Source organism: Luteipulveratus halotolerans, assembly GCF_001247745.1.
In the GTDB taxonomy this organism is placed as follows: Bacteria; Actinomycetota; Actinomycetes; order Actinomycetales; family Dermatophilaceae; genus Luteipulveratus; species Luteipulveratus halotolerans.
In genome coordinates this window covers 112,883-167,150 of record NZ_LAIR01000003.1, presented here as the reverse complement: position 1 = coordinate 167,150, position 54,268 = coordinate 112,883, and the positions used below count along the sequence as shown (strand labels likewise).

Sequence of the window (54,268 nt, the reverse complement as noted above, 5' to 3'; positions counted from 1 at the left end):
CGTTCTCCTCGCGCTCGGGCCGGATCTCACTCCGGACGGGTTGCCCACGGTGGACCAGGTCTGGTCCACCGTGACGGGCCCGGATGACGGGTCACTGTTTCTGGCGGTTCTTGGCGTAGCAGGGTGGGCGGCATGGGCGTTCATGTCCGTGTCCCTCATACTGGAGATCGCCGCGAAAATCAGGGGCGTGCGGGTGCCGCAGGTGCGCGGGCTCGGGCACTCACAGGCCGCAGCGAAAGGTCTGGTCGCCGGGGCTGCACTGCTATTCGTTGCCGGACCGGTCGCAGCACACGCGGCGCCGGTCACGCCGACCACCGTCGCTGCATCGACAGCCGCCGGCGCCTCCGCTGAGGCCATGCCGGCGGCGTCGTCGGAGGCGACAGCGGAAACTACGGGGCACCGAGTCCAGCCGGCGACTCGCTCTGGTCGCTGGCAGCCGAGCACCTCGGTTCCGGCGATCGGTACCACGAGATCGTCGATCTGAACCAGGACATACTGGAGGGGAGCCCCGATCGACTCGAGGTCGGGATGGCCATCCGGATCCCCTCGGCTCAACGGGTCGTCGAGAAGCCAGCACCGCACACCGTCACTGTCAAGGCCGGCGAGACACTGTCCTCGATCGCCAAACGTGAGCTCGGATCTGCCCAGGAGTACCCCCGCATCGCTCAGGCGACACGGGGAATCACGCAGGCAGACGGAGAGCGGCTCGTCGATGTCAACAACATCCACCCAGGGTGGAGGCTGCGCGTACCTGCCTCGATGGTCCCCAACACCGCAGGGGGCGCGGACCAGGCTCCGAACCCGCCGGCTGCTCGGAGTGTTGCCCCGGAGCGGCCCGCGCCAGGTGCGGCGGCGGACAGCAGCCAGGACCTGGCGGCGAGGGGAGCACGCGTCGGAGTGAGCGGAGGTGCAGCATCAGGCGCCGCCCGGCTGCACGGTGACGCTCCGACGCGGACCGATCGTGTCGACGTCCAGCAGGAGCCACTCACCGATGCCCACAAGCAAGGGCCCGCAGCGGGCTGGATGCTAGCCGGCCTCACAGGCGGGGGTGCGGTCCTCGCCGGGTCGGCGCTGCTGGCGCTGCGGCGACGCCGACGGGCGCAGTTCCGCGCTCGGCGTCCCGGTCGCACGATCGCGACCCCAGAGGCCTCCGTGGTGCCGGTGGAGAAGACGGTCGTGGCAGTCGGAGCGACGTCCGCGCCGACTGTGGAGCAGATGGACAGCCTGCTACGGGGGCTCGCCGCTCGGGCCGCTGACGCAAATACGGCTCTGCCGCCGCTCGCCGCTGTCGAGCTTGGCAAGACCGAGATTGTGCTGCACCTGAGCGCCGCAAGCACCCTGCCCGAACCCTGGAACGGCACCGAGGATCAGATGCACTGGTCGTGCTCGACGGCTCAGGATCTCGAGGATCCCGCCGTCGCGAGCGATGACCAGCCAGCGCCGTACCCGCTCTTGGTCACCGTGGGTGAAGGCGACGACGGCCACGTGTGGCTGCTGAACTGCGAGGAGATTGCAGCGATCACCCTGACAGGGAGCAGCGCTCCCGTTCAGGACTTCGCGCGCTACGTCGCCGCGGAGCTGGCGCTCAATCCTTGGTCGGCCGGCGTCACGGTCGATTGCGTGGGCATCGCCGAAGAGGTGGGATCACTGAACCCTGAGCGCATCCGCTACCACGAGTCATCGGCGGGAGCCGCCCCGAGGCAGTTGCCGACGCGGTCGAGATGATCCAGCGCGCCGACTCGGCAGGTGTCGAGGTTGCGAAGGCTCGCGCGGGCAAGGCCGACGACGACGTGTGGGCAGCACGCCTCCTCCTGCTGAACGGCAGCGACGATCCCAAGGCAATCGACCAGCTGCTCGAGCTCGTCGACCAGCACCCAGGAAAGACAGGCACGGCGATCGTGGTGTCCAACGGACAGGCGGCTGAAAACGGGACAACCCTCGAGCTCGCCGGCGACGGCCGGTTGCGGATGCCGAGCGCGGGCCTCGACCTCATGGCCGTCGGTCTGACCAGCGAGGAGGCGAGGGGTTGCGCAGCGCTCTTCGCCCAGAGCGAGACCCTCGACGACGTCGAGATTCCGAGCGACGAGCAAGCCACCGAGGGTTGGCGTTCCTTCACCAACGAAGCCGGCGCCTCCGCCCGCAGCACGCCAAGCCACGCGAGGGCGGTGACGACCGCACCGACGGCAGCGTCCTTGACGCCCAAGACGCCGAGTACGTCCACGCGGCTGCGACCACCGAGCAGGACCTCAAGAGCCTCGCGCCCCAGGTCCCGCCGCAGCTGCGCGCCGAGATCGAGGCCGCCGACCCGACCCTCGACGAGGATGTCGCAGCGTGGCTTGATGACAGCTGCCCACTCCCACGACTGAGCCTGCTCGGGCCGGTGCGCGCCCGGGCTCACGGCAGTGCGGTCGCGGTAGCCAAGCGGAAGCCGTACGCGACCGAGCTGCTGGCGTACCTGGCGACCAGACCGTACGGGGCGACACCGGCGCAGCTGGCCGACGCCTTCAACCTCAGTGATGGACGTGCCCGCACAGACATCAAGATGGTCCGTGACTGGCTCGGAACCAACCCACGCACCGGCAATAAGCACCTGCCGAACGCGCGCGAGTCCCAGGCAGCCAAAGCGCGTGGCGTCGGCGTGTACGAGGTGGAGGACGTGCTGGTCGACGCGGACCTATTCCGCCGCCTCCGAGCCCGTGGCGAGTCCCGCGGACAGGAGGGCATCGGCGATCTGCTGCGCGCACTCCAGCTCGTAGAAGGACGACCCTTTGACCAGCTACGGCCCGGAGGTTGGGAGTGGCTGGCCGACGGTGACCGGATCGATCACCACCTGACGGCCGCCGTCGTCGACGTTGCGCACATGGTCACAACGTCATGCCTGGCGTCCGCGGACCTGGTTCGTGCTCGCGCGGCCGCGGAGATTGCCACGGTCGTCGCGCCGGACTCCGAGATTGCCAAGCTCGACCTGGTTGCGGTGTTCGAAGCCGAAGGACATCGCGCCGAGGCCGAGCGCATCTTGCGCGACGAGGTCTGCAACCGGTCCGACGATGGAGGAGCGCCGGCGGAGCTGTCGGAACGAACCGAGACGATCATCCGCAACCACGAGTGGCTCGACCCCGACCGCGCCGCCAGCTGATGACCAACCGAGCCGACCGGCGCACCGTTCGGGCGTGATCACGCCGCGGCGATGGCGGATGAGGCCGAGCGGCTGCTGGGCTTGGTCGAAGCCGCACTCGACACCGTGCCTTGGTCGACGACCGACCACGCTGCAACCGCACTGACGCGAAGGGGTGAGCTCGCATGACGTGGGCAATGATCGAGTGGATGGCCTGGATGATGGCAGCCATGGCGGTCCTGGCAGGAACTGTCTTCTTGCTCGTCTGGAGCGGGACTGTCCGGTTATCGGTGTAACCGGCGTACTTGGTTACAGGTTCTCGGCCGCGGGCATGCGGTCGGCGAAGGTCACGGCGAACGCGTTCAGGGCCGGCTTCCAGCGCATGGTCCAGCGTGCCTGACCGGTGCCCTTGGGGTCCAGGGACCGGGTCACCAGGTAGAGCGTCTTGAGCGCGGCCTGCTCGGTTGGGAAGTGGCCCTTGGCGGTGACCGCGCGCCGGTAGCGGGCGTTCAAGGACTCGATCCCGTTGGTGGAGCACAGAACTCGGCGGATCTCCACGTCGTAGTCCAGGAACGGCACGAACTGCTCCCACGCATCACGCCACAGCCGTGAGATCGCGGGATACATCGCCGCCCAGGTCTCCTCCAACTGCTCGAACGCCGCCCACGCCGCCTTGACTTTGACAGGTTGTTCTGGCCCCACTGTGACGGTCTGTTCTGGCCCCACTGGCGACGCGCCGGGGTGGTTGTGACGGTTTGATCTGGCCCCACCTCAGCCTTGGCCCATCGAAGGCTTTCGAGGGATCGGGGTTGGGATGGGATCACGGGTGGAGCTGTTCGCTGCGATTCGTCGGGACGCGAGGGTCGAGGAGGTCTCGATCCGTGAGCTCGCGCGCCGGCATGGGGTGCACCGGCGCACGGTGCGGTTGGCGCTGGAGTCTGCTGAGCCGCCGCCGCGGAAACGGCCGGTGCGGGCCTCGCCCCGGTTGGACCCGTTCAAGGACGTCATCGACGGGATGCTGCGCTCGGACCTGGACGCACCACGGAAGCAGCGGCATACCGCGACCAGGATCCTGGCCCGGCTGGTCGAGGAGCACGACGCGTGCGGGCTGTCGTACTCCACGGTGCGGGACTATGTGCGCGTCCGCCGCGCACAGATCGACCTGGAGGGCGGCCGACGGGTCGAGGCGTTCATCGCGCAGGAGCACGCGCCCGGTGCCGAGGCGGAGGTCGACTTCGGCGAGGTGTGGGTGGTCATCGACGGGGTCCGCACCAAGTGCTACATGTTCGTGCTCTGGTTGGCGCACTCGGGCAAGGCGATCCACCGGGTCTACCCGACCCAGGCGCAGGAGGCGTTCCTGCAAGGGCACGTGGAAGCGTTCGAGGCGATCGGCGGGATCCCGGTCCGGCACATCAAGTACGACAACCTCACCTCGGCGGTGTCCAAGGTCATCCACGGCCCCGGCCGCGCCCGGCAGGAGTCGGATCGGTGGGTGTTGTTCCGGTCGCACTACGGCTTCGACGCGTTCTACTGCCAGCCCGGGATCGAGGGCGCGCACGAGAAGGGCGGCGTCGAGGGCGCGGTCGGCTGGTTCCGCCGCAACCACCTGACCCCGATGCCGCAGGTGACCTCGCTGGATGAGCTGAACGAGCGCATCCGGGTCTGGGAGGCCGCCGATGAGGACCGGCGCATCACCGGCCACGCGAACACGATCGGGCAGGACTTCGCCACCGAACGAGACCTGTTGCGGCCGTTGCCCGTTGAACGGTTCGACCCCGGGCTGGTACTGCGGCCGCGGGTGGACCGCTCGAGCATGATCACCGTGCGGATGGTGAAGTACTCCGTCCCGGCGCACCTGATCGGCCACCGGGTCCGGGTCTCGCTGCGTGCCTCCGAGGTGGTCGTGTTCGAAGACCGGGCCGTGGTCGCGGTCCACCCCAGGGTTGCGGCCCGTACCGGGCACGTCGTGGTCCTGGATCACTACCTGGAGGTGCTGCGGCACAAACCCGGCGCGCTACCCGGCTCGACCGCGCTGGCCCAGGCCCGCGCCGCTGGGGTGTTCACCTCCGCGCACGAGGCGTTCTGGGCGGCCTCCCGCAAGGTCAACGGTGACGCTGACGGTACCCGGGAGCTGGTCGAGGTCCTGCTGCTGCACCGCTCCCTCACAGCCGCCGATGTCACTGCCGGGATCAGCGCCGCCCTGTCCGTGGGCGCGGTCACCGCCGACGTCGTCGCGGTCGAGGCCCGACGCCACGCCACGACTACCGGTGCGACTGCCGCTGCCGCCGGCGGTGGGGGTGGGGCCACCGGCGGCCGTCACCCGGCTGCTCGCACCGGTACGCCCGAGCAACGCGTTGTCTCCCTGACCCAGCGCCGGCTGACCGACCCGGCCTCGGTCATCGCCGGCCTCCCACCGGACACCCGCCCGATCCCGTCCGTGGCCGCCTACGACGAGCTGCTCCCACGCCGGGCCGCCCGCACCACCGACACCGCCCAGGAAGCGAGCACCAGCTGATGGCACCGACCGCACCCGCGACCACGATCACCCCCACGCTGCGCCGCCGACGCGGCCTGACCGAGGAAGCCGCCGTCGCCGCGATCGACCAGGCCTGCCGCCGGCTGCGGCTGCCCACCATCCGGGCGCTGGTCGACGAAGCCCTCGCCGTCGCGACCAAGGAACAGCTGACCTACCAAGGATTCCTGGCCGAGCTGCTGCTGGCCGAGGTCGACGACCGCGACCGCCGCTCCTCTGTGCGCCGGGTCAAGGCCGCCCAGTTCCCCCGCGACAAATGGCTCGGCGACTTCGACTTCGACGCCAACACCGCGATCAACCCCGCCACCGTGCACGAGCTCGCCAAAGGCGACTGGATCCGCAAAGGCGAACCACTGTGCCTGATCGGCGACTCCGGCACCGGCAAGTCCCACCTCCTCATCGGCCTGGGCACCGCCGCCGCCGAGCAAGGCCACCGCGTCCGCTACACCCTCGCCACAAGGCTGGTGAACGAGCTCGTCGAAGCCGCCGACGAGAAGGTCCTGGCCAAGACCATCGCCCGCTACGGCCGCGTCGACCTGCTCATCATCGACGAGCTCGGCTACATGGAGCTCGACCGCCGCGGAGCCGAGCTCCTGTTCCAAGTCCTCACCGAACGCGAAGAGAAGAACAGCATCGCCATCGCCTCCAACCAGTCCTTCTCCGGCTGGACCGACACCTTCACCGACCCCCGCCTGTGCGCCGCGATCGTCGACCGCCTCACCTACCACGGCACCATCATCGAAACCGGCACCCACTCCTACCGCCTCGCCAACAGCCGAGGGCAAGCACAGGGCTGAGCTTCTCGTCCCTATTGACGCCACTCGACGCTGGCGAGACACTTTCGCCAGCGCGGAGGCTCTGTCGGCGGCTCCGCCACAGACAGGGGTGGTTCAAGTTGGCACGACTTCGTAAACCCACAGCAACGTTCCTCGTCGGCGCAGCCTTCTTCGGCTCGACGACCGTCCTCAGCACCTCGCCCGCATTCGCCGTCTGCTACACACCCGGTGTGGCGACGTCCTTCAACGTCAACTTCGAGGGGTCCTACCTCGGATCCTCATACTGGGCGGATGCCGTTTCCTACGCCATCAACCAGTGGAATGCCACGAGATCGCAGGGCACCGGCGTCTTCATCTACCGCAACGAATCGGAGCGTTACAACACGATCCGCATGGAGTCGTACGCCGACAACTGGTACGGCCTATACAACGGAAATGGGATCACGTTCAGTGCGAAACTGAACATTCGCACGATTGGGCCGGCCGCGACAGACGATCGACGGTGGGTCACGAGCACTTCATCGCACGAGTTCGGGCACGCCCTCCGGATGGGAGACAACCCGTCGACCATCTACAACTCCATCATGAAGCACAGCCGCAACCGGGACGTGGTCTACGGGCCGGCCGGCTACGACATCGGTGAGGTGAAGCGATGCAACTAAGCCGTCGAGGAACCCGCGCGGTGGTCGTGTGTGCGGTTCTCGCTCTGACAGCGTGCTCGTCGGGCGGCCACGGTGGATCCGACGAAATTCACGCGGACTACCCGTCATACGCGTCAATAGACGAGCTGGCGTCAGCCTCCCCGGTGATCGCCCGGTTCAAAGTGTCATCCACAGTCCGCGAGTCGACCTTGCAACCCGCCGGGACCGCGACCGGGGGTGAGATCCCCATTACCCTTCGCCCGAGCACGGTTACCGAGGTTCTCGCCGGGGACCTTCGGGTGGGTCAGACGATCAACCTGAGCCGGCCAGGGAAGCTCGATGAGTCGATAGAGGGCATGGAAGACGTGGAGCCGAACAAGGAGTATCTCTTGTTCGTGGAGGCTTACCCTGACGGTCGGGCCTCGATTATCGGTGGTGACGAGGGAATCTTCAAACCCGCCCAGGCCGGCGCGGCCTTCACATCGAAGAAGTTTGGCACCGTCACTGCGAACACACTCCAGTCAGCGGCACGCAAAGCGCATCCCTAACTGGGTGAACCGGCAGCGCCAGGACGCGCATCTAGATTGAACGGGCGTACATCGACGATCGAACGAACTGTGCACTACTCCATGCGGCCCTCGGCGTGAAGCCGAGGGCCGCATGATCTACGTCTACGGCGATTCGGCGCGCCTCCGCGCGGGTCTGTCTGGGAGCGGCAGGCCCGGATCGGGCGTGGTTCAGCTGACCCTCCATCCGGAGGTTGCGACGTTCGAAACTACCGGGCACCTTCCTCTACGACGGTCATCGCCCGAACCGCGCTCGGCGTAGGGCGGGGCCACATCGAGCCGTCAGGCTGGGGCCAGTTCGCCTTGACATAGTCACCGCCTCCTGCGACGGTGCGGTGTAGATCGGGCGCAGGTCCTTGGCCATCGCCTCCCAGTACTTCTTGGAGGCGTACCGGACGGACCCGCGGATCAGGTGGATGATGCAGGTCTGGACCGTGGCCAGCGGGAACACCGCGTTCGCTGAGTCCGGCAGCCCCTTCAGTCCGTCGCACACGATGAAGAACACATCGGCCACGCCACGGTTCTTGATCTCGGCCAGCACGCTCATCCAGAACTTCGCTGACTCCCCGTGCCCGGCGGTGCCGGCCCATAGCCCGAGCACGTCGCGCCGACCCTGCAGGTCGACCCCGATCGCGGCGTAGAAGGGCCGGTTGCCGACCTGGCCGTCACGGACCTTGACGTAGATCGCGTCGATGAAGATCGCCGCGTAGACCGGCAGCAGCGGCCGGGCGCACCACTCGCTCATCTCGTCGATGACGCGGTCGGTGATCACCGAGATGCGGTCCTTGGACAGCGAGGCGCCGTAGACCTCGGCGAAGTGCGCGCTGATCTCACCAGTGGTCAGGCCCTTGGCGTACAACGACAGCACGACGGTGTCGACGTCACCCAGGCGGCGTTGTCGCTTCTTGACGATGACCGGTTCGAAGCTGCCGTCCCGGTCCCGTGGGACCTCGATCGTGACCGGGCCGACGTTGTCGGTCAGCACCGTCTTGGCCCGGGTGCCGTTGCGGGAGTTACCACCATCACGGCCCTCGACCGCGTGCTTGTCATAGCCCAGGTGCTCGCTCATCTCCTCATCGAGCGCGGTCTCCAGCACGGTCTTGGTCAACAGCTTCAGCAGTCCGTCCGGGCCGGTCAGGTCCTCACCACGCGCCCGGGCGGCACGGACCAGCTGCGCTACCGCGGCTCGCTCGGACATCACCGCCGCGGGCTGTTCCGCCGGCCGAACCCGCTCGTGATCATCGACATGGTCAGCGCTGTCATCATCTTCAGGCGACACAGTCGCCAGTGTCTCGGTCATCACAGACCTTCCTCGCCAACCAGCGTTGGCGTGTCAGGCCGGTTACACCGTTTGCCGGACGGTCCCGTCGTGCCTCCGTGAACCGCCCCGGGGTTTCCGGACACTTCTTGCTGTGTCTCTACCCGGACGGGATGAGACGGTTTCGTGCAGCGTAGTGGGCTGATTCGACCTCGATGGGTGTCAGGTCGTCGATGGACTCGTGGGGTCGGTCGTGGTTGAACCAGTGGACCCAGTGCAGGGTGTTGAGCTCGACGTGCTGGACATCGCGCCAGGGCCCGTCGGGGCGGATCAGCTCGGTCTTGTACGCGCCGATCTGGGACTCGGCCATCGCGTTGTCGTAGGCGTCGCCCACCGAACCCACTGATGCGTCCACGCCGGCGTCAATCGACGGCCGGGGGTTACTCTGCGAGTCGCGATGAGCGGCAACCTCTGGGTCGGCATGTACAGCAACACCACCATGCGGATCGCAGAGGCAACCTTCGGCGCAGGGCAACAGCGGACTTGCCAGGCCCGACCTTGAGTGGGAGGGCTTGTGGAAAGCGTCGAGAGCATCGCAAGTGGCGGGACGGTCGAAGCTCTGACGCTGGCGGCTGCACTGACAGCAGCCCTTGTCTCGATTTACAACGCCTGGCGCGCGTGGAAGAACTGGAGTATCATCGCCGAGCAAAACGGTTCGAGGATTCACTCGACCGAGCTCTCTCGGGCGGGTTGCCTCCGCCCTTGCCCTCAGGCGACGCGACTGCTCGATCACCGAGTCAACACCAGGAGCGTAACCCGCCGGCCTGGGTGGCATCAGTGCTTGAAGCGTGTCAGCCATGTACGCCTGATCGTTCCGGTGCAGCTCTTTCCTCCGGCGGAGCCGTCTAGCTGCTCAACCCCGACCCGAGCGGTCGTCGCGTCGGGGTCGAGAGCTCGGTCGAGTGAATCCTCGAACCGTTTTGCTCGGCGATCGATACTCCAGTTCTTCCACGCGCGCCAGGCGTTGTAAATCGAGACAAGGGCTGCTGTCAGTGCAGCCGCCAGCGTCAGAGCTTCGACCGTCCCGCCACTTGCGATGCTCTCGACGCTTTCCACAAGCCCTCCCACTCAAGGTCGGGCCTGGCAAGTCCGCTGTTGCCCTGCGCCGAAGGTTGCCTCTGCGATCCGCATGGTGGTGTTGCTGTACATGCCGACCCAGAGGTTGCCGCTCATCGCGACTCGCAGAGTAACCCCCGGCCGTCGATTGACGCCGGCGTGGACGCATCAGTGGGTTCGGTGGGCGACGCCTACGACAACGCGATGGCCGAGTCCCAGATCGGCGCGTACAAGACCGAGCTGATCCGCCCCGACGGGCCCTGGCGCGATGTCCAGCACGTCGAGCTCAACACCCTGCACTGGGTCCACTGGTTCAACCACGACCGACCCCACGAGTCCATCGACGACCTGACACCCATCGAGGTCGAATCAGCCCACTACGCTGCACGAAACCGTCTCATCCCGTCCGGGTAGAGACACAGCAAGAAGTGTCCGGAAACCCCGGGGCGGTTCACGGAGGCACGACGGGACCGTCCGGCAAACGGTGTAACCGGCCTGACACGCCAACGCTGGTTGGCGAGGAAGGTCTGTGATGACCGAGACACTGGCGACTGTGTCGCCTGAAGATGATGACAGCGCTGACCATGTCGATGATCACGAGCGGGTTCGGCCGGCGGAACAGCCCGCGGCGGTGATGTCCGAGCGAGCCGCGGTAGCGCAGCTGGTCCGTGCCGCCCGGGCGCGTGGTGAGGACCTGACCGGCCCGGACGGACTGCTGAAGCTGTTGACCAAGACCGTGCTGGAGACCGCGCTCGATGAGGAGATGAGCGAGCACCTGGGCTATGACAAGCACGCGGTCGAGGGCCGTGATGGTGGTAACTCCCGCAACGGCACCCGGGCCAAGACGGTGCTGACCGACAACGTCGGCCCGGTCACGATCGAGGTCCCACGGGACCGGGACGGCAGCTTCGAACCGGTCATCGTCAAGAAGCGACAACGCCGCCTGGGTGACGTCGACACCGTCGTGCTGTCGTTGTACGCCAAGGGCCTGACCACTGGTGAGATCAGCGCGCACTTCGCCGAGGTCTACGGCGCCTCGCTGTCCAAGGACCGCATCTCGGTGATCACCGACCGCGTCATCGACGAGATGAGCGAGTGGTGCGCCCGGCCGCTGCTGCCGGTCTACGCGGCGATCTTCATCGACGCGATCTACGTCAAGGTCCGTGACGGCCAGGTCGGCAACCGGCCCTTCTACGCCGCGATCGGGGTCGACCTGCAGGGTCGGCGCGACGTGCTCGGGCTATGGGCCGGCACCGCCGGGCACGGGGAGTCAGCGAAGTTCTGGATGAGCGTGCTGGCCGAGATCAAGAACCGTGGCGTGGCCGATGTGTTCTTCATCGTGTGCGACGGACTGAAGGGGCTGCCGGACTCAGCGAACGCGGTGTTCCCGCTGGCCACGGTCCAGACCTGCATCATCCACCTGATCCGCGGGTCCGTCCGGTACGCCTCCAAGAAGTACTGGGAGGCGATGGCCAAGGACCTGCGCCCGATCTACACCGCACCGTCGCAGGAGGCGGTGACTATGTCAAGGCGAACTGGCCCCAGCCTGACGGCTCGATGTGGCCCCGCCCTACGCCGAGCGCGGTTCGGGCGATGACCGTCGTAGAGGAAGGTGCCCGGTAGTTTCGAACGTCGCAACCTCCGGATGGAGGGTCAGCTGAACCACGCCCGATCCGGGCCTGCCGCTCCCAGACAGACCCGCGCGGAGGCGCGCCGAATCGCCGTAGACGTAGATCATGCGGCCCTCGGCTTCACGCCGAGGGCCGCATGGAGTAGTGCACAGTTCGTTCGATCGTCGATGTACGCCCGTTCAATCTAGATGCGCGTCCTGGCGCTGCCGGTTCACCCAGTTAGGGATGCGCTTTGCGTGCCGCTGACTGGAGTGTGTTCGCAGTGACGGTGCCAAACTTCTTCGATGTGAAGGCCGCGCCGGCCTGGGCGGGTTTGAAGATTCCCTCGTCACCACCGATAATCGAGGCCCGACCGTCAGGGTAAGCCTCCACGAACAAGAGATACTCCTTGTTCGGCTCCACGTCTTCCATGCCCTCTATCGACTCATCGAGCTTCCCTGGCCGGCTCAGGTTGATCGTCTGACCCACCCGAAGGTCCCCGGCGAGAACCTCGGTAACCGTGCTCGGGCGAAGGGTAATGGGGATCTCACCCCCGGTCGCGGTCCCGGCGGGTTGCAAGGTCGACTCGCGGACTGTGGATGACACTTTGAACCGGGCGATCACCGGGGAGGCTGACGCCAGCTCGTCTATTGACGCGTATGACGGGTAGTCCGCGTGAATTTCGTCGGATCCACCGTGGCCGCCCGACGAGCACGCTGTCAGAGCGAGAACCGCACACACGACCACCGCGCGGGTTCCTCGACGGCTTAGTTGCATCGCTTCACCTCACCGATGTCGTAGCCGGCCGGCCCGTAGACCACGTCCCGGTTGCGGCTGTGCTTCATGATGGAGTTGTAGATGGTCGACGGGTTGTCTCCCATCCGGAGGGCGTGCCCGAACTCGTGCGATGAAGTGCTCGTGACCCACCGTCGATCGTCTGTCGCGGCCGGCCCAATCGTGCGAATGTTCAGTTTCGCACTGAACGTGATCCCATTTCCGTTGTATAGGCCGTACCAGTTGTCGGCGTACGACTCCATGCGGATCGTGTTGTAACGCTCCGATTCGTTGCGGTAGATGAAGACGCCGGTGCCCTGCGATCTCGTGGCATTCCACTGGTTGATGGCGTAGGAAACGGCATCCGCCCAGTATGAGGATCCGAGGTAGGACCCCTCGAAGTTGACGTTGAAGGACGTCGCCACACCGGGTGTGTAGCAGACGGCGAATGCGGGCGAGGTGCTGAGGACGGTCGTCGAGCCGAAGAAGGCTGCGCCGACGAGGAACGTTGCTGTGGGTTTACGAAGTCGTGCCAACTTGAACCACCCCTGTCTGTGGCGGAGCCGCCGACAGAGCCTCCGCGCTGGCGAAAGTGTCTCGCCAGCGTCGAGTGGCGTCAATAGGGACGAGAAGCTCAGCCCTGTGCTTGCCCTCGGCTGTTGGCGAGGCGGTAGGAGTGGGTGCCGGTTTCGATGATGGTGCCGTGGTAGGTGAGGCGGTCGACGATCGCGGCGCACAGGCGGGGGTCGGTGAAGGTGTCGGTCCAGCCGGAGAAGGACTGGTTGGAGGCGATGGCGATGCTGTTCTTCTCTTCGCGTTCGGTGAGGACTTGGAACAGGAGCTCGGCTCCGCGGCGGTCGAGCTCCATGTAGCCGAGCTCGTCGATGATGAGCAGGTCGACGCGGCCGTAGCGGGCGATGGTCTTGGCCAGGACCTTCTCGTCGGCGGCTTCGACGAGCTCGTTCACCAGCCTTGTGGCGAGGGTGTAGCGGACGCGGTGGCCTTGCTCGGCGGCGGCGGTGCCCAGGCCGATGAGGAGGTGGGACTTGCCGGTGCCGGAGTCGCCGATCAGGCACAGTGGTTCGCCTTTGCGGATCCAGTCGCCTTTGGCGAGCTCGTGCACGGTGGCGGGGTTGATCGCGGTGTTGGCGTCGAAGTCGAAGTCGCCGAGCCATTTGTCGCGGGGGAACTGGGCGGCCTTGACCCGGCGCACAGAGGAGCGGCGGTCGCGGTCGTCGACCTCGGCCAGCAGCAGCTCGGCCAGGAATCCTTGGTAGGTCAGCTGTTCCTTGGTCGCGACGGCGAGGGCTTCGTCGACCAGCGCCCGGATGGTGGGCAGCCGCAGCCGGCGGCAGGCCTGGTCGATCGCGGCGACGGCGGCTTCCTCGGTCAGGCCGCGTCGGCGGCGCAGCGTGGGGTGATCGTGGTCGCGGGTGCGGTCGGTGCCATCAGCTGGTGCTCGCTTCCTGGGCGGTGTCGGTGGTGCGGGCGGCCCGGCGTGGGAGCAGCTCGTCGTAGGCGGCCACGGACGGGATCGGGCGGGTGTCCGGTGGGAGGCCGGCGATGACCGAGGCCGGGTCGGTCAGCCGGCGCTGGGTCAGGGAGACAACGCGTTGCTCGGGCGTACCGGTGCGAGCAGCCGGGTGACGGCCGCCGGTGGCCCCACCCCCACCGCCGGCGGCAGCGGCAGTCGCACCGGTAGTCGTGGCGTGGCGTCGGGCCTCGACCGCGACGACGTCGGCGGTGACCGCGCCCACGGACAGGGCGGCGCTGATCCCGGCAGTGACATCGGCGGCTGTGAGGGAGCGGTGCAGCAGCAGGACCTCGACCAGCTCCCGGGTACCGTCAGCGTCACCGTTGACCTTGCGGGAGGCCGCCCAGAACGCCTCGTGCGCGGAGGTGAACACCCCAGCGGCGCGGGCCTGGGCCAGCGCGGTCGAGCCGGGTAGCGCGCCGGGTTTGTGCCGCAGCACCTCCAGGTAGTGATCCAGGACCACGACGTGCCCGGTACGGGCCGCAACCCTGGGGTGGACCGCGACCACGGCCCGGTCTTCGAACACGACCACCTCGGAGGCACGCAGCGAGACCCGGACCCGGTGGCCGATCAGGTGCGCCGGGACGGAGTACTTCACCATCCGCACGGTGATCATGCTCGAGCGGTCCACCCGCGGCCGCAGTACCAGCCCGGGGTCGAACCGTTCAACGGGCAACGGCCGCAACAGGTCTCGTTCGGTGGCGAAGTCCTGCCCGATCGTGTTCGCGTGGCCGGTGATGCGCCGGTCCTCATCGGCGGCCTCCCAGACCCGGATGCGCTCGTTCAGCTCATCCAGCGAGGTCACCTGCGGCATCGGGGTCAGGTGGTTGCGGCGGAACCAGCCGACCGCGCCCTCGACGCCGCCCTTCTCGTGCGCGCCCTCGATCCCGGGCTGGCAGTAGAACGCGTCGAAGCCGTAGTGCGACCGGAACAACACCCACCGATCCGACTCCTGCCGGGCGCGGCCGGGGCCGTGGATGACCTTGGACACCGCCGAGGTGAGGTTGTCGTACTTGATGTGCCGGACCGGGATCCCGCCGATCGCCTCGAACGCTTCCACGTGCCCTTGCAGGAACGCCTCCTGCGCCTGGGTCGGGTAGACCCGGTGGATCGCCTTGCCCGAGTGCGCCAACCAGAGCACGAACATGTAGCACTTGGTGCGGACCCCGTCGATGACCACCCACACCTCGCCGAAGTCGACCTCCGCCTCGGCACCGGGCGCGTGCTCCTGCGCGATGAACGCCTCGACCCGTCGGCCGCCTCCAGGTCGATCTGTGCGCGGCGGACGCGCACATAGTCCCGCACCGTGGAGTACGACAGCCCGCACGCGTCGTGCTCCTCGACCAGCCGGGCCAGGATCCTGGTCGCGGTATGCCGCTGCTTCCGTGGTGCGTCCAGGTCCGAGCGCAGCATCCCGTCGATGACGTCCTTGAACGGGTCCAACCGGGGCGAGGCCCGCACCGGCCGTTTCCGCGGCGGCGGCTCAGCAGACTCCAGCGCCAACCGCACCGTGCGCCGGTGCACCCCATGCCGGCGCGCGAGCTCACGGATCGAGACCTCCTCGACCCTCGCGTCCCGACGAATCGCAGCGAACAGCTCCACCCGTGATCCCATCCCAACCCCGATCCCTCGAAAGCCTTCGATGGGCCAAGGCTGAGGTGGGGCCAGATCAAACCGTCACAACCACCCCGGCGCGTCGCCAGTGGGGCCAGAACAGACCGTCACAGTGGGGCCAGAACAACCTGTCAAAGTCAAAGGACCTTGGCGGCTACCTACACGAGGCGACCAGGAGAGTCGACCAGGCCAAGAGCACCCTCGACACCTTCGAGCGCGGCAGCACCGCGGACCCGAGACTCGCAGCACGAGCACGCGCCCGCCTGGACGGACTGAGTGACCTTCTCGATATGGCGCAGCCCGCGGCCGCGAATGTCGCTGGGCATCTTTCGGCGGTGAAGCACATCGCCGAGCAACGAGTGGATGCGAACACCTCGCTGGCATCACGGGTGAGCGTTGACCACGGGCTCGGGGCTGCCACGGATGTGCTCGCCCGTGCAGAGACCAACCTGCATCAGCTCGATGATCTGGTGGCCCGAGGCGACCGCGGTGCCCAGCGGTCACTGAACGAGGCCATGGAAGCTACCCGGAACGCGGGCCAGCGAATGTCGACCCGGCACAAAGACGCCGCCGACGGCCCGACGCCACTGCCGGCCGGGCCCCACCGATAGTGACGAAGCGGAGCCATATCCATGGGCGAAACGGGCCGCGACATCGACGACCTCGAGGCGATGGCTAGAGCCGACACCCGGGCGCAAGACCCGTCCTGCCCCGCGTTCCATTGGCACTCCGTGGTGGAAGCACGCGGGTGGGAGCAGCCGCGCCTCGACGGCGGCAACGGCGGCCATCTGGACGGGTTTCTGCGAGTCGCGGACAACTCACCGCGATCACTCGTGCGGCCCAGCGGGACGCCTTGCGTAAGGGCCCGGATCCCGGCGCCGCCGGCCGGGCACCGAGAAGGTAGCAAGTCCCCGCTGGCCACCAGGGAGGCGGCAGAACCTTCAGGAGGGCATCAGACCTGACGGAGGCGCCGTATGGGCTACCGCACCAAGGCCGATGAAGTGGCCTACCAGCGTGACCGATCCCACGGACGCCCGCGGTACGTGTCGGCGGATCCGGCGCGCCAGAAACTGCAGCGACTGCTTGAGGCGGACGTGTCCGTACGGGCGCTGGCCCGCAGTAGCGGTCTCAGCGCCCCAGCACTTCAGGCGATCGCCAACGGCGAACGGACCAAGATCCAGCGACGCACGGCGACCATCGTCGCTCAGCTGGCGCTGAGCGGCATCTACGAGCAGCAACCTGCCGGACACGTACCGAAGGTCGGAGCGGTGCGGCGGGTGCATGCACTCATGGCTCTGGGCTGGACGCGTGAGCAGATCAGCCAAGCTGGGGCGCCGAGCGTCGGGCGGGTGATCAACAGTCCCGGAAGCCAGATCACGGCCCAGAAGTGGCGGCAGATCCGGGATGTCTACGACCAGCTCAGCATGACGCCAGGGCCCTCCCCCGAGACCAGAGGCTGGGCACGCAGCCGGGGTTACCCACCGCCGCTGGCCTGGGACGACGGCACTATCGACGATCCGCAGGCGCGGCCCCTGCTGGCGCCGGCGGCAGTGGGCGGCGAAGCTCTTGACACCGTCGCCGTCGATCGCGCTATCGCCAGCACCGGGGTCGCGGCCAACCAGACGCAGGCAGAACGGGTTGCGGTTGTGCGAGGCATGGCGGCCGGCGGCGCCAGTGACCGGCGGATCGGTCAGCACCTCGACGTCGTCGACCGCACCATCCTTCGCACCCGTCAGCGGTATGGCATCCCAAGCGCACAGCGCACCCGCAAGACCGGTGAGGAGCCACGACTGGGACTGCCAAGAGGCTCGTTCAGTCACGAGCGGATCAGGTGCAGCGGGACCCGGCACCGTCAGCCCGGCCCTATCGACCACGGCGTCGGCAGGTGGGAGTGCAGCTCGTCGCGCAGACCTTCGGCCCACCGTGCCGGATCGCGCGGCCTCAACGCCTCGACGATGAGGGCCTGGCCGGCGTCATCGACGTCCCGACTGGCCCGCAGGACAGCGTTCAGGCACGCTGCCACGTTCCGTGCCGCGATCAGGTCGGCGTACCGGATGGACACCAACCCGCCGCTGTCCCGAGCACCTGCGACCAGCGCGGTCAGTCGCGACCGTAGCTCGCGCAACCAGGCCTGCCCCTCGCCCGGATCGCGCAGCTGCTCAGCGTCCGCGTGGTAGGCGGCCACGCTCATCGTGAGGAGCCCCAACGTCATGGGCTGCAAGTACACCTCCGACAGGTGGTCGCCGGCGTACAACCCGTGCAGCACATCGGCCGCAGTCACGGTCCCGGTGACCAAGCCAGCTTGTAAGGGCATCGGCTCTTCAGGGTCGTACACGTTGGAGCGGCGGTCGTAGTTCTCCGAGTCGGGCGGCAGCGACATGCTCACCACTGCTCCACGCCCGCGTGCAGCCGCGCGTCGTTCGCATCAGACAGGTCAAGCCCGTAGCCGACCACGTCCAACCCGAACGCGACCCGCTGATCAGCACGGCCCCCGTCTACGTCGGCGACGTACGTGATCACAGTCTTCTTCGCCATCGTGTTTCCCTCCCGTTGTAACGGTGAGGCTCCCAAGGAGCCCGGTCGCCAAACCTGCAGTCAGGATTCCCACAAGGCGCAGCGACCAGGTGCGCTGGCTGGGGGGCTCGTAGTCCTCGTGCTCGCACTGACACATCCGCCTGGTCGCCTCCTCTCTGATGTCCAGGCTCTCAGAGACCACCGCCACGGAGGGGTTTGCCGCGGCGCTCATGACGCCGCCCGGTGGTCGAGGTCGGCCAGGGTGAAGGACACGTCGACGGCCGCGGACGCGGTCACGCTGTGCACGTCGACAACCGTCGTCCGCGCGCACTGTGAGCAACCTGTGAGGCGTGACCGCTAGCGGACCACCCTCGACCTTCAGGAGTGCACCCAACGAAAGGACGCTCATGAGTGATGCAGCAGCTGCCGAGGAAGAGGCCCAGGACCAAGGTCTGGAGATTCAGGCAGGACGCCGTTCGGCCACCATCGGCGCTGAGGCGGCCGCCGACGACCAGGAGCGCATCGCGGTCGAGGAGGACAATGCGGGCGGCCTCCATGGGGCGGAGCAGGCCGAGGCGGCGTCCTGGGCGTATGACGACCCCGCAAGCGGGTACGGTCCGCGCCGCTGACCCCGCACGTGAGAGGCTCGGGCCCGGCTTGGGTGACCGGGCCTCTCGCGTGACCTCAGAACGCGACCGGATGCGTCGGCGTCGCCTTCGGCCGCGGCCGAAGGCGATGGACGCGATCCAGGACGCGGGGCGTACGACGACCCCGCTCCAGAAAGCGGGATAACGCATCGCCCAGACCGACAGTCATGACGAACTGGTCTGCCTCGTCCTCAGCCGACAGGTCCGCCTGACGCTCGGCCCAGGGAACGACGTAGGACAAGCCGATCGCCGCTGCCCCGAGCACCCCGAAGACCGTCCGGCCCTCGTCGATTGCCTGCACCAGTGCAACAGCACCGGTGACGAACCGCAGCCGCCACGCCAGCGCAACCAACGGGAACCACCCGATACCGCGGCCAACGCCCCGACCGAACGTCTGCAGCGCCCGCCACGGCATCATCCAGAACTCGAGTGCGACGTCGTAGCGGGTCTGACCCAGCCGAATCCGACCAATAGCGTGCGCCATCAGCGCCGCTACCTCGACCGGACGGACCCGTCCGGCGGCAACTGCCTCGATGAGGCCCTCCGAGACCACGACGGTGCGCCGGCCTGCCGCGGAGACGCGGATGGGCTCCTGGCCCTGCCGAACCACCAGGTCGACTGCAGGAGCAGCGAGGTCACGCTCCTCGAGCACCGCCACCGCCGGCCGCAGCGCCGCGAGCTCATACTTACGCGGCGCCCGCGCCCGCGCCAGGAGTCGCACGGCGAGGGATTCGGCCCGGCCAGTCACCAGCATGACGACGGCCACCAGCACTGCCACGAACAGGCCCGCGCCCAGCACGGGATGCATCAGGGCACCCACCGCGCAGATGGCGACCGTGCTCACCACCACACCGGTGCCATCACTGAGGGCCCGGCACATCTTGCGTCGACTCATCATCGAGACCACCCTCTCGGCACGGCCACTAGTGCAAGTGCCTTGAACTGACGGCCCGTTGCCGCCAGATGAAGCCCGTGGTCCTTAGGGCTTGCGAGGTCAAGTCTCGCCCTCACCCCGGACAGCCACCCGAAGTTATCCACAGCCACCGCATCAGCAGCGCAGCGCCAACGAGGACCTGGCTGGATGTTGGCAGATCACATACATCGGAAGGAGACACCGTGACGACACCAGCACTGGCGCCGCACGACACCCAGGAGACGATCGCCACGATCGCACGACTGCTGCACCATGCAGCCGCTCGCGCCGCCGAGGGTGCGGCCGCCCAGGGCCCACGATCTGTCGGACACGTGCATGCCCTGGGAATCCACCTGCTCGCCGCCGAGACCGCTCTGCTCGTACCGCGAGAGATCGACCCGTACTGGCCCCGGCCGACTCAGGAGGACCCCACAGAGCTACTGCGGATCGCCGAGCAACTCGCCCGTTCGGTGCCTGTGAACGACACGACCGTTGGATTCTCGTCGGTAGTCGTCGGAATCGCAGATCTGCTGCGGGAGGCGACTTCGTGAGTACGGCGCCAGCCGACCGGAGAGCCATCGGAGAACTTCTGCTCGATGCCGACCTACAGGCCCGGCAGTTGCTCATGGATGCCGAGGGTGACGATGCTCCCGCTATGTTGCGGACCTGGGGTGAAGTCGTTCAGGTGGCCAGCGACCTGTGGTCCGCTCTGCCCACCGAACCGAATCCGAGCCCCGTGGACGGCATCACCATGCAGCGGCTTGAGGCGATGAGCCAGGCTCAGCACCGTGCCCAGCTCAGCCAGGGCTGGCCCGGTGAGGGCCCCGCAGACGAGCGGCTTCTGAGCATTGCCGATAACCTCAGCAGAGCTGCGGAGCTCGCCGCCGGTCCCGGACGAGATGTACGCCTGCACACCCCAGCCGCGCGGGCGGACCTCAGCGCGGCTCGGATGAGGGTGATGCACACCTTGTACGTCGGGGCGCACGCCGTCGGTGTTGCCGTCCACCACCACGTCGAAGACGTTCGGCGCACCAGAAGTCGTAGTTCCACTACACGGGATACTCGCGCCCTTCCCCGCGGGCGGGAGGCCGGCACACGCATTGCTGCCTTCGAACAGGTCGCAGGCGCCTACGTCGGCAACCGCTTCAGCCGGGCGATGGCCGGCCAACACGTTGACCCACCGCGAGGAACAGGGCGACTTCATCAAGCACTGGCCACCTGGGACGTCCAAGCTCACCGCAGTCTGGCCGTAGCGCCCACGGTCGCCAACCTCCACCTGTCCTCACGCACCCAAGCGATGGTTGCGACCGCGAGCACCGCGATCCTGGCCGCTGCATCCAAGACGGGGCACATCGACGGTGACGCCTTCCATTATCGGCTCGGCCCTGCGCTGGACGCCAACCAGCGAGCATGGGCGGGGACGGCCAACCGGTGGAGCGCGCTCATCACCCGCGGCGAGAGAAGTGACCCAGCGTTGATCCACGCAGCGAACGAGGTGCGCGCAGCGATACATGAAGTCGCGTTCGACCGAACTCGATGGGCATCTCCCGAGACCATGGCTGGGCGCGTCGACCTGGGCCAGGCTGCGGCGACGGTCCAGCAGGCGATGGTCTCAGCTGCGGAGCTTTCTTGCGTGCATCGAGATGTTGTCACGCAGGAACCAGACCTGAGCGGTTCGGCCCGAACTCTGGCGGCTTGGACGCGTGAGGCTGGCGAGGCCTACGTCGCTCGAGGGGGCGACGAGCGGCGGGTCGAAGCAGCGCTCGTACCCCCCGGGGACGTGCACGCCAATCGGGCAAGCCCGTTGCCCGAGCCCGTCCGCAAGGACCTTGCCGCAGAGGCCCAACACCTCGTCGATGTGAGCGAGACGACGATGTCGGTCAGCAGCAGTGCCGTGACGCTTGCTGCGGCGGCACGGCAGCCGTCGGCAGATGAGGGCTGCGCACGGTGTCGCCCGGAGGAGAAGGACCCTACGAATCCAGGTCACAACCAAGGTCCCGCGGTTGAGCGGTGAATGTGAACCAGCAGGGCGCCTCGGCGTGTCATATCGGATATCGGCCACGATCTGCGGTGAGATATCTGGCATGGCTAGTGCAGCGACCTCAGACGAGCGCGCGTCCGGTTATCTCTTCCGAATGAGTCCTGACGACCACGCGCGGCTCAAGCGAGACGCCGAGGCCGCTGGGATCACGATCCAGGCTCTGCTGGAGCGAAGAGTCTTCGGCCGCCTGGACGCACAGCCACGTAAGCCTGGCCGCGTGCCGCGCGTAGATGGCGAGGAGCGGCTGCCGGGAGCCAGCCAGTGGTCTTCGCGGGGAGGTCGCCAAGCGTCCTGATCCCGCTCGGGGCAGGGCCCCGACATGACAAAAGCCCCTGGGCCAACAGGAGCTTTGTCTGAACCGGGCATCAGCCCAGTCCCAAATATGAACCTCACCGCGAGAGGTGGCTTTGTGCTACCCGAAACTGTACCCGCGCGCTCGGACATGTCCAAGCAGCGCGGTGAAAAGGGCGCGCGTGTCCCGCGCGTCGTGGCCCAGCTGGACGCCGCACTGTTCGGTCGTCGCTGGTTTGTGATCGACGCATCGAACGTGCGGGTGCCGCGCGTCGACGTGGCCACGCTTGAGCAAGGACTGACCCTGATCGGCAAGGGTTCGGCCGCGTCGGTTGTCGGCCGGTTGCGTGACGGGGTGTGCGTCGTCGATGTCGACGTCGCCGGCGAGGCCGGTCACGCGATCGCGGAGGATGTTGCGCGCTGGTGCGACCGCGCAGCGCTGTGGCACCTAGTCCGACCGTCCGGAGGCGCGGACGGTCGTCACCACGTGTTCGTGGCGCACAACGGCCAGCTCGAGGAGCTGAAGACCTACGCAGCGTCGGTGCGAGCCCGGTTCGGTGTGAGCACACCGAACGTGGATGTCCGCAGTGCAGTGCGTCCGCTGTCCACACCGCACCGGTGCGGCGGCTGGACTCGCCCGTACGGTGACCTGCGTGCCGCGCTGAGGAGTTTGCCGGAGATCACGCCTGCCTCGCCGCGGCCGGCGACACGCTCGGCGGTGGGTGCAGTGACCCCGGAGACGCCGCGGCCGCGTCGCCGGCGACCGCTGCCCCGGGAGTGGCAGGAGTACTTGCGCGCCGGGACGCTGCCACGGATCGGTGGGCAGGACCGGTCTCGCTCCACCTACGAGCTGATCTGCACCGGGGCGATGGTTCGGGCCGGGTTCGACGTCGAGGCCGCCTGGGAAGCCATCCAGGTGGCACACCCGAGCGCGATGTCCAAGGCCCGGGCAAGTCGCCGGCGGTGGGTGCGCGCGGTGTGGAACAGGGCCGTGCGGGACATGGACGCCGCCGCACCGGAGTACGCCGTCGACGACCAGGTCATGGCCGCGGTCGAGCAGGGCCGGGCCCGGCTCGAGGAGGTGATGTGGTCTCTGCCAGCCCGCCGGCGTCCGGCGCTGCTGCTGGTCGGACACCACCTGCTGGACCGCATCGAGCGGACCCAGCAGATGCGGGTGCCGTGCCCAGAACGGGACCTGGTCGTGGAGACCGGCATCACCGACCGCAAGACCATCCGCAGCGTGCTGCAGCTGCTCCACGGGCGGCTAGGGGTGCTGGACACGACGACCTTCCAGCCTGCCCGGTCGGCGCAGACGTCGTATGAGTTCGTGATCGACACGGCTCCGGAACAAGGAGTGCGGGAAATCCCCCCACCAAGGATTCACACCCCCTCCCCGCGCGCGCCCCGCGGTTGCTGGTCTGCTCTCCCTCGGGTATGCCACTCGGTATGGCGGGCTCTCTCGAGGTGTCCAGAGCCGGTGACTGTGGAGGTGGTGGCGACGTTGGCCGGGATGAGTAGCAGTCGAACTGAGGCGCTGACTCCGAGTCAGGTGCGTTCGGCGCGTGCTGCGCTGCGCGCGTTGGGACGGGCCGGGATGGCCGAGTGCGACGTGGACGGCCAGTGGGCGATTCGTGCGGATGCATCCGCCGAGCACGCACAGAGTTCGGCGACGGCCTACAGGTGCGTCCACGACCAGGTCGTCGAGGAACGGTGCGAGTACAGGGCGGGCGGCGTGTCCCAGTGGAGCGTGCAGCAGGCGGCGGAGCTGAAAGCCAATCGGGCCCGTGAGCAGGCCTGGTGGGACGGTCTAGAGGCTCCTGAACGGGCCGAACGGCGCCGTGCCCGCCAGGAAGAGTTCGCGGGGCTTTCAGTGGTTGAGCAGGAACGCGTCAAGATTGAGCTCGCCGAGCGGCGCGTGCGCGCCGGTGTCGATGAGGCAGCCCGCCACGACGCCTGGGTTGACGGCCACACGATGGATGCCTGGGTACGTCGGTCGATCGAGCGCCAGTACCGCTACCAGCGGCTGCCCGAGCCGTTGCAGCAGGCCAAGGCCGCAGCGTGGCAGCGTCACCGAGAGCGGTTCGGCATCGCCCGTGGCACCCCGCTAGCCACTTCGCGGCGCGAGCACGCGGCTGCGCTGCCTAGCACCGCGGCCGGGCGCGACGAGGAGTTCTTGCTCGTCGATAGCGGCGGCAGGACGACGCGCCGCGACGTCGAAACCGGCTGACGCTGAGCTGGTCGGGTAACTGTCGAACTGGTCAGCAGGTGGCTCGGGCGCCGGCGACGGGAAGGAGTTCCGTTCGAGCCCCGCGCCAGAGGGCGCATCCAGCCCTTCCTGAAGCCGGAAGGGCTGGATGCCGTTGCGCTGCATGACGGTTCGCAGCCATCACCCTGTCTCGGATGATCGGTCCCCGTCGGAGGCCCGTCGCGGGCTGACACGCCGGCCTGGGCGTAGGCGCTCCAGCTGTGGCCAGGCCTGGCCGTCGTTGTGCTCCTTCTCCAGCCGCGTCACGTACGAGCGCAGCGCCTCATCGACCAGTTGCGCCAGCGTGTAGCCGGGGTCGACGCGCCGCTGCATGCCGACCGTGGCCGCGCGGATCCGCTGGTTGGTGCTGGCCGTGATCTGGGTGGCCAGCCTTTCGCGCCGCGGTTCGTCGCTCACAGCACTCCCCGTCCCTGCAGGTCCGCCAGCACCTTCCGGCAGTCGTCGGAGACGTCCTCGTGCGGGACGTACGCGGTGACCGGCACCCCGTTGCTGGCCGCCTCGGCGACTAGCGCGGTGCGACGCACCGTCGGGGTCAGCAGCTCGCCGTAGTTGTCGTCCAGCCAGGCCAGCGCCTCGGAGTACACCCGCCCGGCGTTGGCCGGTGGCACCGCGCACGGGATGATCGCGTCCAGGCGGATGTCCAGCTCGAGCTCCTCGGCGGTGTCCTGCACGGTGGACATGAAGGGCGCGATGCCCTGAACCTCCTTCAGCGACGGCATCGTCACCGTCACCACGCTCGTGGCGACCGCCAGCGCGATCACCGTCAGCAACGACACACTGCCCGGGCAGTCGATCAGGACCACGTCGATGTCGTGCTCGGCGACCGCCTCCTGCATCGGCTTGCGCAGCCGCAGCGCCGCGATCGGCATGGAGTTGAGCTCGACCAGGTCGGTGGCCAGGTCGGCGTGGCCCGGCAGCAGCAGCACCCCGTCGGTGTTCGTCTCCACCAGCGCGTCGAGGATCTCCGCGCGTCGCAGCAGCACGTCACCGGTGTGGTGGGCGACCTCGGTGGAAGCCACCCCGAGCGAGTGGGAGACGTTCGCCTGAGAGTCAGCGTCCACCACCAGTACCCGCTTGCCGTCTGCGGCGAGCAGCGCGGCCAGTGCGGCGACCATCGTGGACTTGCCGACCGAGCCGGCCTGGTTGGCGACAGTGATGACCTTGACCGCCTGGCCGTTGGTCGCGTTCAGCTGGGTGCTGCTCATGCCTGCTCCTCCTGGGCTGATTCCACGGAATCGGTCTGCGGGTCGTCCTGCTCGGTCGTCTCGGTGTCCTCATCGGGGCTGGTCGGGACGGAGTCATCAGTCCTCGTCCGGGCCGCCGCGAGCTGGTCTTTCTCCCACGGCGTCGGGACGTACCCGCGGTCGGTCAACCAGGCGAGGTAGTCGCAGTCGGCCGCACCCCAGGTGTGGTGAGGTGCGCGGGTATCGACCTCCTGCGCGGCCACAGCACTGATCCAGGCCAGGTGCAGCCGCTCGGCGTGAGTCTGCGCGAGCTGCTTCCACTCGTAGTCGTCCTGCGTCCGCTCGGCACTGGGACCGACGCCGGCGCCCTGGGCAAGGGTGCGCGCCAAGGTCGCCTGCACCCCGTTCACGCTGCGACCGCGCAGCAGTCCGTCGGCGAGCGTTGCCACGAGCTCGCCGGCCTTCGGCTTCACCGCCAGCACCGTCACCAGGTGCTGCTCGCGCGCCTGCGCGGCCTTGCGCGCCTCGGCCTGCTCATCCCGGGCTGCCTTGCGCTCGGCCGCACGCGCGGCTGTCGCCGGCGGTGGCGACACCCGGAAGTAGACGGTGTCCTCACCGCTGACCGCCACGGCCAGGTCGCCCTGCTCGCGCGCCTGCTCGATCGCCTCAGCGTCGGTAAGCCGGTGCTCCTGCCACCCCACCCCGAGCGTCTTGCCCGGCTCGATCACGCGCAGACCCTCCCGGTCAGCGACCTCCTGAGCCTCACGCCGTGCCCGCCGCTGCCCTATCTCGTTACGCGCCTCGCGCACGAAGGCCATCAACGTCTCCTTGCGCACCGCTTCAGCCGAGGCAGCACACCTGCTGCGCAGACGCTCGTCGAACGCCGCGACGACCTCCTCGCGCTGCCTCAGGTCGACCTGACCCAGCATCTCCAGCACCAGCGGTGCGTCCGTGACGAGCATCGCCTCCGATTCCAGCGCCTCCTGCGCCGACGCCGGCAACGTCAGCAAGGCCAGCCTCTTACTGATCTGCCCCTGCGCCCGGCCCAGGTGCTCGGCCAACTTGCGCTGCGACAGGCCCTGCTCATCCATCGCCCGCTGCATCTGCCGCGCCTCCTCCAGAGGAGTGAACGCCAACCGCAGGTCAGGGTCGTTCTCGTGCAGCGGGATCAACCCGATCTGCGCAGCCAGCTCAGGGCGGACCGTCGCGGGAATGTCCTCCTTGCCCGCCAGTCGCGACGCGGTCAAGCGCCGAACGCCTGCCGGGGTGACCCACGGCCGGTCAGCGATGGCCTCCCGGTCCTCCGGGTGATGCTTCAGGTAGTCCGCGGCCGAGACCACCAGGATCGGCTGCAGCACGCCGACCTCGCCGATGGAGTCCGCGAGACGCTTGGTCTTCTCGCTGGTCCCGTCCTCACGCCACGCCGGGTTGTGCGGGTACGGCGCGATGTCCTCCAACGGAATCCGCGTCGTCGCCTCATCGTGGTGCGACGCGGCGTCTCGCACCGTTGCCGCGATCGACCGCGACCCCGGCCGGCGCGCCGGCCGACCCGCTTGACCGTCCGACGCCACCGCCGCCAGACCCTTCCCGCCGAACCCCGGCGTCCGCTTCTTTGTTGGCACCAGATCTCTCCTCACCGAGTTATTGACACCATTATCACCATTACTGGCAATGGTGTCAATAACCGCGGAAGAAGTGTTGGACGTGTCGCCGAACTGGGCCGGTCGTTTCGTCCGGCCCGGCCACTGGGGTGTCCGGTCTGACGGTCAGCGCCGAGCCCAAGGCGGAGGATTCGCTGCCCCCGCGACGACCGCCGAGATCTGAAACGCCTGCGCTGAGTCCTGGTGCGAGACACGCCTCCAGGACCAGCTGAGTAGTTTCACGACATGCACGCGGCTCACGTCGAGTTCGGTCGCGACCTCGCGGACACTCAGACCACTCAGCCGAAGGCATTGCGCCGCCTGCCATTCCAACCAGGCCTGCACGCCGGGTGCTGCTCCTAGGAGACGTGCACGATCCACCGCTGCAAGGCTCGTCAGATCCCGGCCATCGAGTCGCTGCTGACTCGTAGACTTGCGCATGATCGAGACTCCGCTTCTCGGTCTGGGCCTGAGCGGATGTAGCTGCACCCGCTCAGGCCATCTTCACGTAGAGGTGTGACGCCACGGTGATTCCACGGAATCGGTCCCCCGAAGCGCCTGCCTACGGTGTCGGCCCGTTCAGCCCGCCGAAGTTCGTCGGCTCCGTCGGCTCCGGGGACGGACGCCTGCCCCGAGGGTGATCGTGGTCCGCGTCAGCGATCGACGTGAACTGCCACGCCGCCAGGACCAGCGCGCGCGTTGGGTCGACGTCGGCGCGCGCCAAGCCGAAGCCCAGGTCCGCGAGCCGCCCGTCACGACTCAATGCCTTGGCGATCCGGCCGACCTTGCTCTTCGAGAGCTGCAGCTGATCGGCGATTGCGCGCACGCTGTGCCCCTCCTCCAGGAGCGCGTAGACGGCCTGGTGCTGGACCAGGTCGCGCGCCGCTTCCGCAACCGCGACCGCATCCTCGCTGGCAGCCAGCGCATGTGCGGCCTTGCCACTCAGCGCGAGGCCGAACGAGGCCGAGGACCACCACCTGCCCAGCCGTTGATCGCGGGAGAGCGCCGGGTCCCAGTGCTCGTCGGAGTCCAAGTAGTCATCACGATGTCCCATGGCTGGGACACTAGCACGCCGTCCCATCAATGGGACAGCCTGGAGACCTGGGCGCGCCCGTTCCTTAGTGCTTGTGGTCGCAGTACGCCCAGAGCCCGTGGTGGGCGACGCGCGCGGACCGTTCGGCCTGCTCGAGCTCGTCATGCTGGGCCAGCGGCGGCCGAGACGTGCGAGCCGTCGCGTGCCCTTGCTCGACCACGCGCACGTTCACGTTCGTACCTGCCGACGTCCGCACATAGGCGAGCAGTCGTCCGTAGGTGTCGCGCTCGTACTGGCCGGAGTCGACTGTCAAGGTGACCGCCTGCGCGCCGACCAGACGGGTCACGGTCCGGCCTGGCGGGGGTTGCTGCACCCGTCAGGCCATCTTCATCTAGATGTAGGAGGCCACGACGTTGGTGACGGTCGCCGGAGCGAGCGATGCGGGTGGCTGACCGTCGGCTGCGCCGTGGGGTCGGTGGTAGTTGAAGTGGATGTTCCATACCGCGATGGCTGCTGATCGCTCGGCTTCGCTGGACCAGGTGCGGGCGTACAGGAGTTCCTCGGCGATGATTCGGTTGTATCGCTCCACTTTCCCGTTGTGCTTGGGCGTGTAGGGCTTGGTCCGCTTGTGCTTGGCACCCAAGAGTGCTCGAGCGAACGCGTCGGCGCGGTAACAGGCACCATTGTCAGTGACGATCTTCTCGATGTGCGTGATGCCGTGCGCGGCGAACCAGACCCTGGCTCGGTGCATGAAAGCAACGGCGGTGACGGCCCTTTCGTCGGGCAGCGGTTCGGTGTACGCCATCCGCGTGTGGCCATCGACGGCAGAGTGCAGGTAGATGTACCCGCGTGTGCCGGTCTTCGTCTTCGCGCGTGCCGCGGCTCGGGCTTGCTCGGAGTCACGGCCGTGGGCGCGCCACCCTCCGCCGTCGGGGATGCGCCCGACCTTCTTCACGTCGACGTGGACCATGTGCCCCGGGTGCTTGGCGATGATGACGCGCGGTGCGCGGTTGGTGTCGCCGCCGGGGTCGATGAACTTGCGCCGGTTCAATCCGAGCTGCGCTAGCAGCCGGGTCACGGTTCGGCGGCTGATCGTTGTGCCAGTCTCGTTCAGTTCGAACGTGATTCGGGATGCCGACCACTTGTGTTCTCGCCGCATCGTCTCGACCTGTGACACGACGTCGGGCCGCGTCGCGGTGGGCTGACGGTGCGGCGTCGACGATCGGTCCCGTAGGCCGACCTCGCCGTGTTGCCGCCACCGATTCACCCATTTCGACGCGCACGCACGAGAGATGCCCATCTCGGCAGCGACATGCGCTATCGGGCGTGTCTTGCAGCGTTCAATAAGCCGGCGTCGACCCTCGGCCGACAGGGGTGCGTTCGCGTGGCTTCTCACCGTGACTCGCCGCCTTTGAGCCCAATGATTAGAGCCTGAAGCGTGCCGGCCGCTTCGCTGATCTTCTCAGCGTCGATTCCGGCGAGCATTGCGGCACGGGGGACATCGCTGAGCTCCCACAATGTCGTGAGCACGTCTTCGCCCGCGGGTGTCAGGCGAAGCAGCGGTGAGGTCTCATGCCGGGGGTTGCTCACATGCTCCACGTGCCCGCCATTCACCAGTTGATCGGCAACCCGCTGCACCGCCTGACGTGTCACACCCAGCCGTGCAGCGATTCGCGGGACGCTCGCGGCGTGGCCGTCCGACAACACACTCATGGTGTGCCACTGCGTGACCGTCACGCTCTGTTGCCGCGCGAAGACCTCGCTCTCCCTGCGGCTGACTGCCGCCAGCTCGTAGACGTTCGCCATCAGCAGCCGATATGCCGACACTTTTGCCCGTTCCGTATTTGACAACATGTTGTCATATTAGGTGCGATGGTCACATGCCACCAACTCGCACCGGGCAACTCACTCGGATCTCGGCAGTGCCTCTCGCCTTCGGATCAATCGCCGGATCGGGGATCCTCAGCCTGCCTTCGGCGGTGTACGCCGAGGCAGGCACGGCCAGCGTGGCCGTGTGGATCATCTCCGCGGCCGCGTGCGTACCCATGCTGCTGATGTTCCGTGACGCCATGGCCCTGTCCGGTGACGGCAACGCCATCCAGCAGCTGGTCACTCGCGGGATTGCCCCCTGGGCCGGTTCAGCAATGCCGCTGATGTTCCTGTTCGTGGTGGTTGTCGGCCTGCCAACTGGGTGCATCGTGGCCGGGCAGTACGCCGAGGACGGCTTGGGATGGCCCCGGTCACCAACCATCGTCGCGGTGGCCATTCTTGTCGCGGCCCTTGCAGCCAACCTGCTCGGCGGCACAGCCGGGCGAAACGTTCAACTTGGCGGCAGCGCCGTCCTCGTCGTCACCGGTGTCTTCCTCATCGTGACGGGTGCCCGCCACGGGACCCACGCGATGCACGTCGTGCCTGACGCCTCGGCCTGGGGATCAGTGCTGCCCGGTGTGCTCCTGGCGTTCTGGGCATTCGTAGGGTTCGAAAATCTGACCTTTCTCGGGCGTGATCTACGCGACCCGATACAAGACTTCCTCCCCGTCAGCATCGCCGCGTTGGCGGTCTACGGCACGTTCGCGCTCGGACTGACACTGACCATCGCAGGCACCATCGACCGCCACTCGGTAAACGCGGTCACAGGCCTCTTGCAGATCTCCACCAGTCCCAGCGTGCAAGCCGGCGTCGCTCTCGTCGGGCTCGCTGCCATGCTCATCAACGCCGCTGCTTGGGTACGCGGCGTCGATCAACTCATCGCCAGCGCCGTCGCCGAACGACAGCTACCCCGCCAGCTCGCGAGACAACCACTGGCCAGGACCGCGCTCCTCGCCGGACTGTTCAGCGTGACCATCGTCGTACTCACCACAAATCCCCACCTCACCGTGGGAGCCCTAGCAGCGAGCAGCGCAGTCTTCGTGATGATCTACCTGATCTGCATCGCCGCCTACGTCCGCGCCGTCGGCGTGCGGTTACGGACCACGCTCAACGCACTACTCGTCCCAGCAATGCTCGCGACACTCATCCAGTCAGGCACCAGACCCGTCTACGGGCTAGCAGTCTCCGTGGCCTGCCTCACCTGGTGCTACCTGCGCCGCAAACAGCCGTCAACAACCTCCTGACCCGCAACACCTAGCAGCGAGCAGCGCAGTCTTCGTGATGATCTACCTGATCTGCATCGCCGCCTACGTCCGCGCCGTCGGCGTGCGGTTACGGACCACGCTCAACGCACTACTCGTCCCAGCAATGCTCGCGACACTCATCCAGTCAGGCACCAGACCCGTCTACGGGCTAGCAGTCTCCGTGGCCTGCCTCACCTGGTGCTACCTGCGCCGCAAACAGCCGTCAACAACCTCCTGACCCGCAACATCTAGAGGTGTGACGCCGGGGTGATTCCACGGAATCGGTTGTACTGCCCATCCTGGCTATCCACGTCTCATCGACGACTTCGACCTCTCCTCTGGCCGCGTCCATGAGGATCTCGATGACGTCACTGCAGTCGATCGAGTCGTGTGTGTAGAGCACCGTGCGCCCGCGGGCTGCTCCCAGTAGGGCAACCGCTTGCGCCTGCACCATCGACCGATAGCTATGACGAGCGTCTCCTGGGTCCATGGGATCGACATAGCGCGCCATGCTGCCGATGAACGCGAGACGCTCCAGGCTCGCGTCAGCGAGTCCCACCGCTGGTTGTGGTTCGAGGCCAGCGTCCTTCAAGTGGTCTGCCGTTCTCGCGAGGAACTGATCTCGTTCCGCTGAGTTGTTGAACCCTGCAACGATGAACAGAGAGTCGAGGCTCATCGCGCGCTTCCGTCTGCTGGCGATTCCACGGAATCGGTCGCTGGCGCCCGCTTATACCGCTCGGCAGCCGCTCGCTCGCTGATCCCAGCGGCTGAGGCGAGCTGACGAATGGTGACGCCACACTCCTCGCGGGCCACTGCTGCCGCGAGAAGCTCCAAGGCGCGTGCCCGTTCCTGGAGCGTTCGAGCTCCGGCAACGATGTGCGTCAGGCCCGCCCCAGGGCTCATCCCAGCGGCCGCTGCTTCACCTTGGCCGGCGCCCGCCAGCACTCGGTTCACGGCCTCCTTCAGCGGAAGTTGCGTTGGATAGCCGGACAACGCTGCGACTGCGTCGGCGGCGCGAACAACCTGGTCGGCCACCCGATTGCGATCCGCATCGAGCGCCCTGTAGATCCCGAAAGCGTCCTCGCCTGTCACGACTGCCCCTCGTGCGAACCGAGCTCGTCATAGGTGTCGAGTGTGCCGCCTGCGATCAGGTGTCGGATCAGGCTCGTCCCGAGCATGCCCTCCGGCCGCGTCATCGTCCTCTCCGCCTCGGCATCCAGCTCGTCGCAGGCGGCGAGAAGCCGGGCGACCACGCTCTCGGCGGCCTCGGCGCGCTCTCGTTCGTTCGCGACAGCCATCTCCGCCAGATCACGCCTCACATGCTCGCCCACTGGGATTTGAGATGGCTCCACCGTTGCTCCTCCTGACTGGTGACTCCGTTCGAAGTCACGGCCTGTACGTATCTCGCATCATGAAGGACGCTACATGCTTGCCCGAGTCCCTGGCTAGTGCAACTTCGCGGATTCTGGCCGGGGATAATGACAGTTATCCGGATCACGCCGTAGAGTGACTCCCGTTGCAACGTCGCGATGTCAGGGCGATTCCGTGGAATCACCTCTTGAGGAGGCCGCAGTGGACGAGGGCATGCAGGCCGCGCTAGGTAAGGCACTGGCCGCCGCAGACGCGGGTCCGGTCGTCAAGTGGGCGCAACTCGACCAGTCCAGCTTCGACGAACTCGTCGAGACTCTGATCCACGCGCGCGAACCAGCCGGCTCCACGGTCCAAGTCGTCGATGGCCGAGGAGGCGACGGCGGGATCGACATCCTGGTGGTGCGGACCGACGGTTGGAAGGTCATCTACCAGCTGAAGTGCTTCTCGGAGGGCATTGACGGCCGCTTCAAGGACCGACGGTCCGGGCAGATCGAGCCGTCACTGAAGCGCGCGCTGAAGCACAACCCCGACGAGTGGGTTCTCGTCGCCCCGTACGAGCCCACGCCCTCCGATTGGACCTACCTGAACAAGGAGCTGCCAGCGAAGTACCCAGGTGTGAAGATCAGCCTCGTCGACCGAGCAGAGCTCAACGGCTGGGTCGCGGACAACTTGGGCGTAGTCAAGGCGCTTCATCCTCGCGACGATCTGCTGTGGAAAGCCGCCATCCAGGGGCTGGAGACGGCCGTGCTCACTGACCCGAGCAACCACCTGACTCAGCGGATCAATAACATCCAGGGCGTCAAGAACGACGTCGATCCCAACTGGGACGTCAACGTCACGTTCGGTAACGGGCGACAGGTTCACGAACTCGTGCCACGTCATCCCCGGGCGCACGAGGTCAGTCCAGTCACGTTGTCCTTCGGAGTCCGGAGAGAAGGCGGCAACTCGGACGTTGACGCCTTCGTAGAGGCGATGTCCTACGGGACGCTTGAACCGGTGCGGCTTCCAGGAAGCGTCATCGAGAACTTCACCGTCACTGGGACTCAGTGGATGCAGCACGACGGTGATATCGACCGTCTTGAATTTCACCCGATCGTCGAGAAGGCGCGCCGTACGCCAGTGCAAATCGACGTGCTGGGCGCCGACGGCGAGCCGATCGCGAGCCACGAGGGACATGCCAGCCAGGTCGCTGCGGGTAGTCACGGACTGACGTTCCGCCACGTGTTCTACGACCTGGTCACGATCACCTGGAAGAAGATGCCCTACGTCACCGCTGACGCACCGTCTGCTACGGGGGGCGCGGACCTGGAGATCGAGCCCTTCCCCGGCGCTGACCCGAGCAGGGTCCGCCTGGCCGCACGTCTGCTCCTCGCCTTGCACGATGCTTCCGACCTGCGTCTGTCCCTGACTACCGGGGAGTCACTGTGCAGGGTCCACGGCAAGTGGCAACTCGATGATGCGACCGTTGAATATCTGCGTTCGATGGATGAATTCGTGGCCGACCTCACGTACGTACAGGACAAGACGGGTGCGCACTTCACGTTCCCGGAGTCCGTCACCGACCTTGATCGGGTGCACTTGCGGGTCATGCGTCGGATCGAGGAAGGCGGTCAGGTGTATGACCCGCTTGTCACCACCGCGCATGTCACCGTCAGCCCAGAGCTGCTCTCAGCGCCTCATGGCATGGAGTTGCTCAACGGTGAACCGGTGATGTTCTTCTTCAGCGATCGTCTCCGGCGTGAAGTGTGTGGCCGGACGATCAGCCCTACTGAGCGCGTTGGGTACGTCTTCCGCTCGGCACTCATCGAGGATCCATCCGCTGTACGTGCCGGTCTCGAGCGTGGCGAGAACGTGAAGACTCGGATCGTCCCGGATCACGGCGAGCACGCCGTGATCTACATGCTCGGCCGCCTGCCAGGCGGCACGCACGTTGCCCCGGAACCTTGGGGCCTGCGCGGCGTGGCCGAACTCAGCAGTGACGATGAGGTCGTGCGGGATGAATCCATCTGATTCCGTGGAATCACCCGAGGGCGATGCTCGCTCCGCCGTGAGTAGGGAACGGCCTCAGTCCGTCCTCCTTGGGGGTGATTCCACGGAATCACCCCCAAGGGCGGAGATCACCACCGCCACTCTCCGGTACCTGGAACAGACACACGCCCCGAACACGCGCGAGGCGTACCGACGCGACTGGGCGCGCTGGCAGGCCTGGGCGTATCGGGTCGGCGTGCAGGCACTGCCTGCCGATCCCGTCGACGTCGCCAACTTCATCGCCGAGGCCGCAGACCCTCACCGTGAGGATGGGCAGCCGGCCTACAAGCCGTCCACTCTGGCGCGATGGGTCGCCGGGATCGACGCAGTCCACAAGGCGGCTGAGGCCGAGCACCCAGACGTACGGCCTCCTGGCACCTCCGCCGTGGTCCGACGCGCCTTGCAGGGCATCCGCCGTGACCGTGCGGCCGAGGCCGACGCCGAGCAGGTCAGGCAGGCCCAACCGATCTTGCTCAGCGATGTGCGGACGATGCTCGCGGCCCAGGACTACGAGCACTACCCCGACGGTGTCGCCGCCCGCCGGGACGCCGTCATCTTGTTGCTTGGGTTCGCCGGCGCATTCCGACCCAGCGAGCTCACCGCCCTCAACCTGGGCAGCATCGAGTGGCACCTCGACGACGGCCTGCACGTGCACCTGGTCCGGTCGAAGACGGATCAGGACGGCAGCCAGGCGCACGTGAAAGGCATCCCGCGCGGACGCACCGTCGAGACGTGCGCACCGTGCGCTGTCCTGGACTGGGTCCGCCTTCGCGCCGCAGTGGCGAACGAACGCCTGCCTGCGCCATCGAGCGGCCGGCCCCGCCGCAGCCGCGAGCGGGTCGTCGCGATGAGCCACATGACCCCCAGGCCGGATGAGCACCTGTGCCTCGTCCCGCCCGGTCGGGCCGCTGCGGAGGCCGTGGTGCGACTGTCGGATGCGTTCAGGCAGCCACACTCGATGTCGCTGCTGTCCACGGTGCACCGGGCGGGGAGGATCGGGTACCGACCGTCGCCCGATGTGGTCGACGACGTCGTCAAGCGTCGCCGGGCCCGAGCCGGCCTGGTCGTCGAGGGGTACTCGGGTCACTCGATGCGTGTCGGTGCGCTCACGACGGCGGCACGAGCTGGCGCGTCCGTGCCCGAGATGCAGGCTCTCTCGGGTCACCGGGCTGCCGCCACGGTGGAGCGGTACGTGCGTCGGCGCACGCCGCTGGAGCGCAACGCTGTGACCGTGCTGGGGCTATGAGTGCCATGCGAGGTGATTCCGTGGAATCACCTCACCGGTACGGACCCGAGTGGGGCCTGTTCGAGGACTGGTGTGCTGCCACCGGGCGCGAGGCCTTGCCGACGACCTGGGCGACTGTCGAGGCCTTCCTGGAAGCCGTGCCAGCTCACGGGCAGACCGCGGTGAGGCGACTGCGCGCGATCCGAGCAGCCCACCGAGACACCGACCGACGCCTCGCCGGGGAGCCCGCTTCGCGGCCACGTGGCCGACCGTTGTGGGACGGCACAGGACAGGGCGGCGACCTGGCCACTGCACTGCACCACCTGCCCGCCCACGGGTTCCCGGACGGCGTACGGGCCCGTCGCGACGGCCTCGTCCTCGTTCTCGCCGGACACCTGCACTGGTCAGCCGACCAGATCAGCCGCCTACGAGCCGAGCAGATCACCCTGGAACCGGTCAGCGCGATCGACGGCACCGATCTGCCCATGACCAGGCACGGTCGGCAATGCCCCAGCTGCGCCCTCAGCCGATGGCTACGAGCCCTCGCCGCCCGCATGAACACCGCCCACGATTTCGAGCAGACCGTCGAGGGGGCGCCGGCCCACCCGTCCCTGCACGACTGCGCCAGCCCGATCCCCGACGGGTGGCAACACCACCGTCACCTCATCGTGCCGGTCAGCGCGACCGGCAAACCGGGCCTAGACGCGCTCAACCCACGCTCGATCGCCCGCATCGTCGCCGAACGCCGCACCCTGCCCCTCGACGAGGACCGCCGCCCCGCGGCTCCAGCTGCGGAACCACCAGCACCACTACGCGATGGCCCGACGCCCGCAGAACGCGCGGGCGCACTCCGCGAGATCGACGAACTCTTCGACCGCCTCGATGAACGCATCGCGCAGGCCCTCGGGGAGTGATTCCACGGAATCACTCCCAGCCGTGTCAGGGGTTGTTCGTAGCATCACATTCGGCTCGGCACCCGGGCCGCGTGAGGCTCGACGAGGGGTGGGGATGGGACGGAGTCCGTACTGGCAGCTGCTGCTGCATGCACCAAGAGCGGTGTGCAGCGCTGCCATGCTCGCCGTACCGAGCGCGATGCTGGGCGCGGGCGGCGTGGTCATGGCATGGTTCCTCATCGGCATCAGCATGCTGTGGGCCCTGGGCAGAGGCAGAGTTGGTTACGAGCGTCTCGAAGTGGGAGCCGATCGACGTCGATGCCGTGGCGGGATTTGCGGTGACCGATGAGCTCGAGGCCAGGACCGGTCTGGCGATGAGCGACTTCCGGTTCTACAGCGTCTCGCACTCCATCGAGCCGAACGCCCACTCGCTCGGTGGTCATTCGATCGGCCTGACGGGCGCGTTCATCACCCTCTGCGAAGGCGACGAACTGACCGAGGACCAGGTCCTGGCTGCCATTACGCACGAGGTCGGCCATCACGCAGGTGGCGCGCTGCGCTTCTCGGCGGTCCTGACGTGGCTGGCCCTGCCGTACTGGACGACAGCGTTCCTCGTGCGAGAAGCGGTCGAATGGAAACCATGGCTGCGGCTAGCCCTGCCCGCAGCCCTGGCAGCAGCCGGCGTCGTGCTGCTGCTGCACGGATCGACTCTCGTGCGAGTCGCAGTGATCCTTGCCGTCGTGGCGCTGATCGCCGTCCCGGTCCTGGCAGGAGCATGGTCGCAACGCGAGGAATTCAGCGCCGACGAATACGCGGTCGACCACGACTGCGGACCGGGGTTGAGGTCCTACTTGCGCCAATTCGAGCACCTAGATGTTGCGGCGCATGAGGTTGGTGACACGGCCGGGTAGCTAAGGGCGGGCAGGTCCCTGCGGCGACAGGATGAAGGTGTCAAGCCGTTCATCACGTCGAGTCAGCCGAAGGAACCTGCCCTATGCCCCACAGTAAAGCCGCCCTGTCGTTCGAAGGACGTCGTCGCCTGGTGCGCCGGTGCCAGCACCGCCCGATCGCGCACGTCGCAGCGGAGGCCGCGGTCTCGCGGCAGTGCTTGTCGAAGTGGTTTGCCCGCTGGCGTGAGCACGGCGACGAAGGGTTGCACGACCGGACCAGCCGGCCCCGCCGTTCCCCGACCGCCACACCGCCGCAGGTGGTGGAACAGGTCATCGCGTTGCGCAAACGCAAGTGGTCCGCGCGGCGGATCCATCTGGAGCTGAGCGCCCAGGGCGTCAGGATCGCGGTGTGCACGATCAGCCGGATCCTGGTCCGGCACGGACTGAACCGGCTGCGGCACCTGGACGTTGACGGGGAACCGTTGCGGGCGCCGGGAAAGATCACTGCCCGGTACCCCGGGCACATGACCCACCTGGACGTGAAGAAGGTCGGGCGCATCCCCGACGGCGGCGGGTGGCGGGTGCACGGTCGCGGGTCGGCCCAGGCCAAGGCCGCCGACCGGGCCAAGACCCGTGGCGCCCGCACCGGGTACACCTACCTGCACTCCGCCCTCGACGGGTTCTCCCGGCTGGCCTACACCGAAGCCCACGACGACGAGAAGGCCGTCACCGCGATCGGGTTCTTGTTCCGTGCCCGGGTGTTCTTCGCCGCGCACGGCATCACCCGCTTCACCCGGATCGTGACTGACAACGGGTCCTGCTACCGCGCCAGTGCGTTCACCCGGGCCGTGCACTCCTTCGCGGCCACGCATCAGCGGATCAAGGCGTTCACGCCCAAGCACAACGGCAAGGTCGAGCGCTACCAGCAGACCTACACCGTGGAGGTCCTCTACGCCGCCGCGTACGAGTCCGAGCAGCAGCGCCGTGACCGCCTCCAGGTGTGGCAGGTCCACTACAACTACCATCGCCCCCACACCGCCGCGGGCGATCAGCCGCCGGCCTCACGACTCCCAGCCGGCGTCACCAACCTCATGCTCAGTTACACCTAGAGACCGAGCCCACCTGGTGGCAGAACCTCACACGCACTCACCCGCCGATAAGCGTGCGGGTCAGAGCCATCACCGAACTGCTCCAGACGCAGCAGCGTCGCTCATAGGCGGGAGTCGGGCACTTCATCCTCGTGCTCGTGATCTTGTTGTAACCTGGATGCACGAGTCGCGGGACTTGCGGGCTCCGGCCTCCCCCTGCGGACATACGAACGAAGAAGGGGTCCACCAGATTTGGTGGGCCCCTTCGCTCGTTCGCAGGCGTTCAACATGTATCGAGCGGAGGATTCCGGCCAATGCCATGGATGAACAAGGGAGCGCGATGGTCCCCCGATCTGTGGCCGGATGCGAATCTTCCTGAGATTGCCGCCGGGGATAACGACGTCCACCAGTGGATCGACGACTACACGGGCAGCGCGATGTTGATGCGAGCCGAGCCGAGTCGAGATGACGAAGACGACGGCCGCTACCAGCTGTACTGGATCCGACCCGGCGAGAGACATGCGGTGGATACGTCAGCGTTGCTCCTGCCGCACGGCGGGGAGTACAACCTGCTGACCAGGTATGAGGTGCGTGCGGCCTGTGAGTTGGTCGTCGATCAGCGACTTCACGTGCCCTACCCGCGATGAGCCATCGGCCCAGCTGAGCAATGGTGGGTCAGAACGATGGTCGCCGTCCCCGCTATGCCCTTCCTCTGAATCAGGACTGGCCACCGAACGCCGCGCTCCGCGCGGTACCGTACGCCCCCGCGCCGATCGAGGTCGAAGTGCGGATCGAGTGGCCGGATGGAACGCTGCAATGGGTGGCGGCACGGGCGCTGCGCTGGGTCGGCCGACGCGTTCACGTGACATGGCGCGACTACGGGCGCGCTGGGGGAGACGTCAACGTGTGGGTGTCTGCGGACGACGTCAAGCGGCGAGATGAAACTACGCACGGCGCCGGTCATGAATGACGCCGCTGCTGGCGGGTGTGGGCATGGCGCGGCGCCAAGGAGCGGGAGTGTCGAACCCCTAGAAATTCAGTCGGTCTACCGCGCGGTGAGGCGCGGGTCCTCGGAGGAATCGCCACTACCTGGGATGTCGGTAAGGAACGTGTCACCAGGTGCAAACGAGCCGAAGCCCGACGCCGATGGAGACGACCGGGGATAGTTGCACTCGTGGAGCATCCCGACCCGACCTGGACGGACGTGCTCTCTGCCGTATCGACGGCAGCAACCGCCGTGCTCACCCTCGCGCTTCTGGTCACGGCGATCGTGGCCGGCCTGGCAGCGAAAGGAACGCTCAACGCGGCGCAGGAAGCCAACGAGCAGGCGAAGCGCGACAGCATCGAGCAGACCCGTCCGTACGTGTACGCCGAGATCGTTGGAAGCCTTGCCGGTTCTCCGAGTTGGGATCTACGGATCACTAACATGGGCAATTCCGCCGCGCGCGGTCTGACGCTGGAGTACGACGCCTGGCCGGAGACGCTTGACGACATCGCCAGCAAGACCAAGGAGATGTTCGAGACCCCGCGGACCTTGCCGCCCCGGGCCAGCATCCGCGTCTACTGGCGCCTTGAAGCCAACGGTCGGTTCGAGGACGGGACAACCGAGGCAGGACTGCCTCGGCACGGCACGATCACCGCGAGCTACACCAGCGATGATCCCTCTCGGCCGACCTATACAGACTCGTTCGATGTCCTGATCGACGTCAGCGGCTACATGCCGGTGCCTGAGGACGGATACACCGCCGATCGACTGCCCGATGGGCCGATCAAAACGTTCTACAACCTCGGTTAGGTCATCGCACGCCACCTGGGAGAGCTGAGACGCTAACGATCGTTGCGAGGCATCTTCAGCCAGATAGATGCCGTTGGTAGCAGGCCAGCGCTGATGACAACTCGTGTCCGCACGAATGTCACGCACCCGGTCGTTCGCGAGACCTTGTTTGCATCTGGTGACATGTTCCTTACCGACACCCCACCTACGCGGCCCGGCGAGAGCTCGGTCGTGCGGTCACCGATCTGGGCTCAGAGCAGCACCTGCTGATGGTGAGGCCATGGACGGCATGCGGCGGCGGCGAGAGCAACTGCCAGGGCCAGGATGCTGATCGCCCACGGCCACGTTTGGTCGGACGGGGCTTGAAAGAGCCGCGCAAACCGTGCTCCTGGCGCGGTCGGTCCGTAGGTGAGGGAGACGATCAGCGCGCTGGCGGTCAGGAGGGACCCGGCTGCGGGCGTGAAGATCGCGGTACCCGCCACGCTGATGCCAACGGTCAGGACCGCGTTTCGAAGGACGACCAGGTCTGGTGCGAGGACCAGTAGACCGCCGATCGCTACGACGACTACCGCGCCGAGAGCGAGCAATACGTCCAGCCAGCCTGTTTCTCGGGCGGCGTTGTCGGTCAGGTGGGTGAACCTCGCGGACAGGCTCCAGGCGATGGCGCAGCCCAGGACGGTGGGCAGGATCGCGTTGATGGGCAGGGTGGTGCCACCGCTTCCGATGACGGTCGGGAAGGAGACCTGTGGCGTAGCCATGGCGGAGGAGGCGCCGACCAGAAGGGCGACTGCGTAGAGAACGGTGGTTCGTCGGGTTCGCGCGTACAGCCTCATGCAGAGCAAGCCGTGATCTGCTGCTTGACCCAGGCCGTGCGTTGCGCCGCAGGGAGACCCTGTACCTGCCTGGCCTGGGCAGAGGATGCGGGGGTGCCGTTAGCCTCCGGTGAGACTCCGACTTGCAGGCGCAGGAAGGAGGTCAACGCTTCACCGCGCGCGTCGTGGCACCCGGCTGTTTGCACGACGCTGACGACGATTGAGGAGCGTGCCTGTTCTGGTGACACGCCGGTGGTCCATTGCAGGTTGCCGACGCCGGGAGGCCGGGTGGGTGCTTCACTCCAGGACTGAGGCACTGGGATCACCTCATGCTGCAGCCGGGAACGGACCGCTTGGATCGCGGCGTTGATTCTCGCCTCTTGACCGTGGTGCTCGGGCCAGATGCAGACACGGCCGGGGCCGTCCTGGGCGCAGCTGAGCTGGGTGGTTCGGGCCACGATCGGGCCGTCCTGGATGTGTGTCAGAGCCCAGCCAGCGGACCCGGCCAGGGCAACGCCGGCGATCAGGACCGCCGCCCCACGGGCGCGTGATGCCACCCAGATGCTGATGAGCGCGGCAGCGCCGCAGATCAGTGCGACCGCGGATGCCGTCAGCATTGAGGCCGGGTTGACTTCTTGTGAGGAGGTGCAGCAGGTCGCCGATGCGCCGGTCACGGTCGCGGCTGCGGTCCAGTGCGAGGGGTCCGACATCGGGATCGCCATCCAGGCGTACCAGATCCCTGCTGACAGGGGCGCGGCGACCACACGAGGTACCAACACTCCCAGCGCGGCTCCGGTGAGGGCTGCAGCCATGAGCGTTAGGACTCCGGCCACGGTGATACTGATGGCGGGGACCGTTCGGGGGAGTCCGGCTGCCCAGCCGGTCGCCGCGAGGACCGCGGCGACCGCCAGAGCGAAGCCGGCGCCAAGCATCACGGCCAACGCTTTCAGCTGCTGAACTCCGGAGAAGTGCAGCAGCAACCAGGTGCGCAACCGGCTCGCATCCCAGCTGCACCACGCGGCGATCAGAGGGGCCACGATGACCAGCCCGATCCACGCCTGCGAGACGCCGATCAGCGGGTAGTCACCGAAGAATTCCTTCTCGGAAACACCAGCCACATAGGCCGCCAGGCCCGCGATCGGTACGGCGAACCAGGCGCTTGACCATCGCAGCCCACGAATCGCGTTCACGACGCCGCCCCAGTCAACGCGACGAAGGCTGACTCAGCCCGGCGCGATGTCTCATCGCCGGCGCCGTGACTCAAGAATTCCTGCGTCGAGCCCTCGAACGCCAGGTTCCCGGCGCTGAGGACGACGACATTGCTGAAGGTCTGGTCGACGTCATCCAGCTGATGCGTCGACAGGACCAGCGGCTTGTCGATGGTGTCGACCAACTCCCGGAAGCGGGCTCTCTGCACCGGGTCCAGGCCAGCTGTCGGTTCGTCCAGCAGGAGCATGTCCGAAGGGCGGGTCAATGCCTCTGCCAGACCGACACGACGAAGTTGCCCTCCCGACAGCTGGCTCGCGTTCCGGTCCTTCTCCTCCACGAGGTCTACCTGGTCCAGTACCGCCAGCGCCTGCGCTCGAGCTGCAGATTCTCGAAGACCACCTAGCCATCCGGCGAAGGCGACCTGGTCGATCACCGACAGACCCGGGATCGCCGTGATCGTCTGCGGCATCAGCGCTACCACCGACCTCAGCTGCCGCCGGCGGATGGGGCGGCCGTCGACAAGCACCGCCCCATCGGCCGGGGACAACGCGCCGCTCAGCACACGAAGTGTTGTTGTCTTGCCCACGCCGTTCTGCCCGGCCAACAAAGTCTTCCCGGTCTCCGGCAGATGCCAGGTCACCCCGCGAAGAACATCTCTCCGACGCAGTCGGATGCCAACCTCACTCAGCGAGATCGAAACCATAGACGTGTAACAACCCTTTCGATGCTGTACCGACGGCTATTGCCTAGTAACGAACCTGAACGTTGGCATCGAGAACCCCGCCGTTGGAGGTCTTCTTCAGCGTGAAGTGGTAGTCACCTGCTGCCGTGTCGCCGTAGTAGATCCCATTGTCGCAGCTCCACGTTGTGTCCTTGACCGTGACGTCAGGAACGGGCCACTGCCGGTTCCGGAAGATCGCCACCGCGCCGCGCTGGTTGCAAACATAGAGCTTGACGTAGGCGTTGGTGCTGTCGACGTTCTTATCCACCCAGGTTCGCGATCCGTAGCTCGGCCGTGCGGTGATGGTGGAGTCCCACCCGCCTTCGGCGGCCGCAGGCCCGCAGACCGCCATCGCAGCCGTTGCAACCAGCGCAACACGAATCATCGTCTTCTTGGTTACCACTGTGTCCTCCTGTCAGTGTCCCTGTTCACTGCAGTGTCGGTAGCGCACTACAGCCACAGCGACGCCCGCAGCGTAGCCCGAGACCGAGACGCACAGTCGCAAGCGGCTCCGACAAGGATTTGACACCCGGCGGCAGAGCAAACGACCCCCGCGCGGCCGCGAGAGAGATCTCTCCGCGACGAGCACCGGTGGACTCGGGTGTTCTGCAACCGTTCGTGCACGAGACACGCTGCGGTCGCCCGTGCGTCAGCGGCGGTAGCCCCTTGCCCGCGCGTCTGGTGTTCAGCTGCTGCACGGTCTGGTCGTGCAGCACGATGCCGCTTCCGCCCTACCCGATGTGTGCGCTCATCGGTGTGCTTTGTCGTAGGCGTCCTGGATGTCTTGGGAGACGCGGCCGCGATCGCTGACGGTGTGACCGTTCGCGCGCGCCCATTCGCGGACCTTGTGGAGCTCGTCGCGGCGGGAGGTCCTGCTCGAGTTCTTCCGGCCACCGACCCGCCGTGCGTTGGCGATCCATCCCTCGAAGGAGTGCCGCATCTGGTCGGCGTTCGAGGCCGACAGGTCAATCTCGTAGGTGACGCCGTCGAGTCCGAACGTCAGGCTTTCGGCGGCTTCGGACCCGTCGACATCGTCAATGAGTAGGACCTGGACCTTCTGAGCCATTGAATGGGACCTTTCGTCGAGGCGTGCGCGGGCTGTCAGTCACCCTATCTGGCCCGCGATCGTCACAGACGACGTTCTTGCAGGCGGCTTCCTGTACCAGGAATTACACAACTCAGTTCCGTTCCGCTGCCTCCACTCGACGCACGAGAATCTGCGCAGTTTCGCGGGGATGCGACGTGCGGGCCAGGGCCGCTGGGGCCAGCGATCGTGCGTTTGGTCCCCTGCGACACGCCGAAGTTGTCCGAGCCCTTTCGTATCGTCACGACAGATCAATGTCACTGGTGTTGGTGGACCTGTTCACCGGCGTTGGTGGTTCGTCCGTGAATGTCGTTCTCATGAAGGGTTGTTCAACGCATGGGTCAGTTCGGCTACTACTTCGTCTTCTTCCTTGCGACCGCAGCGGTCACCTTTGCCGTGGTCCGCTTCTTCACCGGTCGGGCCGCACGGGCTGAGGCCCTGGCAGCAGTCGTCGGCCTCGTTGTCTGGGTGGCCGCCGCCGTGCGGATGCCGGACGACAGCACGACAGGCGTTGCGCTGATCGACGGCGTGACCGACCTGGCGTCAGGGCTCTGGGTCACCGCAGCGGTCGTGCTCGGCTTCCTCGCGGGCCGGTGGACGGCACGGGAACTGTGATCGACGTCGGTGCCGGCTGAGTGATTCCGTGGAATCGCCCCGCCGCGACGTCGGACCGTCAGTCGTGGGCGAGGAGCCGGGCGAGGCGATCGAGTCCGCCATCGACGAGTGCGTACCTGCCCCGGTCGTCGGGCTCGTTGACCACCCCGATCCGGCGCAGCACGCGGAGGTGGGCGAGCATCTGCCGACGCTCGACGTGTAGGGCCACCGCGAGGGCTGACCCGGTCGCGGGCGCCCCGTGCAGTGTGGAGATGACCCGCAGCCGGTCGGCGTGCGCGACGGCGCGCAGCGTGGTGGCCAGGAGCCGCGCGGCCGGCACGTCGAGGGCCCCGGTCACCGGGACAGTGCAGCGGTCCAGGGCTGTGCGGCCGTCGGGGTCGTCGGTGGACAGCGTGTCGATGCGAGGCAGTGGAGTCTCCTGCTCAGAGCGAGAGTGGGCGCACGTGAACGACCGGCCCACAAACGGGTCACCGAGACGGTGCGCGTGGGTTCTAGCCGGCGCGCTGAGCGGATGCGGTGTGAGCGGCGCGGGAAGGCTTGGCGTTGGCGATCTTGAGGTACCAGGCGGGCACGTTGTCGCGTCCCCGCAGGTCGATCAGGCCGCGGGCCGCTGCGACCTGCTCGGATGTGACGCGCACGATGTCAGTCATCGGTGGTGCCTCCTTCGCTCACTTCATCATCCTGGATGAACGTCACCAGGTCCAGGTCCGTTCCGGACCACTGAGCACCCTCGACGTCGCCCTGCTCGAGCACGGTCGTGAGGATGTCGTCCGCCAGGGCCCGGTCGTCCTCGGCCGCGAGCGGTGAGGACGCGAGCCGGCCCAGCAGCCGGTAGCCGATCTCGCGTTGTGCAGCGTCGCGGCCGAGCTGCTGTCCGCGGCTGGTCGGTTCGCGTTCGACAAGGGTGCCGCGGGGGAGTGGCGCATGACGTTCACGGTGCTGACTGACCCGCACCGGCGTCGACGCGGCCGGCGACGTGCATGACCGGATGCCGGTGTTCCTCGACGAGCCGGCGTGGCAGGCGTGGATCCGACCCGGTGAGCTCAGCACCACCGACAGGGAGGACATGCTTGGGATGCTGCTGCCACGTCCGAGCGGGTCGCTGCTGGTCTGCTGACTCGGCCCGTTGCCCGCACGATCAACAACGTGCGCAAGGCCAACCCGCGCGACGCGGACCTCATCGCAGGCGCTGACGTGACCACTAAGTCTCAGGTGCCCTTGTCGAGATCGGCTGGGGTCCCTGCTGCCTCCAGCTCGTGCGCCGGTTCGACCTTCCAACACTTCGACCGGAACGGGAGATGGGCGACCCCGGCGGATCACCCGCGCGGCGCTCGTCCGCGAGCGGAGCGCCGTCGCCGGCGACGCGAGGCCACACCTTCTGCCGGAAGGTTGGCCGACGCACCGTAGGGTTCCTGAGTGCACAGTCAGCCAGCGTTTCGCCCGGATGCGCTGCGCGCCGCCCGCGAGGGAGCTGGTCTCACCCAGCATCAGCTCGCTCATCTCATCGGGGTCGCCGGGGGTGAACGGGTATCCCGTTGGGAGCTCGGCACGTCCACGCCGCGAGCAGCGATGGTGGGGCGACTAGCTCGTGCTCTCGACGTACGGATCAGCGACCTACTGGCTGCCGATGACCGGCCAGACCTCCGCCGGTTACGGCTGGAGGCTGGCTACGGTTCGCGTGAGGCGGCGAGGCGGGCGCACGTCGCGCCGGCGACCTACCTGCGTTGGGAGGCCGGCGCATTCAGAAGCATGCCTTCAGAGCGAGTGCGAAGACACCTCGCTGGTGTGCTGGGTGTGAGCATGGACGTGCTCCGTGATGCGCTCGATGAGTCTCGCCGTCGCCGTGACTCGGCCTGACGTCTTCCGGAGCTGGAAGACGGCTGGCGCGGTCAAGCGCCAGCCGTCTTCGATGTGTGGTGTAGTTGCGCTAGCAGAACGAGCAGTTAGTCATCGGAACCACGTGCGCAGCCTGGGCGGGCGCGGCGGGTGCCGAAAACATGACTGCGACACCAAGGGCGACTACAGCGGCGACCTTCTTCATGTCGTCCTCCTGGGCATCGGAACGGCGGATGCGCCAAGTGTAGAAGTTCCGCAGGTGACGAGGCCACCGGATCGGCCCAGGCCGACTTAGGGTTGCGGGCATGCCCGAGGAAGACTCCAGCGATCTGGGGACCGTCCAAGCCGCGGCACTGGCCGATCCTGTGCGATGGAAGCTGTACGAGACGCTGTACATCATCGGCTCGTCGACATTCGGCCTCCTGTCGAGATCGTTGGCCCCAGAAGCACGAGGGGGCTTGAAGCAGCAGCTCGAGGTCCTCGAGAACGCCGCGCTCGTGAAGTTTCTTGGGGGCAAGGGGCATGAGCGCCGCTGGGAAGCTCTTCCGATGCGGGTCGAGTGGAGCTGGCCTCGGAACCTGCAGAAGTCGGACCCTCAGAGGTATCTAGCGCAGGGCTCGATGGAGATGGTCAACGAGCAGCTGAAGGAGGATCGGCGCCGCGAGTTCCTAGCGGAACGTCGCGCTGGGCGCTGGAGCCCCGCGTGGACTGAGTCGGCGTCCAATATGTACTGGCCGGTTGAGATGACTCCACAGCAAGTTGCGGCGCTTGAGCGCGAGATTGCCACTGTGGTCAAGCGACACCAAGCAGCGGCCAGCAAGGACGGGGAGGGCGGCGAGGACCGGCAGGTCGTCGCGGTGACGTTCAGCGCGATGCCGTTCCGTATCCGTGGTTATGAGCCTGGCGCTCGAGAGCAGGGGGACAAGGCACGTGAGGTCCTGGAATAACCCGACGTCCCGAGTGTTCCTCGCCGGGCACGGCGCTGATCGGGGTGCTGATCAGTTCTTCTACGTGATCTTGGCCTGGGCGGCCGCGCACTCAGGTAGCGCGCTGTCGTTCGGTCTGATCATGACGGTCGGCACGTTGAGCCGGGCGGTCGTGACAGTGTTCGGCGGGGCTGTCGCCGACCGCGCCGGCGTCGTAGAGGCGGCGATCTGGAGCCTTGCCGCGCGTGTCGTGCTCATGCTGGCGTTCGGCTGGGTGCTGACCGCGTCACCGCTGTCGAGCTGGGCTCTGACCGGAGTCGCGCTGGCGTTCGGCTTCGCGGACGGCGTACACCTGCCTGCGATGGAGAGTGCTGGGACGCTCGTAGTTGACCGCGAACATCTGAGGTCATTCCAAGGTGTTTTGTCGTGGATCAACAAGACCGCCACGGCGGCCGCGACTCCGATCGCCGCTGTTCTGATCGGGTGGCAGGGCGCCTCGGCGGCTGCGGTGACCGGCGCTGCGGTCCTCGGCTTGGCCCTCGTTTCGGTAGTTGCACTTCACCGTCGCGGGCTGCGGTCACCTGCCAGAGTGGACGGTCAGCTGCTTGAGATGGTGCGTGCGGGATTCAGCTACGCCCTTGGTCGACCTCAGCTCGCGACACTGCTGGCCCTGTTCGCGATCGTCAATGGCCTCACTCTGGCGCCTCTAGTGACTGGCGTCGCCTTGACGGGTCGAGACAACAACTGGTCGGCCGGTCAGTACGGGCTCGGCTACGTCGGTTTCTTCGTCGGGAGTCTCATCGGTGCGGGCTTCATCGCCGTCGGCCGCCGCTACGTTGCGCACGGGCTGCGGTGGTCGCTGATGTTCGTCCTTGGTGGTTGCGTTGGCCTGGCAGGGATGGCCGTCGCGGGCGCGCCGCTGATCGTTTGTGGCTTTGCAGCGTTGATGGGTGCGTTCTTCGGGGCCGGCGCCGCGCTGATGATGGGCGACATCAAGACAGAGACGCCCCCTGAGTACATGGGCAGGGTCATGAGCATGGTGACGATGTCGATTGCCGGCCTGCAGCCGGTTGGCTATGCCTTGTATGGCTGGCTCGCCGGCGTCACATCGGTAGCCACTGCCGGCGTCACCACTGCCGTGACACTCGCTGTCGCCGCGGCGATCGTGTTCGTGTCACCCGTCGCCCGGCGGCGTCAGGTCGCGCCCGCGTAGCCTCTCCTCGATCGCGCGCTTGCGCGCATCCAGCTCAGACTCGACACGGGTAGCCGTCTCGGCTACGAAGAAGTAGTCCGGCGTTACCTCGATGCCGGTGAGCTCGCTGACGGTGATACAGATTCCCAGTAGCGCGCGGCCCGGCGGATCGTGATCGCCGTTGCGGACCTTGCGCAAGGTCGAGCCGCCGTAGGCGTAGCCGCGATCGGCCATCTCCGCCGCCAGCCGGTTCGGGCTAAGGGTCTCAACACCCTTCGTCGCCGACTCGATGACGACGGTGTGGAAGAGGCGATTCAGTCGTTCGCCCGTCTTCCCGTCTTGGAACGTGGCCGGCATGGCCGAACTGTAGCGGGCGAACAGAGCAACAGAGTTCAGGTGTTCGCATTCGAACATTTACCAAGTCCTGACCGAAGTCATTCCCTCCGCTGACTTCGCCCGCTGAACACTCGTACCTGTTCGTATCCGAACAGATAGGGGCGAGTGGTGGGGCACTCAGGACGATGTGACTTGATCGGCGCGGCAGCGCCGCGCCATGCGGCACCCGTAGGGGATTACGGGTGCAGAGAGCTCGGATCCGGGTACCCGATGACTGGTTCGACGCTCTCGGGGTGGAGGCCTCGGCAGGCCCACATGCCTGGCCTCCACCCCAGTTCAACTCCCGGACGGCGGGGCTCGCGTCCCCCCTGCGCTCGAAGACTCGCCGTCCGGGTTCTCACGCCTAAGGCATCGGCCACCGGAGTTGTCCGATGGGTATGAGCGGGGATGTGGATGGGTCGATCGGTGGCGACCGAGACGTTGTCGAGGTCCCTGTGTGGCCAGGCTGCTACGGGCGCACGGTGGAAGAAGTCGTCCGGCTGACCGGGGGAGTGGCGGGTGCAGGTCGAGGTCTCGCCGTGGTCGTTGACCAGGGCTGGGTTCGATTGCGCGGGGTCCGTCCAGAAGGCCTCGTGCAGGCTCTAGCCGCGGTCGTGCGGGTATGGCGGGTGCGCCTGTGCAGGATCGAGCAGGCCGAGGTGATCTCTGTCGACCAGCTCGACGAGTGGCACCGACTTACCCTGCTAGCCGAGCACGGGGAGGCGCTGGCCGCGCGACTGGGTGGGGAAGCCCTGCCGGCGTAGAGCCTGCAGGGCGGCTGTGGACGAGCGGTCCATAAGCACTAGTGCATGTGTATCGTTCCAACTAGGACGCGACCGCTTGAGGGGGGCCAAGGCCTTCTGGATGCGGAAGGGCAAAGGAGATCTGAGATGACGACGAACAGCACGGCGGTCCACGAGGCCGCTCGAGGAGGTGCACGCCGATGACGGCGCGCCGGGTAGTCACTGACGACACCAAGACGTCCGAGACGAAGGGCGGTGGCTCGAAGATCTCCGAGCAGCAGGCCAAGCAGCCCGCGGTGGTGGCGACCGCTGATACTGCGCAGAAGGCACCCCTGAGGCCGACGCCGCCGTCGGTCCGCACTCGCAGAAGCCGGACGCGGATTGCGGCCGGAGTTGCGCTGATGGTGGTGTGCGGCCTGGCCGGTGGTGCCTTGGTGACTCGGGGAGAGAAGCCCGAGTCGGTCTTGGTGCTGCGGCACAGCGTGGAAGCGGGAGACTCGCTGCAGCGGTCGGACCTCACGACCAAACAGGTGACCAACGGCAAGGGTCTCAACAGCGTCAGCCAGGAGCAGATCGGCTCGCTGGTTGGCCGTTACGTCACCGGAGACCTTCCGGCCGGGACCCTGGTGAGCCCTGCGATGGTGGCCGATCGGTTCGGGCCGATCGCTGGGCGCAGCACGGTCGGTATCGCGGTGAAACTTGGCCAGCGCCCCGCTGCCGGCCTGACGGCCGGCCAGCAGGTGCGCCTGGTCCTCGGTGCTGGACAGGGCACCCAGGCGAACGCGCTACCGAAGGGGCTGTTGGTCGGTCAGACATGGCGGGCGCAGATCGTTGCGATCGGGACGAGCAGTAGCCAGGACGGCCTCACGACGGTTGATGTCAGTGTCTCGACGGAAGACGCTCCGACAGTCGCCACGGCCGCCAGCTTGGGCTCGATGGCGCTCGTGCTGGACCCGATGCCGGAGAGCCGGTGAGCTGATGTCGATCTTCGTGATGACCAGCGCCACTGGCTCGCCGGGCGTGACCACGACTGCAGTCGCCTGGGCCATGCAATCGGGGGCACCGGGGGCGCTACTGGTTGAGGCTGACGCTACAGGCGGCTCACCCGTTCTCGCGGGCGCGTTCCGCTCGCGCTGGGCGCACACGAGCTCGGTGCTGTCTCTGGCTATGCGACCGGCTGGGCTGAGTCTGATCGAGCACATCCAGGCTCAGGCGATGCCAATCCCCGGGTCTGATACGGCCCACGTGCTGCCTGCCGTCGCAGAACCCGATCAGGCCGGTGCGCTGGCGAATCTCTGGGACCCGCTCGCCGCGGCGCTGCGGCGAATCAGCGACGGCACCGACCAGGACATCTTCATCGACCTTGGTCGTTGGTCGAGCAAGACGGCACCGCAGCCTCTGCTGCGCGTAGCGGACGCGGTGGCTGTGTTCACCTGGGCACACCTTCCGGGGATCAACACGACCTCGATCGTGCTTCCGAGCATCCGAGCGCGGATCGGCGAGGTGGGCGAAACCACGAAGGTCGCGGTCGTGGCGGTCGAACCGCCACGCGAAGGGTTTTCAGTGACGGAGATTGCCCCGCCCTTCCAGCCCAGCCCGGTCGTGGCCAGGATTCCGCACCGGCCGACAGATGCGGCGGTCTATCACCTGGGTGCCAAGGCTCCGAACAAGCGGCGATTCGCCAGCTACGTCGGGTCAGTGACCCATGCGCTGGACGCGATGCGCGAGCACGAGCAGAGCTACCGCGACGACCTGGGAGTAGGAGCATGACAGAGCAGGACTTCGCCGGCCGCACGGGACGGACCCCGTCCGATCTTCCGCTGTTTGCGCACCGCGTGGCGGTTGCGGGCAACACCCACGACGATGTTGACCACCCGGCAGGTGGCCCAGCGTTGCGCGCACTGGCTGACCTCGACCCCGAGAGCCGGGCGACCGGACGGGTGGAGGCCCCGACGCGTGCAGAGTTGGACGCCGTCGATTGGTCGTTGGTCCGGGTGCTGCGAGAGAAAATCTCAGATCGCGTCCTTCCGGCCAACGGGCAGTTCAACGACCCCGACGAGGATCTCCATCTGGCGCGCGGCCTGGACCGCAGCCGCGATGAGGCCGCCGCGCGTCAGCTGATCGACGAGCAGCTGACGATCGTGCAGTCAGAGCGTGTCGCTGAGGGAGAACCCGCCTTCACCCGTCGTGAGCTGTCCGCTCTCACCTCAGCCATCCTCGACTCCTTGTTCGGCATCGGCCGGTTGCAACGGTTCCTGGACGAGCCGGGCCTAGAAGACATCCTGGTGCGCGGTAGCCACAACGTGTGGTTGGTCTACGGCGATGGGCGCAAGGTCAAGGGTCCGCCGGCGGCGGCCTCCGACGAGGAGCTGATCGAGGACCTGCGGATGCTCGGCCGTGATGCGGTCGGCGGCGAGCGGCCGTTCAACTACGCCCAGCCCGACCTGGACATGCCGCTGGGCAAGGAAGGCCATCGCCTATCCGCGGCGGCGTTCTACTTGCCGTGGCCGACCGTGACGATCCGGCGGCAGGGCTTCACCGACCGCGACCTCGCAGAGCTGGTCGAGTTGGACATGCTCTCGCCGTCGGTACAAGAGTTCCTCGCCTCTGCCATCCGGGCCGGTGTGAGCGTCGTTGTCTCCGGACTGCCAAGCGCGGGCAAGACCACCGCCATGCGGGCCATGCTGCACGAGCTCGACCCGACCGTCGGCCTCGCAACGATCGAAACCGAGTACGAGCTGGCGCTTCACAAGAGTGAGGATCGCCACCCGATGGTGTGGCCCGCGCAGTATCGCCCTGGCGGGGAGGACGGACAGGGCGAGATCACTCTCCAGGACATCGCCAAGAAGTCGCTGCGACAGTCGGTCGATCGCATCGTGGTCGGCGAGGTCCGCGGTCCGGAGGTCATCGTGATGTTCGAGGCAATGGAGACTGCGAAGGGCAGCGTGTGCACCATCCACGCAAAGTCGTGCCGCGACACGATCGGACGCCTGGTCACCTGCGCTATCAAGAGCCCTCAGGTCGACAGCGAGCTGGCCTACAGGATGGTCGCCGAGAACGTGCAACTCATCGTCAACCTCGGCGTCCGCGACGAGACCCCGGTCGGCGGCAAGAAGCATCGCTACGTCCGCGAGATCTGGGAGGTCTTCCCCTCCGAGGACAGCCGCAACGGTGTCGGTCACGACACGTTGTACGAACCCGGCCCTGACGGTCGGGCGGTTCCGACCGGGAACCTGCCCTCCTGGCTGGAGGACCTCGAGCTGATCGGCTTCGACCGCAGCTGGCTGGCGCCGCAGAACGGGACCTGGCCGCGTCCGTTGGCGACCCTTGCGCAGGTCGAGGGGACGGCATGAACGTCCTCGGTGTTCTGGTCGGGGCCGGCTTCGCAGGCGGACTGCTCCTGTTCCTGACCGCCCTCGCCGGAAGAGATGGAGCCGATGGGACCCCCGCTCGGCGCCGGCGCAAGGGTCGGCTGCAGCTGACTGATCAGGAGCAGAAGCGCGCGATCGTCGCGGCGGGCGGCGGCCTCGTCGCCGCCGTGTTCACCGGGTGGCTGGCGCTGATCGTGGTGCTCCCAGCCGCCGTGGTGGGTGTGCCGCGGTTGCTCAGCAGCAAGAGCGACCGGGACCGCATCGAGCTGCTGGACGCGCTGGAGCAGTACACCCGAAATCTGGCCAGCGTCACGGCCACGACGTCGGTGACCGGCGCCATCAGCGCCACGCTGACCTCAACCCCCGCGCGGTTGCGAGGCCCAAACGAGAAGCTCGTCACTCGACTGCGGGCGCGCCAGAGCCCGGAGGTCGCTCTACGGGCATGGGCGGATGAGGTCGACGACGTCGCCGGTGACCTCATCGCGTGCACGTTGGTCATGGCGGAATCAGCGTCCGGGCGCGGGCTGACGCAGATCTTGAATGGACTCGCCACCCAGATCTCGGCTCAGGTGCGACAGCGTCGCGCGATCGAGTCGGATCGCAGCACACCCCGCTGGTCGGCACGCTGGGTCATGGGGGTCGCGGCACTGATGCTCGGCTGGCTGGTCCAGAGCGAGATGGGCGAGTTCTACCGCACACCCGCCGGACAGATCGTGCTGCTCTTCATCCTCGGCGCATTCGTCCTCTGCTTCTGGTGGCTCAAGGCCGCGTCCACCTTCAAGCCGCCGACCAGGCTGCTCCCACCCAGCTCGCCGAAGGGAGCAAGCGCGTGAACCCCGTCCTGCTGGTCGTCGCCCTGTTCGTCCTCGCCGGCCTCGGTGCCGCGCTGGTCATCGGTGCGGCCGTGCCGAACACCCAGCCAAACCTCGAGGACGC

56 protein-coding genes and 7 pseudogenes (1 of these 63 only partly in view) are annotated in these 54,268 nt (G+C 67.2%); 32 read left to right on the top strand and 31 right to left on the bottom strand.

Features of this window, described 5'->3' with window-relative positions; translation table 11 throughout:
* Window positions 1–484: pseudogene (locus VV01_RS24570) on the top strand (hypothetical protein); the annotation flags it as partial.
* A gap of 677 nt (window positions 485–1,161) precedes the next feature.
* Window positions 1,162–1,725, top strand: a complete 564-nt coding sequence (locus tag VV01_RS24565; RefSeq protein WP_231635360.1) for a hypothetical protein — start codon at window positions 1,162–1,164, stop codon at window positions 1,723–1,725.
* On the opposite strand, the gene VV01_RS23665 is transcribed toward VV01_RS24565, so the two are convergent.
* On the bottom strand, window positions 1,668–2,090 hold the full coding sequence (locus VV01_RS23665) for a hypothetical protein (RefSeq protein WP_157509270.1): 423 nt from the start codon (window positions 2,088–2,090) through the stop codon (window positions 1,668–1,670). The two genes, VV01_RS24565 and VV01_RS23665, sit on opposite strands and share 58 nt — an antisense overlap.
* 290 nt (window positions 2,091–2,380) lie before the next feature.
* Here VV01_RS23665 and VV01_RS22065 point away from each other — a divergent pair, with 290 nt between their 5' ends.
* A complete protein-coding gene (locus VV01_RS22065) occupies window positions 2,381–3,136 on the top strand; it encodes a hypothetical protein (RefSeq protein WP_157509269.1) in 756 nt (251 codons plus the stop codon).
* 288 nt (window positions 3,137–3,424) lie between these two features.
* Here VV01_RS22065 and VV01_RS22060 read toward each other — a convergent pair.
* Window positions 3,425–3,787 (bottom strand): annotated as a pseudogene (locus tag VV01_RS22060) (transposase); the annotation flags it as partial.
* Window positions 3,788–3,929: 142 nt separating this feature from the next.
* Here VV01_RS22060 and istA (VV01_RS22055) point away from each other — a divergent pair.
* The 4 genes from istA (VV01_RS22055) to VV01_RS22040 all read left to right on the top strand — a co-directional run bounded on the left by istA (VV01_RS22055) (window position 3,930) and on the right by VV01_RS22040 (window position 7,613).
* Window positions 3,930–5,630 (top strand): IS21 family transposase, encoded by a 1,701-nt coding sequence (gene istA, locus VV01_RS22055; RefSeq protein ID WP_050672094.1) that lies wholly within the window; start codon window positions 3,930–3,932, stop codon window positions 5,628–5,630.
* On the top strand, window positions 5,630–6,445 hold the full coding sequence (gene istB, locus VV01_RS22050) for an IS21-like element helper ATPase IstB (protein ID WP_050672095.1): 816 nt from the start codon (window positions 5,630–5,632) through the stop codon (window positions 6,443–6,445). The genes istA (VV01_RS22055) and istB (VV01_RS22050) overlap by 1 nt, the downstream gene beginning before the upstream one ends.
* A 98-nt stretch (window positions 6,446–6,543) precedes the next feature.
* Complete coding sequence (locus tag VV01_RS22045) at window positions 6,544–7,086, top strand: zinc metalloprotease (RefSeq protein WP_050672096.1); 543 nt, start codon at window positions 6,544–6,546, stop codon at window positions 7,084–7,086.
* Window positions 7,087–7,229: 143 nt separating this feature from the next.
* Entirely contained in the window at window positions 7,230–7,613 is a 384-nt protein-coding gene (locus VV01_RS22040; protein WP_050672097.1) for a type 2 periplasmic-binding domain-containing protein, read from the top strand.
* A gap of 334 nt (window positions 7,614–7,947) precedes the next feature.
* Here VV01_RS22040 and VV01_RS22035 read toward each other — a convergent pair.
* From VV01_RS22035 to VV01_RS24185, 3 genes and pseudogenes are all read right to left on the bottom strand, one after another.
* Window positions 7,948–8,829: pseudogene (locus VV01_RS22035) on the bottom strand (IS256 family transposase); the annotation flags it as partial.
* Window positions 8,830–9,049: 220 nt separating this feature from the next.
* Window positions 9,050–9,316: pseudogene (locus VV01_RS24190) on the bottom strand (integrase core domain-containing protein); the annotation flags it as partial.
* Window positions 9,317–9,723: 407 nt separating this feature from the next.
* Window positions 9,724–10,005: a hypothetical protein gene (locus VV01_RS24185; protein WP_197275242.1), complete on the bottom strand. Its 282-nt coding sequence runs from the start codon at window positions 10,003–10,005 to the stop codon at window positions 9,724–9,726.
* A 147-nt stretch (window positions 10,006–10,152) separates the two neighbouring features.
* Here VV01_RS24185 and VV01_RS24180 point away from each other — a divergent pair.
* Both VV01_RS24180 and VV01_RS22020 read left to right on the top strand, forming a co-directional pair.
* A pseudogene (locus VV01_RS24180) lies at window positions 10,153–10,419 on the top strand (integrase core domain-containing protein); the annotation flags it as partial.
* 220 nt (window positions 10,420–10,639) lie between these two features.
* Window positions 10,640–11,521 (top strand): annotated as a pseudogene (locus VV01_RS22020) (IS256 family transposase); the annotation flags it as partial.
* 334 nt (window positions 11,522–11,855) lie between these two features.
* Here VV01_RS22020 and VV01_RS22015 read toward each other — a convergent pair.
* The 4 genes and pseudogenes from VV01_RS22015 to istA (VV01_RS22000) form a co-directional block, all read right to left on the bottom strand.
* Window positions 11,856–12,239, bottom strand: coding sequence for a type 2 periplasmic-binding domain-containing protein (locus VV01_RS22015; protein WP_050672097.1), 384 nt, complete (start codon window positions 12,237–12,239; stop codon window positions 11,856–11,858).
* Between the two features lie 143 nt (window positions 12,240–12,382).
* Window positions 12,383–12,925, bottom strand: a complete 543-nt coding sequence (locus tag VV01_RS22010; RefSeq protein WP_050672096.1) for a zinc metalloprotease — start codon at window positions 12,923–12,925, stop codon at window positions 12,383–12,385.
* 98 nt (window positions 12,926–13,023) lie between these two features.
* Window positions 13,024–13,800: an IS21-like element helper ATPase IstB gene (istB, locus tag VV01_RS22005; RefSeq protein ID WP_050672204.1), complete on the bottom strand. Its 777-nt coding sequence runs from the start codon at window positions 13,798–13,800 to the stop codon at window positions 13,024–13,026.
* 37 nt (window positions 13,801–13,837) lie between these two features.
* A pseudogene (gene istA / locus VV01_RS22000) lies at window positions 13,838–15,537 on the bottom strand (IS21 family transposase).
* A 290-nt stretch (window positions 15,538–15,827) separates the two neighbouring features.
* Here istA (VV01_RS22000) and VV01_RS23660 point away from each other — a divergent pair.
* Complete coding sequence (locus VV01_RS23660) at window positions 15,828–16,148, top strand: hypothetical protein (RefSeq protein ID WP_157509207.1); 321 nt, start codon at window positions 15,828–15,830, stop codon at window positions 16,146–16,148.
* A gap of 1,241 nt (window positions 16,149–17,389) precedes the next feature.
* Here VV01_RS23660 and VV01_RS21995 read toward each other — a convergent pair.
* Window positions 17,390–17,917 carry a hypothetical protein gene (locus tag VV01_RS21995; RefSeq protein WP_157509203.1) on the bottom strand — a complete coding sequence of 176 codons (528 nt, stop codon included), beginning with the start codon at window positions 17,915–17,917 and terminating at the stop codon, window positions 17,390–17,392.
* 2 nt (window positions 17,918–17,919) lie between these two features.
* Window positions 17,920–18,072, bottom strand: a complete 153-nt coding sequence (locus VV01_RS22645) for an Lsr2 dimerization domain-containing protein (protein WP_082221278.1) — start codon at window positions 18,070–18,072, stop codon at window positions 17,920–17,922.
* 386 nt (window positions 18,073–18,458) lie between these two features.
* On the opposite strand from VV01_RS22645, the gene VV01_RS21990 reads away from it, so the two are divergent.
* On the top strand, window positions 18,459–18,680 hold the full coding sequence (locus VV01_RS21990; protein WP_050672092.1) for a hypothetical protein: 222 nt from the start codon (window positions 18,459–18,461) through the stop codon (window positions 18,678–18,680).
* A gap of 55 nt (window positions 18,681–18,735) precedes the next feature.
* Here VV01_RS21990 and VV01_RS21985 read toward each other — a convergent pair whose 3' ends face one another.
* Window positions 18,736–19,596 (bottom strand): hypothetical protein, encoded by an 861-nt coding sequence (locus tag VV01_RS21985; protein ID WP_157509202.1) that lies wholly within the window; start codon window positions 19,594–19,596, stop codon window positions 18,736–18,738.
* Window positions 19,597–19,814: 218 nt separating this feature from the next.
* Here VV01_RS21985 and VV01_RS21980 point away from each other — a divergent pair, with 218 nt between their 5' ends.
* Entirely contained in the window at window positions 19,815–20,162 is a 348-nt protein-coding gene (locus VV01_RS21980) for a hypothetical protein (protein WP_050672090.1), read from the top strand.
* Window positions 20,163–20,215: 53 nt separating this feature from the next.
* Here VV01_RS21980 and VV01_RS24175 read toward each other — a convergent pair whose 3' ends face one another.
* Entirely contained in the window at window positions 20,216–20,818 is a 603-nt protein-coding gene (locus VV01_RS24175) for a hypothetical protein (protein ID WP_197275225.1), read from the bottom strand.
* A 1,216-nt stretch (window positions 20,819–22,034) separates the two neighbouring features.
* On the opposite strand from VV01_RS24175, the gene VV01_RS21965 reads away from it, so the two are divergent.
* Window positions 22,035–24,170, top strand: coding sequence for a hypothetical protein (locus VV01_RS21965; RefSeq protein ID WP_157509267.1), 2,136 nt, complete (start codon window positions 22,035–22,037; stop codon window positions 24,168–24,170).
* 159 nt (window positions 24,171–24,329) lie between these two features.
* Here VV01_RS21965 and VV01_RS21960 read toward each other — a convergent pair whose 3' ends face one another.
* The 7 genes from VV01_RS21960 to VV01_RS21930 form a co-directional block, all read right to left on the bottom strand.
* Window positions 24,330–24,605, bottom strand: coding sequence for a hypothetical protein (locus tag VV01_RS21960; RefSeq protein WP_050672202.1), 276 nt, complete (start codon window positions 24,603–24,605; stop codon window positions 24,330–24,332).
* Window positions 24,602–25,414 carry a ParA family protein gene (locus VV01_RS21955; protein WP_050672201.1) on the bottom strand — a complete coding sequence of 271 codons (813 nt, stop codon included), beginning with the start codon at window positions 25,412–25,414 and terminating at the stop codon, window positions 24,602–24,604. Before VV01_RS21955 ends, VV01_RS21960 begins: the two co-directional genes overlap by 4 nt.
* Entirely contained in the window at window positions 25,411–27,015 is a 1,605-nt protein-coding gene (locus VV01_RS21950) for a ParB/RepB/Spo0J family partition protein (RefSeq protein WP_197275241.1), read from the bottom strand. Before VV01_RS21950 ends, VV01_RS21955 begins: the two co-directional genes overlap by 4 nt.
* A gap of 580 nt (window positions 27,016–27,595) precedes the next feature.
* Window positions 27,596–28,087 (bottom strand): helix-turn-helix domain-containing protein, encoded by a 492-nt coding sequence (locus VV01_RS21945; protein WP_050672199.1) that lies wholly within the window; start codon window positions 28,085–28,087, stop codon window positions 27,596–27,598.
* Between the two features lie 64 nt (window positions 28,088–28,151).
* Window positions 28,152–28,412 (bottom strand): thermonuclease family protein, encoded by a 261-nt coding sequence (locus VV01_RS21940; protein WP_050672079.1) that lies wholly within the window; start codon window positions 28,410–28,412, stop codon window positions 28,152–28,154.
* Window positions 28,413–28,457: 45 nt separating this feature from the next.
* On the bottom strand, window positions 28,458–29,462 hold the full coding sequence (locus VV01_RS21935) for an IS481 family transposase (RefSeq protein WP_071606629.1): 1,005 nt from the start codon (window positions 29,460–29,462) through the stop codon (window positions 28,458–28,460).
* Window positions 29,459–29,920, bottom strand: a complete 462-nt coding sequence (locus VV01_RS21930) for a MarR family winged helix-turn-helix transcriptional regulator (RefSeq protein WP_071606617.1) — start codon at window positions 29,918–29,920, stop codon at window positions 29,459–29,461. Before VV01_RS21930 ends, VV01_RS21935 begins: the two co-directional genes overlap by 4 nt.
* Window positions 29,921–29,988: 68 nt before the next feature.
* Between VV01_RS21930 and VV01_RS21925 the strand changes: the two genes are divergently transcribed.
* The gene (locus VV01_RS21925; RefSeq protein ID WP_050672197.1) at window positions 29,989–31,179 is read left to right on the top strand and encodes an APC family permease; all 1,191 of its coding nucleotides are present in this window, start codon (window positions 29,989–29,991) and stop codon (window positions 31,177–31,179) included.
* Between the two features lie 223 nt (window positions 31,180–31,402).
* Here VV01_RS21925 and VV01_RS23650 read toward each other — a convergent pair whose 3' ends face one another.
* Complete coding sequence (locus tag VV01_RS23650) at window positions 31,403–31,855, bottom strand: hypothetical protein (protein WP_157509263.1); 453 nt, start codon at window positions 31,853–31,855, stop codon at window positions 31,403–31,405.
* Between the two features lie 412 nt (window positions 31,856–32,267).
* Window positions 32,268–32,477 (bottom strand): hypothetical protein, encoded by a 210-nt coding sequence (locus VV01_RS21920; protein ID WP_157509260.1) that lies wholly within the window; start codon window positions 32,475–32,477, stop codon window positions 32,268–32,270.
* Between the two features lie 274 nt (window positions 32,478–32,751).
* Between VV01_RS21920 and VV01_RS21915 the strand changes: the two genes are divergently transcribed.
* From VV01_RS21915 to VV01_RS21885, 7 genes are all read left to right on the top strand, one after another.
* Complete coding sequence (locus VV01_RS21915) at window positions 32,752–34,560, top strand: hypothetical protein (RefSeq protein WP_050672195.1); 1,809 nt, start codon at window positions 32,752–32,754, stop codon at window positions 34,558–34,560.
* Complete coding sequence (locus tag VV01_RS21910) at window positions 34,532–35,824, top strand: site-specific integrase (RefSeq protein ID WP_157509258.1); 1,293 nt, start codon at window positions 34,532–34,534, stop codon at window positions 35,822–35,824. The genes VV01_RS21915 and VV01_RS21910 overlap by 29 nt, the downstream gene beginning before the upstream one ends.
* A 20-nt stretch (window positions 35,825–35,844) precedes the next feature.
* The gene (locus tag VV01_RS21905; RefSeq protein ID WP_050672193.1) at window positions 35,845–36,717 is read left to right on the top strand and encodes a hypothetical protein; all 873 of its coding nucleotides are present in this window, start codon (window positions 35,845–35,847) and stop codon (window positions 36,715–36,717) included.
* 317 nt (window positions 36,718–37,034) lie between these two features.
* Complete coding sequence (locus VV01_RS21900) at window positions 37,035–37,607, top strand: M48 family metalloprotease (protein ID WP_197275239.1); 573 nt, start codon at window positions 37,035–37,037, stop codon at window positions 37,605–37,607.
* An 83-nt stretch (window positions 37,608–37,690) separates the two neighbouring features.
* A complete protein-coding gene (locus VV01_RS21895) occupies window positions 37,691–38,695 on the top strand; it encodes an IS481 family transposase (protein WP_050672191.1) in 1,005 nt (334 codons plus the stop codon).
* 302 nt (window positions 38,696–38,997) lie between these two features.
* Window positions 38,998–39,321, top strand: coding sequence for a hypothetical protein (locus tag VV01_RS21890; RefSeq protein WP_050672190.1), 324 nt, complete (start codon window positions 38,998–39,000; stop codon window positions 39,319–39,321).
* Window positions 39,322–39,848: 527 nt separating this feature from the next.
* Window positions 39,849–40,469, top strand: coding sequence for a hypothetical protein (locus VV01_RS21885; RefSeq protein ID WP_197275238.1), 621 nt, complete (start codon window positions 39,849–39,851; stop codon window positions 40,467–40,469).
* Window positions 40,470–40,699: 230 nt separating this feature from the next.
* Here the strand turns inward: VV01_RS21885 and VV01_RS21880 are convergent, their stop codons facing one another.
* From VV01_RS21880 to VV01_RS21860, 5 genes are all read right to left on the bottom strand, one after another.
* Window positions 40,700–41,281, bottom strand: coding sequence for a hypothetical protein (locus VV01_RS21880; RefSeq protein WP_050672189.1), 582 nt, complete (start codon window positions 41,279–41,281; stop codon window positions 40,700–40,702).
* Window positions 41,278–42,450: a DUF7224 domain-containing protein gene (locus VV01_RS21875; protein ID WP_050672188.1), complete on the bottom strand. Its 1,173-nt coding sequence runs from the start codon at window positions 42,448–42,450 to the stop codon at window positions 41,278–41,280. The genes VV01_RS21880 and VV01_RS21875 overlap by 4 nt, the downstream gene beginning before the upstream one ends.
* Complete coding sequence (locus VV01_RS21870; RefSeq protein ID WP_071606627.1) at window positions 42,447–43,172, bottom strand: ATP-binding cassette domain-containing protein; 726 nt, start codon at window positions 43,170–43,172, stop codon at window positions 42,447–42,449. Before VV01_RS21870 ends, VV01_RS21875 begins: the two co-directional genes overlap by 4 nt.
* A 43-nt stretch (window positions 43,173–43,215) precedes the next feature.
* Entirely contained in the window at window positions 43,216–43,593 is a 378-nt protein-coding gene (locus VV01_RS21865) for a hypothetical protein (RefSeq protein WP_157509250.1), read from the bottom strand.
* Between the two features lie 345 nt (window positions 43,594–43,938).
* The gene (locus VV01_RS21860; RefSeq protein WP_050672185.1) at window positions 43,939–44,256 is read right to left on the bottom strand and encodes a histone-like nucleoid-structuring protein Lsr2; all 318 of its coding nucleotides are present in this window, start codon (window positions 44,254–44,256) and stop codon (window positions 43,939–43,941) included.
* Window positions 44,257–44,610: 354 nt separating this feature from the next.
* Here VV01_RS21860 and VV01_RS21855 point away from each other — a divergent pair, with 354 nt between their 5' ends.
* Complete coding sequence (locus VV01_RS21855; RefSeq protein WP_050672184.1) at window positions 44,611–44,889, top strand: hypothetical protein; 279 nt, start codon at window positions 44,611–44,613, stop codon at window positions 44,887–44,889.
* A 58-nt stretch (window positions 44,890–44,947) separates the two neighbouring features.
* On the opposite strand, the gene VV01_RS21850 is transcribed toward VV01_RS21855, so the two are convergent.
* The 3 genes from VV01_RS21850 to VV01_RS21845 all read right to left on the bottom strand — a co-directional run bounded on the left by VV01_RS21850 (window position 44,948) and on the right by VV01_RS21845 (window position 45,843).
* Window positions 44,948–45,226, bottom strand: coding sequence for a helix-turn-helix domain-containing protein (locus VV01_RS21850; RefSeq protein ID WP_197275237.1), 279 nt, complete (start codon window positions 45,224–45,226; stop codon window positions 44,948–44,950).
* A gap of 154 nt (window positions 45,227–45,380) precedes the next feature.
* Entirely contained in the window at window positions 45,381–45,539 is a 159-nt protein-coding gene (locus VV01_RS23645; protein WP_157509248.1) for a hypothetical protein, read from the bottom strand.
* Entirely contained in the window at window positions 45,532–45,843 is a 312-nt protein-coding gene (locus VV01_RS21845) for a hypothetical protein (RefSeq protein WP_050672182.1), read from the bottom strand. Before VV01_RS21845 ends, VV01_RS23645 begins: the two co-directional genes overlap by 8 nt.
* A 34-nt stretch (window positions 45,844–45,877) precedes the next feature.
* Between VV01_RS21845 and VV01_RS25015 the strand changes: the two genes are divergently transcribed.
* From VV01_RS25015 to VV01_RS21835, 4 genes are all read left to right on the top strand, one after another.
* Window positions 45,878–46,006, top strand: coding sequence for a hypothetical protein (locus VV01_RS25015; RefSeq protein ID WP_407942943.1), 129 nt, complete (start codon window positions 45,878–45,880; stop codon window positions 46,004–46,006).
* Window positions 46,007–46,305: 299 nt separating this feature from the next.
* Window positions 46,306–46,746 (top strand): helix-turn-helix domain-containing protein, encoded by a 441-nt coding sequence (locus VV01_RS25010; RefSeq protein WP_071606626.1) that lies wholly within the window; start codon window positions 46,306–46,308, stop codon window positions 46,744–46,746.
* A gap of 284 nt (window positions 46,747–47,030) precedes the next feature.
* Window positions 47,031–47,672: a hypothetical protein gene (locus tag VV01_RS21840; RefSeq protein WP_050672181.1), complete on the top strand. Its 642-nt coding sequence runs from the start codon at window positions 47,031–47,033 to the stop codon at window positions 47,670–47,672.
* Window positions 47,656–48,864: an MFS transporter gene (locus VV01_RS21835; protein WP_197275236.1), complete on the top strand. Its 1,209-nt coding sequence runs from the start codon at window positions 47,656–47,658 to the stop codon at window positions 48,862–48,864. The genes VV01_RS21840 and VV01_RS21835 overlap by 17 nt, the downstream gene beginning before the upstream one ends.
* Here VV01_RS21835 and VV01_RS21830 read toward each other — a convergent pair.
* Window positions 48,826–49,200 (bottom strand): hypothetical protein, encoded by a 375-nt coding sequence (locus tag VV01_RS21830; RefSeq protein ID WP_157509244.1) that lies wholly within the window; start codon window positions 49,198–49,200, stop codon window positions 48,826–48,828. The genes VV01_RS21835 and VV01_RS21830 overlap by 39 nt on opposite strands.
* A 557-nt stretch (window positions 49,201–49,757) precedes the next feature.
* Here VV01_RS21830 and VV01_RS24170 point away from each other — a divergent pair.
* From VV01_RS24170 to VV01_RS21800, 6 genes are all read left to right on the top strand, one after another.
* Window positions 49,758–49,982 carry a hypothetical protein gene (locus tag VV01_RS24170; RefSeq protein ID WP_050672178.1) on the top strand — a complete coding sequence of 75 codons (225 nt, stop codon included), beginning with the start codon at window positions 49,758–49,760 and terminating at the stop codon, window positions 49,980–49,982.
* A gap of 179 nt (window positions 49,983–50,161) precedes the next feature.
* Complete coding sequence (locus VV01_RS21820) at window positions 50,162–50,935, top strand: SAF domain-containing protein (protein WP_050672177.1); 774 nt, start codon at window positions 50,162–50,164, stop codon at window positions 50,933–50,935.
* A gap of 4 nt (window positions 50,936–50,939) precedes the next feature.
* Window positions 50,940–51,731 (top strand): hypothetical protein, encoded by a 792-nt coding sequence (locus VV01_RS21815; protein ID WP_050672176.1) that lies wholly within the window; start codon window positions 50,940–50,942, stop codon window positions 51,729–51,731.
* Window positions 51,728–53,314, top strand: coding sequence for a CpaF family protein (locus tag VV01_RS21810; RefSeq protein ID WP_050672175.1), 1,587 nt, complete (start codon window positions 51,728–51,730; stop codon window positions 53,312–53,314). Before VV01_RS21815 ends, VV01_RS21810 begins: the two co-directional genes overlap by 4 nt.
* Window positions 53,311–54,165, top strand: coding sequence for a type II secretion system F family protein (locus VV01_RS21805; RefSeq protein ID WP_050672174.1), 855 nt, complete (start codon window positions 53,311–53,313; stop codon window positions 54,163–54,165). Before VV01_RS21810 ends, VV01_RS21805 begins: the two co-directional genes overlap by 4 nt.
* Window positions 54,162–54,268, top strand: partial view of a type II secretion system F family protein gene (locus VV01_RS21800; RefSeq protein WP_050672173.1) — the beginning only. Its footprint extends 814 nt past the window's final position; 107 of the gene's 921 nt are visible here — the first part of the coding sequence; the start codon lies at window positions 54,162–54,164; its stop codon lies off the right edge, out of view. Before VV01_RS21805 ends, VV01_RS21800 begins: the two co-directional genes overlap by 4 nt.

Excerpts from the sequence above, each read along its gene's own strand:
- VV01_RS21955 (WP_050672201.1), bottom strand. The coding sequence starts at position 25,414 with ATGAGCAGCACCCAGCTGAACGCGACCAACGGCCAGGCGGTCAAGGTC.
- VV01_RS21930 (WP_071606617.1), bottom strand. The coding sequence starts at position 29,920 with ATGTTGTCAAATACGGAACGGGCAAAAGTGTCGGCATATCGGCTGCTG.
- VV01_RS23650 (WP_157509263.1), bottom strand. The coding sequence starts at position 31,855 with ATGAGCCTCGACTCTCTGTTCATCGTTGCAGGGTTCAACAACTCAGCG.
- VV01_RS21880 (WP_050672189.1), bottom strand. The coding sequence starts at position 41,281 with ATGAGGCTGTACGCGCGAACCCGACGAACCACCGTTCTCTACGCAGTC.
- VV01_RS21965 (WP_157509267.1), top strand. The coding sequence starts at position 22,035 with ATGAACCTCACCGCGAGAGGTGGCTTTGTGCTACCCGAAACTGTACCC.
- VV01_RS21990 (WP_050672092.1), top strand. The coding sequence starts at position 18,459 with ATGAGTGATGCAGCAGCTGCCGAGGAAGAGGCCCAGGACCAAGGTCTG.
- VV01_RS21985 (WP_157509202.1), bottom strand. The coding sequence starts at position 19,596 with ATGATGAGTCGACGCAAGATGTGCCGGGCCCTCAGTGATGGCACCGGT.
- VV01_RS21830 (WP_157509244.1), bottom strand. The coding sequence starts at position 49,200 with ATGCCGGCCACGTTCCAAGACGGGAAGACGGGCGAACGACTGAATCGC.
- VV01_RS21920 (WP_157509260.1), bottom strand. The coding sequence starts at position 32,477 with ATGGCTGTCGCGAACGAACGAGAGCGCGCCGAGGCCGCCGAGAGCGTG.
- VV01_RS21815 (WP_050672176.1), top strand. The coding sequence starts at position 50,940 with ATGTCGATCTTCGTGATGACCAGCGCCACTGGCTCGCCGGGCGTGACC.
- istB (WP_050672095.1), top strand. The coding sequence starts at position 5,630 with ATGGCACCGACCGCACCCGCGACCACGATCACCCCCACGCTGCGCCGC.
- VV01_RS21870 (WP_071606627.1), bottom strand. The coding sequence starts at position 43,172 with ATGGTTTCGATCTCGCTGAGTGAGGTTGGCATCCGACTGCGTCGGAGA.
- VV01_RS21855 (WP_050672184.1), top strand. The coding sequence starts at position 44,611 with ATGGGTCAGTTCGGCTACTACTTCGTCTTCTTCCTTGCGACCGCAGCG.
- VV01_RS21895 (WP_050672191.1), top strand. The coding sequence starts at position 37,691 with ATGCCCCACAGTAAAGCCGCCCTGTCGTTCGAAGGACGTCGTCGCCTG.
- istA (WP_050672094.1), top strand. The coding sequence starts at position 3,930 with ATGGGATCACGGGTGGAGCTGTTCGCTGCGATTCGTCGGGACGCGAGG.
- VV01_RS21820 (WP_050672177.1), top strand. The coding sequence starts at position 50,162 with ATGACGGCGCGCCGGGTAGTCACTGACGACACCAAGACGTCCGAGACG.
- VV01_RS22645 (WP_082221278.1), bottom strand. The coding sequence starts at position 18,072 with ATGGCGAAGAAGACTGTGATCACGTACGTCGCCGACGTAGACGGGGGC.
- VV01_RS21810 (WP_050672175.1), top strand. The coding sequence starts at position 51,728 with ATGACAGAGCAGGACTTCGCCGGCCGCACGGGACGGACCCCGTCCGAT.
- VV01_RS21805 (WP_050672174.1), top strand. The coding sequence starts at position 53,311 with ATGAACGTCCTCGGTGTTCTGGTCGGGGCCGGCTTCGCAGGCGGACTG.
- VV01_RS21945 (WP_050672199.1), bottom strand. The coding sequence starts at position 28,087 with ATGGGACATCGTGATGACTACTTGGACTCCGACGAGCACTGGGACCCG.
- VV01_RS21840 (WP_050672181.1), top strand. The coding sequence starts at position 47,031 with ATGCCCGAGGAAGACTCCAGCGATCTGGGGACCGTCCAAGCCGCGGCA.
- VV01_RS21910 (WP_157509258.1), top strand. The coding sequence starts at position 34,532 with ATGAGGTCGTGCGGGATGAATCCATCTGATTCCGTGGAATCACCCGAG.
- VV01_RS21890 (WP_050672190.1), top strand. The coding sequence starts at position 38,998 with ATGAACAAGGGAGCGCGATGGTCCCCCGATCTGTGGCCGGATGCGAAT.
- VV01_RS21860 (WP_050672185.1), bottom strand. The coding sequence starts at position 44,256 with ATGGCTCAGAAGGTCCAGGTCCTACTCATTGACGATGTCGACGGGTCC.
- VV01_RS23660 (WP_157509207.1), top strand. The coding sequence starts at position 15,828 with ATGGCGCAGCCCGCGGCCGCGAATGTCGCTGGGCATCTTTCGGCGGTG.
- VV01_RS25015 (WP_407942943.1), top strand. The coding sequence starts at position 45,878 with ATGCCGGTGTTCCTCGACGAGCCGGCGTGGCAGGCGTGGATCCGACCC.
- VV01_RS23645 (WP_157509248.1), bottom strand. The coding sequence starts at position 45,539 with ATGACTGACATCGTGCGCGTCACATCCGAGCAGGTCGCAGCGGCCCGC.
- VV01_RS21995 (WP_157509203.1), bottom strand. The coding sequence starts at position 17,917 with ATGTCGCTGCCGCCCGACTCGGAGAACTACGACCGCCGCTCCAACGTG.